We start from the raw sequence: 55,976 nt of genomic DNA, 5'->3' as shown, positions 1-55,976 counted from the left end.
GTGCTCTTCATGAAGGGCAACGCGCAATTCCCGATGTGCGGCTTCTCGGGCCGCGCCGTGCAGGTGCTGAAAGCCTGCGGCGTCGACCAGTTCAAGACGGTCAACGTGCTCGAGGACGACGAAATCCGCCAGGGCATCAAGGCATTCTCGAACTGGCCGACCATCCCGCAGCTCTATGTGAAGGGCGAATTCATCGGCGGCTCGGACATCATGATGGAGATGTACCAGTCGGGCGAACTGCAGCAACTGTTCGCCGCCGCTTGATACGCGGCACCCGCCCCCTTTTCGATGGCATCTCCCAGCGCGCCGCCACGCCGGCTGATCGTCGCGATCACCGGCGCCACCGGCGCGATCTACGGTGTGCGGCTGCTCGACCTGCTGCGCGCCGCCGGCGGCGTCGAAACGCACCTGCTGATTTCGAACGCCGGCTGGCTCAACATCCAGCATGAACTGAAGCTGCCGAAGGCCGACGTCGAAAGCCGTGCGGACGTCGTGCATTCGGTGCGCGACGTCGGCGCGACGATCGCGTCGGGCTCGTTCGCGACCGACGGCATGGTGATCGCGCCCTGTTCGATGAAGACGCTCGCGAGCGTCGCGCACGGGCTGTCCGACAACCTGATCACGCGCGCGGCCGACGTCACGCTGAAGGAACGCCGCCGTCTCGTGCTGATGGTGCGCGAAACGCCGTTCAACCTCGCGCATCTGCGCAACATGACCGCCGTCACCGAAATGGGCGGCATCGTCTTCCCGCCGCTGCCGGCGTTCTATGCAATGCCGAAGACGATCGAGGAACTCGTCGACCAGACCGTCACGCGCGTGCTCGACCTGTTCGCGCTCAGCGCCCCGCTCACGACGCCGTGGGCCGGCATTCGGCACACGCAGTAAATTACCCCCTTCTGCGCGGATTCCCCACCGATTCGCACCGCAATTCCGTCGATCTCACGCCTTCAGACGCGAATCGGCTTGGTGCGCGTGCCATCGCCACGATTATCAACGAACAAGCGTCAATCAAATTCCCGATTGCCGATTTATCAATGCCCGGTGCGCGCCTATAGTCACAGGCAAACCCTTTCGCAGGTCACCACCATGAACCGCTTGCCTTCGCTGTACCTGTCTCACGGCGCCCCGACACTGCCGATCGACCCCGCGCTGCCCTCCGGCGCGTTCACGCACCTCGGCGCCGAACTGCCGCGCCCGCGCGCGGTGCTGATGCTCTCCGCACACTGGGGCACGCAACAGCCGGTCGCGAGCGTCGCCGCGCATCCGGACACGATTCACGACTTCTACGGTTTCCCGCAGGCGCTGTACGACATCCGCTATCCGGCGCCGGGCGCACCCGACGTCGCCGCACGCGCGGCCGCGCTGCTGAACGCGGCCGGCATCGCGACCGCGACGACCGAACACGGCCTCGATCACGGCGCGTGGGTGCCGATGCTGCTGATGTTTCCGGAAGCCGACGTGCCGGTCGCGCAACTGTCGATCCAGCCGCGCGCGGACGCCGCGCATCACTTCGCGCTCGGCCGCGCGCTGCGGCCGCTGCGCGACGAAGGCGTGATGGTGATCGGCTCGGGCCAGATCACGCACAACCTGCGCGCCGCCGATTTCGGCGCGACGCCCGAGGATGCGGACCCGCGCGTCGCGGAATTCACCGACTGGTTCGAGGCCAAACTTGCCGCGCGCGACGTCGATGCGCTGCTCGACTATCGCCGGCAGGCGCCGCACGCGGCGCTGATGCATCCGACCGACGAGCATCTGCTGCCGGTCTTCACCGCGCTCGGCGCGGCGGACGACGACTACCGGCTCGGCATCCAGTCGCTCGGCACCTACCAGCGCGTGCTCGCGATGACGAACTACGTGTTCGCGAACGCCGACGCCTGAATCCGAACGGCGGCGCCATCGCCGAGCCAGTCAGCAAAAAGCCCGCCCGAGCATCGCTCGGGCGGGCTTTTTCGCTGCATCCTGCCGCCGCCGAATCCGGCGACAGGTCAGGCGTCAGGCGCCGACCCCCTCGAGGATCTCGTCGTGCGACTCGCGCTCGTCGAGATACTGGGTCCGGTAGCCGGTATTCACGCCCCAGAAGTAGAACACCAGCGAGATCGCCGCGACGATCAGCATGTCCCAGCCGTACGGCAGGTAGCCGTGACCGCCGAATTCCTTGCTGCCGATCAGCGACAGCACGGCCATCGTCGGCAGGTACGCGACCAGCCACCACGCGGCCTTCAGGTCGGCGCCCCAGCCGGTCCAGCCCGACTTCGCCTGGAAGTAGAAATACACCGGCAACGCGACGATCATCAGCAGGATGATTTCGCCCGTCAGCGGCCACTTCGCCCAGTACAGGATCAGCGACGCGCACACGAACGCGAACGGCGCGATCAGCTTCATCAGCGGAATCGACAGCGGACGCTCGATGTCGGTCGCCGAACGGCGCAGCGCCATCAGGCTGATCGGACCGGTCAGGTACGAGATCACCGTCGCGACCGAGATCACCGCCGCGAGCGAGCTCCAGCCGCGGAAGAAGAACAGGAAGATGAACGACACGAGCAGGTTGAACCACATCGCCTGGCGCGGCACGCCGTAGATCGGGTGCACGTTGCCGAACATCTTCGGCATCGTGTTGTTGCGCTCCATCGCGTAGATCATGCGGGTGGTCGTCGCCATGTAGGTCGTGCCGGTGCCACTCGGGCTGATGAACGCGTCGACGTACAGCAGGATCGCGAGCCAGTTCAGGTTCAGCGCGATCGCGAGTTCCGCGAACGGCGACGAGAAGTTGAAGTGCGCCCAGCCCTTCGCGACGTCGGCGGGGTTCACCGAACCGATGTACGCCATTTGGAGGAGCACGTAGATCACGAGCGCGAGCAGGATCGACGTGATCACCGCGAACGGCACGCTGCGCGACGGATTGCGCGCTTCACCGGCGAGATTCACCGGGCTCTGGAAGCCGTTGAACGCGAACACGATGCCGCTCGTCGCGACCGCGGTCAGCACGGCCGACCAGCCGTACGGCGCGAAGCTCGCGTTGGATGCGGTGCCGAGGTTCTCCGAATGGAAGCTCGTGAGCATCAGGCCGAGGATCGTGAGGCCGGGAATCAGGAACTTGAAGATCGTGATCGCGGTGTTCGCCCGCGCGAAAGCCTTCACACCCCAGTAGTTCAGCATGAAGTAGACGACGACCAGCACGGCCGACAGCAACAGGCCCAATGTCTGCAACTCGCCGTTCACGAACAAGGCATGAGCCCACGGATACGGCCACGTGCTCATGTACTGGATCGACGCTTCGGCCTCGATCGGGATCACGGATACGATCGCGATCCAGTTGGCCCATGCGCTGATGAAGCCCACCAGCGAACCGTGCGAGTAGCGCGCGTAGCGCACCATGCCGCCCGATTCGGGGAACATCGCCCCCAGTTCCGCATACGTCAGCGCGATCGCGAGAATCACGACGGCGCCGATGATCCATGCGCAGATCGCCGCCGGACCGGCGATCTTGGCGGCCTTCCACGCACCGAACAGCCAGCCCGAGCCGATAATCGAACCCAGCCCCGTCAGCATCAATGCAAACGGGCCGATGTTCCGTTGAATAGAACTCTTCACATCCTCTCCTGTGTCTCAAAAAGCATGGTCGGCCGGCGATCCGGGATCGGCTCGGAGCGCACCGCGCACGCATTCTTGGGAGGAGGGTCACCCGATCGGGGCAACCCGTCCACGCGGCGCGTAGTTTAACGGTTGCACCTCGAACGTGGCGCCAAAATCGATCGACCCCTACAAAAAATTCGCATCGCTTGCAAGCTTTGTAAACCGAATATCCGCAATAACCCTGAATGCCCGGGAATACGGTTGACCGTCAGACGGATTAGCCGTATAAAGGACTTCGCAGGATTTCAAGTGGCGAGTGAATTGGTTCTTTCGTAGTTCGCCCATCAACGGTACTCCGGTTGGTCCTATTACCCCTTCCTTGATTTTCCGCACCCCATGGGCTTCGGCCCCGTTTTATCTTTTTAGGAACAAGTAACATGGCAACCGGTACCGTCAAGTGGTTCAATGACGCAAAGGGCTTCGGCTTCATCACCCCGGAAGGCGGCGGCGACGATCTGTTCGCGCACTTCTCGGAAATCCGCGTCGAAGGCTTCAAGACGCTGCAAGAAAACCAGAAGGTTGAATTCGAAGTGAAGACGGGCCCGAAGGGTCTGCAAGCTGCGAACATCCGTCCGGTCTAAGCTTGGCGCGATAATTCGTGTAAAAAAGCCCCGCTTCGGCGGGGCTTTTTGTTTTTGGGCGCCGGTTGTCCGTCCGGCATGGCGACCTTTTAGCCGCCCGCCGTTCAGCCGAACAGGCGCTGCGCGTGAATACCGAGCCCCGTCGCGACACTCGCCAGGCGATCGCCGAACACCGGCTGCGCGTCCGGGAACGCGCCGGCCAGCGCGCCCGACAGGAACGCGAGCCCCGTCGAACCGCCGGTGAAATACAGCGCGCCGACATCGCGCGGCGCCACGCCCGCGAGCCGCACCGTCTCGCGCGCGGCGTCGACGATGCGTGCGGTGTCGTCGCGGCTCGCATCGACGAGGCGATTCGCGTCGAATGCGATCTGCAGATCCTCTTCCACGTCGTTCAGGTCGATCATCGTCTCTCCGCCCGCCGCGACGCCGATCTTCGCTTCCTCCGCGCGCGCCATCAGCGCGTGCCCGAGCCGCTGCTCGACCACGCTCGTGAGGCGCTCGTACTGTCGCACGTCCTGGTACAGGTGCTTCATCAGCTTCAGCTCGCCGATCCGCTTCGGCGTGTAGACGGTGTTGATCAGGTGCCAGGTCGCGAGATCGAAGTAGATCTTGTTCGGCAGCTCGCGCCCTTCCGGGTCGAGCGAACGGTAGCCGAATGCGGGCAGGATCGCCGCCAGTTCGACCCGCCGGTCGTAGTCGGTGCCCGCGACGTGCACGCCGTGGTGCGCGAGCACGTCGTCCTTGCGCTCGAGCCGCGCCATCCGCGCCGGGCCGACGCGCACCAGCGAGAAGTCGGACGTGCCGCCGCCGATGTCGGCGACCAGCACGAGACGCTCGGCCGACTGGCGCGATTCGTAGTCGAAGGCGGCGGCGATCGGTTCGTACTGGAAGTGAACGTCCGCGAACCCGACCGACTGCGCGGCCGCCTCGAGCTGATCCTGGGCGAGACGGTCGGCGCGCGGATCGTCGTCGACGAAGAACACCGGCCGCCCGAGCACCGCGCGGCCGATCGGCGCGCCCGCGCGCGCTTCGGCCTTGCGCTTCAGGTGCGTCAGGAAGCGCGCGATGATTTCGGTGTACGCGATCGCGCTGCCGTCGCCGAGGTCGGTCGTCGTTTCCGCGAGCGGCGAGCCGAGGATGCTCTTCATCGAGCGCATCAGCCGGCCGTCGAAACCGTCGATATAGGAGGCCAGCGCCGCTCGGCCGTATTCGACCGTCTCTTCGTCGTTGTTGAAGAAGATCGCGGTGGGCAGCGTCAGGTGGTCGCCCTCGACGGGCGCGAGGCGCATGCCATCGCCGTCGGGCAGCGCCACGGCGGAATTGGACGTGCCGAAATCGATCGCGCAGTAAGTCATGGGAAATTGCCGCAGCAGGGCCGGCGCGAAAACGGAAAGGACGGGCTTTTTAACATGAAGCCCGCGGGATCACAACCGGGGCCGGCCGCCCGTGCCGCGCAACGGGGGCCGGTGGCCACGGCGCGCGGCGTGGCGCGCCGGGAACAGGCGCGAACAGGACGGGTGACGCAGCCTGTCCGCCCGCGGGGTCAGGCCGCCGCGTCGAAGCGCTTCTTCCACGCACCGGCATAGACGACCTCGCCGAGCGCATGCCGCGTGCGCGGCGCCTTCTCTCGATCGCGCAGCACCGGATCGAGCTTGTCGACGTTGCCGTAGTGGCCGAGCGAGATGATCGACGCGATCGCGACGTCCGCCGGAATCGCGAACGCGTCGCGGAATGCCTTCGCGTCGAACCCGCTCATCTGGTGCGCGGCGAGGCCGAGCGCATGCGCCTGCAGCACCAGCGACATCGCGGCGGCGCCGGCGTCGTACAGCGCGGTCGGCGCCGGCTCGCCCTTCGGCGTCAGCGTGTGCGCGGTGACCGCGATCAGCACCGGCGCCGGTGCATTCCAGCCCTGGTTGAACGGCACCAGCGTCGCGAACGCGCGCTTGAACGCGTCTTCGTCCTGGGTGCGATCGAATACGATGAAACGCCACGGTTGCGCGTTGTACGCGGACGGAGCCCAGCGTGCCGCTTCGAGCACCGCGTGAAGATCGCCGGCGCTGATCGGCTCATCCGAATACGCGCGCGGGCTCCAGCGGCCCGCGATCAGATCGTGAATCGAAACAGTGGTGGGAGCAGGTTTGACGGACATGCGGTTCCTCGCTGACATCGATGAAGGGGCGCGAACGCCTTCGCGAACCGCAAGCATACCCGCTTGAGCGACTGCGCGCCCGATCCGGGCGCGCTATGCCAATCTCCGTGCGTGCAATGGCCGGCCGCAGCGCGTGCGGCCGGCCGGTCCGCCGCGCTCAGGCCGCCTGCGCGGCCGCGCGCGACGGGCCGCGGTTGATCCGCAGCACGATCAGCGCGCCGACGATGCACAGCCCGCCCGAGATCATCGACGCGATCGTGTAGGTGCCGAGGCTCGCGCGCAGCAACCCGGCGCCGAGCGCGGCGAACGCCGCGCCGAGCTGGTGGCCGGCGACGATCCAGCCGAACACGACCGGCGCCGCGGCCTTGCCGAACACATCGGTCGCGAGCCGTACGGTGGGCGGCACGGTCGCGATCCAGTCGAGCCCGTAGAACATCGCGAACAGCGGCAGCCCGAAGAAATCGATCCCGAACGCATGCGGCAGGTAGATCAGCGACAGCCCGCGCAGCCCGTAATACCAGAACAGCAGCACGCGGTTGTCGTAACGGTCCGACAACCATCCCGACAGCGTCGTGCCGAACAGGTCGAACACGCCCATCGCCGCGAGCAGCGACGCGCCCTGCACTTCGGTCATCCCATAGTCGCTGCACATCGCGATCAGGTGCGTGCCGACATAGCCGTTGGTGCTCGCGCCGCAGATGAAGAAGCTGAAGAACAGCAGCCAGAAGTCGCGCGAGCGGCTCGCCGTCAGCAGCGTGCGGAACGCGACCGCGAGCGGATTCTCCTTCGTCGCGTCGGGCGCGGGCGGCGCATCGGCCGGCTCGCCGTACGGGCGCAGCTGCACGTCGGCCGGCCGCTCGGGCAGCAGCAACGCGACGAGCGGAATCACGATCGCGGCCGCCACCGCGACGACCAGCACGACCGGCCGCCAGCCGTGACGCTGCGCGATCGCCGCGAGCATCGGCAGGAACACGAGCTGGCCGGTGGCCGTGCTCGCGGTCAGGATCCCCATCACGAGGCCGCGCCGCGCATGGAACCAGCGCGTGACGAAGGTCGCGGACAGCGTCAGCGCGACGACACCCGTCGAGCAGCCGACCATCAGCCCCCAGATCACCACCATCTGCCAGCTCTGCGTCATCATCGACGACAGCGCGACGCCCGCGCCCATCGTCACGAGCGCGGTGAGGATGGTCGGCCGCAGCCCGAAGCGCTGCATCGCGGCGGCCGCGAACGGGCCCGTCAGGCCGTACAGCGCGATGTTGACCGAAATCGCCAGCGAAATCGTCGCGCGGCTCCAGCCGAGCTCGCGTTCGAGCGGCACCATCAGCACGCTCGGCGTCGCGCGCGTGCCGGCCGCCGCCAGCAGGATCAGGAATACCACCGCCGCCGCGAGCCATCCGTAATGGAAGCGCCCGCCGATTCGTGTCACTGCCCAGTTCATCTTCACGTTCTCCAGTGGGCGGTTTTGGCGCCATCGCGCGTGCTCCGCCCCGACCGAGCCACCTCCGCCGCGCATTTCAACATCGGCTGACCCGGGCCGATGCTTGGCATTCGTCTGTCGAGCCGGCGCGATTGTTACCGACCGGTCACAACTGTGTTGCGATCGTAGTTACCAGTCGGTAACATGTCAAGCAATCCATTACGTAGTCGAGGGTCATCATGTCGGGCATCGAGGCCGCCAAACCGCTGGCGCGGCGCACACGCCGGCCGATCGACGGCGCCACCGCGCAGGAGCACCTGCTGCGTGCCGCCGAGGAGCTGTTTTACAGGGAAGGGGTGCGCACGGTCGGCGTCGAGGCGGTGGTGGAGCGCGCAGGCGTCAACAAGATGAGCCTGTACCGCCAGTTCTCGTCGAAGGACGAGCTGATCCTCGCGTATCTGGAACGGATGGACGCGTGCTTCTTCGAGCGGCTCGACACGAGCGCCGCGAAGCATCCGGGGCAGCCGAAGGCGCAGTTGATCCAGTACTTCGTCGATCTCGCCGAACGCGCGACGCAAAAGGACTATCGCGGCTGCCCGTTCGTCAACGTCGCCGCCGAATTCCCGGATGCGTCGCACCCGGCGCGCGAACGCGTCGCGCAGAACAAGGAGCAGTTGATGAAACGGCTCGTCGCGCTGTGCGAAGGCGCCGGCGCGCGACAGCCGAAGGCGCTCGCCGATGCGCTCGCGCTGGTGGTCGAAGGCATCTATGCGGCGAGCCAGACCTACCGGCATGGCGAAACGCCGATCGGCACCGCGCCCGCGCTCGTCACGCAGTTGATCGAAGCGGCCTGCGCGTGACGGCCCGCGCGCGTTGTTCCCCGGCGCGCCCGCTACAATGCGGCCCTTTTTGCCCTTTTTGCCCTTCCGCCCGACTGGTACCACGATGACCGACACCCGCCCCGACTCGCCCGACGACATCCTCGCCGCCACGCGGCACTGGCTCGCGCGCGCGGTAATCGGGTTGAACCTGTGCCCGTTCGCGAAAAGCGTCTATGTGAAGGAACAGGTGCGCTACGCGATCAGCGAAGCGACGACACTCGAAGACGCGCTCGCCGAACTCGAAACCGAGCTGCGCGCGCTCGACGCGGCGGACCCGCAGCAGCTCGATACGACGCTCGTGATCTACCCGCACGTGTTCGCCGATTTCGTCGACTACAACGATGCGCTGTTCTTCGCCGAGCGGCTCGTGCGGCAATTGCGGCTCGACGGCGTGCTGCAGATCGCGAGCTTCCATCCGCAATACCAGTTCGACGGCACCGAGCCCGACGACATCGAGAACTACACGAACCGCGCGCCGTACCCGATCCTGCACCTGCTGCGCGAGGACAGCATCGCGCGCGCGGTCGACGCGTTCCCGAACGCGTCCGCGATCTACGAAAAGAATCAGGAAACGCTGCGCCGCCTCGGCCACGAAGGCTGGCGCGAATGGATGCGCCGGCCGGGCGACGACGTGTGAGGCAACGTGCAACGCGCTGCGCAGGCGCCATGCCCGCGCGGCCGCCCGTCAGCCTTCGGCAGGCTCGACGGCGGCGTCGCCCGCCGCGGCGGCCTGCGTGACGAAGAAGCGCTCGTTCAGTTCGGCGAGCCCGAACATCGCGAGGATCTCGTTCAGCCGCTCGCCCGGCTTGCGGCGCGGCAGGTTCTTGTACTGCGCGATGATCAGCTCGTTCTTCATCGAATGCTCCCAGCCGACCAGCTCGGTCACGCTGACCTGGTAGCCGTGCGCCTCGAGCTGCAGGCAGCGCAGCACGTTGGTGATCTGGCTGCCGAATTCGCGCGTATGCAGCGGATGCCGCCACACCTCGGTCAGCGCATTCGCGAGCGACTTGCCCTTGTTCCTGCGCAGCACGCCCGCGACTTCCGCCTGGCAGCACGGCACCAGCACGATGTGCTGCGCGCGCTTCGCGAGCGCGAAGCGGATCGCGTCGTCGGTCGCCGTGTCGCATGCGTGCAGCGCGGTGACGACGTCGACCGTTTCGGGCAGTTGCGGCGACGTGATCGAATCGGCGACCGACAGGTTCAGGAACGACATGCCGCCGAACCCGAGCCGCGCGGCGAGCCCGGTCGAGCGCGTGACGAGATCCTCGCGCGTCTCGATGCCGTACACGTGCGACGCGAACGCCGGCGTGCCGTGCCCCGGCTGCTGCTTGAAGAACAGGTCGTACAGGATGAAGCCGAGATACGACTTGCCGGCGCCGTGATCGACGAGCGTCACGTGGCCCCTGTCGGCCTGCACGCCGGCGAGCAGCGGCTCGATGAACTGGAACAGGTGATAGACCTGCTTCAGCTTGCGGCGGCTGTCCTGGTTCAGCTTCCCGTCGCGGGTGAGGATGTGCAGTTCCTTCAGCAGCTCGACGGACTGCTCCGGGCGGATTTCGTGGGTCTTGTTCGACATCGTGAAGCGGCGCCGGGCCACGGTCGGTCGACCACGGCCCGGCGGCGGGAATTCGTGAGGAATGGCGGTAGTTTACCGAAAATACGCGGTCAGGCCCGCGCGCCGAGCCGCCACAGCGACGTGACCTCGGCGCGGCGCGCCGCATGCAGCGGATCGTCGGCATCCGTCGACTTCGGATGCGCGGGGCGGATGTCGTCGCGGCCGAGCACGACGAGGCCGGCTTCGTCGATCCACTGCAGCAAGGTGTCGCGCGGCCGCAGGCCGAGATGCTCGGCGAAATCCGACAGGATCAGCCAGCCCTCGCCGCCCGGCTCCAGATGCGCGGCCAGCCCCGCGAGGAAACCGCGCAGCATGCGGCTGTCCGGGTCGTAGACCGCGTATTCGATCGGCGCGCTCGGCCGGGCCGGCACCCACGGCGGGTTGCAGACCACGAGCGGCGCACGGCCGGAGGGAAACAGGTCGGCCTCGACGATCTCGACCTGGCCCGCATGGCCGAGCCGCGCGACGTTCTCGCGCGCACAGGCGAGCGCACGCGGATCCTGGTCGGTCGCGACGATGCGCTCGACGCCGCGCGACGCGAGCACCGCCGCCAGCACGCCGGTGCCCGTGCCGATATCGAATGCGAGCGACGTCGCCGGCAGCGACGCACGCGCGACGAGCTCGACGTATTCGCCGCGCACGGGCGAGAACACGCCGTAGTGCGGATGGATCGGCGCGCCGCCGAGCGCCGGGATCGGCACCCCCTTCTTGCGCCACTCGTGCGCACCGACGAGACCGAGCAATTCGCGCAGCGACACGACCGACGGCGCGCTGCCGGGGCCGTACGCTTCCTCGCAGGCGGCCCGCACGTCGGGCGCGCGGCGCAGCGGGATCGTGTAATCGGCGTCGAGCGGGATCAGCAGCATGCCGAGCGTGCGGGCGCGCTGCGATTGCGCGAGACGATGCAGGTTGAACGCCTCGACGCCGGCCGCGGCTTTCGCCTTCTTCGGCTTGCGTTCGACACGGCGCGCCATCGCCTGCAGAAGCTGGCGCGCATTCTGGAAATCGCCCTGCCAGACGAGCGCGGTACCCTCGCACGCGAGGCGGTAGGCCGCATCGGCGGCGAGGCGGTCGTCGGCGGGCACCGCGCGCTTCGGCGGTTGCACGCCGGCTTCGGAGCGCCAGCGCACGGCATGATCGACGCCGTCGGCGTCGGTCCAGTGGAAAAGGGGGAAATCGGTCACGCGAACTCGGTACGGTTGGCTTCAACGGCGGCGAGAATTCACCGCGCGGACCACACCATACCGCGCTTTGCCCGACCCGGCAAAACAGGCGCCGCGACGGTCGCCCGAAAGCATGCGTCGCGGCGCAACCGTCAATCAGCCGAGATCGAAGGTTTCCGCAACGGGCGCATCGCGCTTGACGGCCGCGATGCCGTTCTCGCGCCCTTGCACGCTCTTGTACGTCTCGCTCGTGCCGATGATCTGGTGGTTGGCGGCCTTCAGATTGAACATGGGCTCGCCGTTGTGGGCGAGCTTGCGCTCGTAGCGCGCGTCGAGCGGCGCGTTTTCCCGCACGGACGCGATCCCGTTTCGCGCGCCGCCTTTCTCCTCGTACCGCTCGCTCGCGAGGATGATCTCGCCGTTCGCCGACTTCAGGTGGAAGTAGTACTGGCCGTTCGTGGCCTTCATCAGCTCGAATTTTGCCGCCATGGATTGCCCCTGAAAAATGTCCGACCGCCGGACATCGGCCAGTGTAGGGGCGCCACGACAAAAATCGATATTTCGCCGAGATAAGCGTTGAAGACTGTCAAATGGTGAATTTTTAGAAACATTTGACCGACGTTGAATCCAACCGAGCGAGCTACCCGCCCCACCCCGGCAAGGCCGGCAGACGAAGCGTGCCCGCGTCCTTGAAGTGCACGGCGCCCAGCCCGCTGCCGGCGAGCCGGCCGCGCAGCGCATACGGCAGCTCGCCGTTCGCGGCCGCGCCGGGCAGGTTCCACGCCTGCCGCGCGGCCGCGAAGGCCGACACCGAAACCGGCACGTCGAGCACGGCCTCGCCGAACCGCGGCACGGTGCCCGCCCGGTCGCTGACGCCGCTCGCGAACGGCGTGCCGTTCAGGTCGAGCGCGACCGAGATGCCGTCGTAGTCGATCGGCGCATCGTTCGGATTCTGCACACGCAACTTCAGGCTGAAGCGCATCTCGAGGCCCTGCCCGACGAGCGGGTCGAGCCCGGCGACCGACACGCGCACCGGCTCGCGCGTGAGCGCCGCGCAACCGCCCAGCAGGAGCACGGTCGCGACCAGCGGCAGCACGGCGCGCAGCGGCGCGAGACGGGACAGGGCTCGCGGCATGGGAAGGTCTCCTCGCGGCAATCGGTGAACGGGACGCGTCGCTGCATTGTACCGGCCGTGCCTGTACCGGCCGTGCCGCCCATCACCGGATTTCGTAGTTTCGGCGGCTCCGCAAGATCGTTAATAGATTAAAACTACGGAATTTCCGGCCAAACGGAAAGCGCATTAATGACTTTCAGCATTCAATGAAGCGTCCGGAATTCAATAGATGCGCTTTCTAAATTTTTCGTTTCCTTTACCCAAAACCATCAAGTATATTTACGCATCCTTGGAGCAAGCCGACAAACCTTGATGCCGCATGACGGCGAATTTGCGGGACGGCGACACGCTGTCCATCCGTCCTGCGGCCTGGCCCGGCCAGCCCCGTAGGTCGTCGGTTCAAAGGGATCGCGCGCCCGCGCCGGGCGTGCGGCCCCGTGTCGTGCGCGCGAAATCAATTCAGTACAACACGCGCCCGGCCATTTTGAACCGGCCAGTTAAACGACATCCGGAAATCCAGAGGGGGCAGTAAACCATGATTACCTTCACGTAGTCGGCCGCCGTCTTTTTCGAATAATCCGTCATTGCCATTTTTTCGCCGTTGATTAAACGGCGAGGGGATTGCTTTTGCCGGCGTTTTCGCAGCACTGAACGATTCTTTCAACAATCGAGGTTTCAGTCATGTCGATTCATATTCGCAAGATGCGTTATCTGCCGCTCGTCGCCGCGCTGGCGCTCGCCGGATGCGGCGGCGACGACGGCGGTGCGGGCTCCGCTTCCGCGCTCAGCTCGGCCGGCGCGCCGCATACAAGCTCGTCGCCCGCCGTCACCGCGCCGCCGAGCGCATCGAACGTCGACAAGAGCGTCTCGCCTGTCGAATTGCCAGACACCGTGGTGCCCGTGAACTACCGGCTGTGGTTCCGCCCGAACGACGCGCTGAACGCGTTCGACGGCCGCGCCGACGTCGAAATCAAGGTGCTGAAGCCGGTCAACAACATCGTGATCGCCGGCCACCGGATCAAGTTCACCAACGGCCGCATCACGCTGCAGCCGGGCAACATCCAGCTGATCGCGACGCCGCAGGACAAGGGCGACTTCTATCAGTTGCGCCCCACCGCCGGCACGATCGCACCGGGCAATTATTCGCTGCACATGGAGTGGTCGGGCATCATCAACTTCAAGTCGTATGACGATCCGGCCACGCAGACGGGCGGCAGTTGCGGCGACGATCCGTATCCGGGCTGCTCGGCCGCCGAAGGCGTGTTCCGCGTCGACCTGAAGGGCACCGACGGCAAGACGAGCGGCGCGATCCTGACGCAGGGCGAAACCAACCTGTCGCGCCAGTGGTTCCCGGGCTGGGACGAGCCGGCGTTCCGCCCGACCTATGAAGTGACGGCCGAAGTGCCGCAGAACTGGCGCGTCGTGTCGAACGCGGCCGAGAAACCGTCGACCAACGTCGGCGGCGGCTACAAACTGGTGCAGTTCGAGAAGACCCCGCCGATGCCGTCGTACCTGCTGTTCTTCGGCGGCGGCCTGTTCGACACCTACGAGGACGATTTCACGAGCCCGCTGCCGGGCGGCAAGGGCGGCCTGCACCTGCGCGTGTTCACGCCGCCGGGCATGAGCGACTGGGCGAAGCCGGCGATGGACCGCACCAAGCAGGCGCTCGACTTCTACTACCGCTACACGGGCATCCCGCTGCCGCTGACGAAGTTCGACACGGTGGCCGCGAACGACGCGTTCAAGGAGCAGAAGGACCTGAACTTCGGCGGGATGGAGAACTGGGGGTCGATCCTCGAGTTCGCCGACGACATCCTGCCGCAGCCGGGCCAGCCGATGTCGCACTACGGCAACGAAGTGCTGACGCACGAAGTCGCGCACCAGTGGTTCGGCGATCTCGTGACGACCGACTGGTGGGACAACGTGTGGCTCAACGAATCGTTCGCGACGTTCTTCGAGACGAAGACGACGATCCAGTTCTTCCCCGACGAGTTCAGCTGGCTCGACCAGGTGAAGAACAAGTATCGCGTGATCAATCGCGACATCGGCCCGAACGCGTTCCCGGTCGCGCCGAACTTCAACGACTGGGCGTCGAACGACTTCGTGCTGAGCGCGAGCGCGTTCACGTACGACAAGGGCGGCCACGTGCTGAAGACGCTCGAGAACTATCTGGGCGAGCAGACCTTGCGCAAGGGGCTGCAGCAGTACCTGGTCGACTACTCGTTCGGCAACGGCACGCCGAAGCGCCTGTGGGATGCGCTGTCGAAGGAAAGCGGCCAGTCGGTCGGCCCGATCGGCGACAGCTACGTGCGTCAGACCGGCGTACCGCTGATCTCGCTCGACACGCAGTGCGACATGACGAAGAACCAGACGGTCGTCACGCTGAAACAGCAGCCGTTCCCGAACCAGAACGCGTATCCGGGCCTGCAGTGGACGGTGCCGATCACGCTCGCGTACGGCCAGGGTCTCGCGAAACGCACGACGCTCGCGCTGAAGGACACGCAGGCGCAGACGCGGATCGACGGCTGCACGGGCGTGGTCGCCGACCCGAGCGGTCTCGACTACTACGTCGTGAACTACAGCGACGCGGCCTGGAGCGGGCTGCTCACGCAGGTGAACAGCTCGACCGATCCGGTGCTGCTGGCGAACCTGAAGAGCGAAGCGGCGCTGCTGGTCGCGAACAACCTCGCGCCGGCTTCGCGCTCGACGTCGATCGGCTCGGTCGCTTCGCCGGCCGCGATGAAGCTGCGCCAGACGCCGACCTTCGGCGGCGTCGAACCGGTGACGAAGGAACGCCCGGCACGGCAATACCAGGGCCTCTTCAAGCCGCGCAAGGTACTGACGCAGTAACGGTGCGGATCCGGCCGGCGCCGCGCGACCCGCGGTGCCGGCCGGCGTACCGGTTTCTCCGACCTGTTGACGGGCCTCGCACGCGAGGCCCTTTTTTCATGCGGCGCGGCGTTCGCCGGCCGTCACGCCCACGCGGCATCCCACGCCGGCTGCGCGAACCACGTGGCGAGGAACGCGACGAGCCGCGACGTGCGCGCACTGCCGCGCGGCTGCTGGCGCAGCACGTGAATCGTCGCCGGCTCGGGCGCCGCCGCGTACTGCGGCAGCAGCGCGCGCAATCGTCCGTCGCGCAGCGCGTCCGCCACGAGCCAGGTCGGCAGGTGCGCGAGCCCGAGCCCGTCGATCGCCGCCTCGAGCAACGCTTCCGAATGATTACTGCGAAACCGCGGCTGCGCCGGCGCGTGGCGGCGCTCGCCGAAGCGCCATGCGCCGGGCGGCGGTGCGCCATGCCATGCGAGACAGTCATGGCCGGCGAGCGCGTCGGGCGATGCGGGTTCGCCGCGCCGGGCGAGGTAGGCCGCGCTCGCGCACAGCACGCGCCGCTGCGGCGCCAGCACCGTCGCGACCAAACGCGTGTCCTCGAGCGGGCCGATGCGCACCGCGAGATCGACGTCGGAGCCGAGCCGCGCACCCTGCAGGTCGACCATGCTGTCGGTCAGCACTAGGTCGACCTGCAGCGCCGGATGGCGCTGCATGAACGCGGCCAGCGCGGCCATCAGGTGCCGCCGGCCGAAAGGCGCCGGACAGTCGATGCGCAGCAGCCCGCCCGGTTCGTCGTGCTGACTGTGCAGGTCTTCCTGCAATCCGCGCAGTTCGGCCAGCATGCGTGTCGCGCGCCCGTACAGCAGCTGCCCGGCCTCGGTCGGCCGCAGCGCGTGCGTGGTGCGATGCAGGAGGCGGATGCCGAGCTGCGTCTCGAGCCGGTCGATGCGCCGCGTGACCGACGACGCGGCGACGCCGAGCCGGCGCGCGGCCGCCGAGAAGCTCTGTTGGTCGACCACGTCGACGAACAGCGCGAGGTGCGGGGAAAGGAAGTCGTCCATTCGTGAGCCTGCGGATTTGGCTATGCGGAATACGCAAAACAATCATCCGCCTTTGCACGTTTCCGCGTCAAATCGGGCCCGCTAGACTGCATTCACCGGTTTCATCCGCCGCACGCGCCGGCCCGCCGGGCCGGGCGGCCGCCATCTTCACGGAGATCATCATGCGCAGCATCCGCTTCGACACCCCCGCCGCCGACATCGAGTCGCTCGACGCGCTAGTCCGGGACATCGCCCCGCCCGTACCGGCCGACGGCCAGATGCTGATCGAGGTGCGCGCGGCCGGCGTGAACCCGAGCGACGTGAAGGCCGCGCTCGGCCGCATGCCGCATGCGGTGTGGCCGCGCACGCCCGGGCGCGACTGGGCCGGCATCGTGCGCAGCGGCCCCGATAATTGGGTTGGCGCGCCGGTGTGGGGCTCGGGCGGCGATCTCGGCGTCGGGCGCGACGGGTCGCATGCGGAGTGGCTCGTGCTGGACGCCGCGCACGTGCGCCGCAAGCCGGGCGTGCTGACGCTCGACGAGGCGGCCGGCGTGGGCGTGCCGTTCGTCACCGCGTACGAAGGCCTGCGCCGGGCCGGCATGCCGACGGCCGACGACGTCGTGCTCGTGTTCGGCGCGAACGGCAAGGTCGGCCAGGCCGCGATCCAGCTCGCCAGCGCGCGCGGCGCGACCGTGATCGGCGTCGAGCGCGGGCCCGGCGGCTATCGCGGCCACGCGTCGGGCGACGTCCATATGATCGACGCGTCGAGCCGCACGGTGGCCGACGCGGTGCGCGAGTTGACCGGCGGCCGCGGCGCGGACGTGGTCTACAACACGGTCGGCAGCCCGTATTTCGAAGCGGCGAACGCGTCGATGGCGATCGGCGCGCGGCAGATCTTCATCTCGACGATCGAGCGCAGCGTGCCGTTCGACATCTTCTCGTTCTATCGCGGCCAGCATACGTTCGTGGGCATCGATTCGCTGCAGCTCGGCGCGGCCGCGGTCGCGCAGATCCTCGACACGCTCGCGCCCGGCTTCGGCAACGGCACGCTGCGCCCGTTCCCGATCGGCGACGACTACGTGTACCCGCTCGAGCGTGCGCACGACGCGTATCGCGCGGTGCTGGCCGGCGCGCGCGAGCGCGTCATCCTCAAACCCTGACACCGGACCTACGGGAGACCGCCATGATGGATTACGTGACCTCGCTCGCGGTGGGCATCGGCGTCGGCGTGTTGTACGCGCTGCTGCACGTGCGTTCGCCGGCCCCGCCGCTCGTCGCGCTCGTCGGCCTGCTCGGGATGGTGATCGGCGAACGCGCGATCGCGCTGCTGCGTTGATGCGTTGATGCGTCGCCCGATGCCGCGCTAGCGATCGTCGCGGCGCCGGAACGCCCACCACGCGGCCAGCGCGGTGAAGCCGGCAACGAGCAGCACCATCAGCCAGAAGCCGTGCTTGTTCTCCGAGAACGGCACGCCGCCCACGTTCATCCCGAAGAAGCCCGCGACGATGTTGATCGGCAGCGCGATCACGGTGACGAGCGTCAGCGTGAACAGCGTCCGGTTGTTCTGCTCGTCGAGGCGCGAACCGATCTCTTCCTGCAGCAGCTTGATCCGCTCGTTGAGCCCCGCCAGATCGGCGAGCACCAGCGAGAATTCCTCGGTCGACTCGCGCAGTTCCTGCACGTCCTCCGTATGCAGCCACGCGGGCGGCTTCGCGAGCAGCCGGAAGATCGAGCCGGGCTCCGGCGCGAGCATGCGCTGCAGCCGCGTCAGCGTGCGTCGCATCGCGCCGAGCTCGATCCGGCTCGACGTGAGCCGCTGCGACAGGAAGCGATCCTCGATGCGGTCGACGTCGATGCTCGTGCGCCGCATGATCTGGATCAGCAGGTCGGCCTGATCGCGCAGCAGATGCACGAGCAGCTCCGCGGGCGAGCGGAACGGCTCGCCGTCGCGCACGCATGCGCGCAGCGTGTCGACCGAGCGCAACGGCTTGAGCCGCGCGGTCACCATGATGCGCCGCTCGACGTGGACGAACAGCGTCGCGATCTCCGACGGCGTGAGCTCGAGATTGAACATCACGTCGTTGACGACCGCGCGCAACGCGCCGTCCTCCTGCTCGATGCGCGTCGAGCGCGAGCCTTCGTGCAGGAATTCGAAGAAGCTGTCGGGCAAGCCGAGATGCGTGCGCATCCAGCGCTCGCTCGCGCCGTGCGCGAGATTGAAATGCAGCCACACGAAATCGCCCGATGCGGCCGCGCCGTGCTCGCGGCACGTGCGCAGCCACGCGGCGGCCGCGTCGGCATCGAGCAGCGCGCCGGCGCCGCCCGGAACGAAGCGGAATCCGCACACCATGCCGGACGTATCGGCGCCGTAAGTCTGTACGATCAGGTCCATCGTGTCGAAGGGGGTGCGGCGCGCGGCGCGCCGCACGTCGCGGGTCGCGGGCCCGCGCCGGGAAAAGAAAGGAAACGTATGCCCGACGGGCGTGACGCGTTCGTGACAGAGTCACGCGGCATCATACCGGCAGCTTCTCCGTGCCGTCGAAAACAACGCGCCGCCCAATGGGCGGCGCGGACAGGGAAACCCTCGTGGCGTGCGCGACAGGCGTTACTGCCGCGTCTCCGACTGCGCGGCGCTCGGGCACGCGGGGTCCTTGCCCCAGTGGCCGTCGCACACGCGCCAGCGGCACAGCTGATCCTCGAAGAAACCGCGCTCCGAACACGCCTTCACGCGCGACGCCAGCGAGCCGCCGGTCGCCGCCGTCTTGGTCGGCACCGCCTGCGCCTTCTGGGCGGCGAGTTTCTTGTCGGCCGGCTTCGTGCGCGCGACGAGCGCCGCAAGCAGATCGGCATCCGGATCGTCCTTCTCACCCGCCTTCGCGGTTCGGGTCGGCGTCGCTTCGCGGCGCTTCTTCGCCTGTGCGAGTTCGGCCTGCTGTTCCTTGCGATGCTTGCGGGCCTCGGCCTTCGTGTCGGCCTTCGCCTCGGTTTTCGTGTCGGTCTTGCCGTGGGCCGCGACCTTCGTGCTCTTCGACGCGTCGGCCTTCGCCGTCCTGGTCGTCGCCGCTGCCGCGGCAGCCGCCGTTGCGGCGACACCGGCCGTGGCCGCCGCGCCCGAACCGTCGTCGGCGCCGTTGGCGAGCGCGCGCGACAGGCGGCTGTTGTCCGCGCCGGAAGCGGATGCGCCCGACGCCGATGCGGATGCAACGGTCTGGGACGCCGAATCGTCATTCACGATCGTGGCCGGTTGCACGGCCGATGCGGCGGACGCACCGCTCTGCGCGACCTGCTCGGCGGCGCCGCTGGCCGGTGCGGCCTTGGCCGCTGGTGCCGTCGCGGCCGCGATCGCGGCAGGCTGCTCGCCCGACGACTGTTGCATGCGCCACGCGCCCCAGCCGCCGACGGCCACGACCAACGCCACGACGGCGGCGATCGGCGCCTTCAGCGAACGGCGCGGCGGCTCGGCGGGTGGCGTGACACGCCCTTCCAGATCCGCGAGAATGCGCGACTGCCGTGGTCCTCCCTCGCCTGCCGGTTTAGTATCTGACAGCAGGCTGGGCGGAGTTTTCGAATTTGAATTTTCCGGCGCACTCATTCAGCGTCTCATTGAATCCTGGTTTAATTCACCGCGATAATATAGCCCGGCTTCTCGAAGCAGCCTGATTCTAAGAGCAAGCATTGCAAAACACAATCAATTCCAATTTCCGGGGATTTCGTTGATTGCCGTCGCACTCGTCGCCTATTTCGCCCTTGCCGTCGCCATCGCGGCACTGTTGCTTTTACCGGGTATCCGCGCGACCGTTTTCGAATCGGTCGCCCAGTTTCATGGCCGCCTGACGCGCCGGGCGAACGATCGCGCCGCCCGCGCGCGCAGTCAGATTGTTAAATCGGCAAGCGTGACGCGCGGCGCATTTAGTGACGTGCAAAATTTACTGGTTCGGCGGCGCTTGATGATTATGGTGTCGGCAGGTATTCTTGCGACGCCGCCATTGGTGGCCATTGCGTTACGCGGTCGGCAATTATTTCAGTACGACGACACGGCGCGCGTGCCCGACGAGAAGATCGCCGCGCTGTTGCAGGGCGAACAGCTCGTACCGCCGCCGCCGTTGCCGCCGGAAGTCTTTGCCACGAAGGAAGTCGAGCAGGTCCGCCCGGCGCTGAAGGACGCAAGCCGCGACTGGAACCTGCTGGACCCGGATTTCCGGACGCGTTTGCTGCTGGTCTACAAGATCATGCACGAACAATATGGTTATGAAATGGCGCTGCTGGAAGGCTACCGGAGCCCGGAACGACAGAACCGGCTCGCGCAGATGGGCACGAACGTGACCAATGCGGCGGCCTTCCAGAGTTATCACCAGTTCGGGCTGGCGGCCGACAACGCGTTCCTGCGCGACGGCAAGCTGGTCATTTCCGAGAAAGATCCGTGGGCGATGCGCGGCTACCAGTTGTACGGCCAGGTCGCCGAGCAAGTCGGCCTGACCTGGGGCGGCCGATGGAAAATGATGGATCTCGGGCACGTGGAATACCATAAACCCGGTTTTAAACTGGGACGCGGCAGCTAGTCAGGGCTGCCGGACAAGAAATAATGAGGGCGGCATGGGGCTTTTTAATCACCCGGCAGGAAACGATTTGGGCGGCGCAAACAATCGGGCATTCCGGTGCGCGATTTTTTCCGGCCGCCGCTTCCGTTTTAAATCTCACAGCGTCCTTTCGTTAATGCGCGCGCCTTCTCCGATGCCGCGAGCGCGTTGATGCCGGCCTCCTTCATCCCGTTTGACAGCATGGCGACACATCGCGGCGCCACCCTTGCCGCTCGACGCGCCTGCGTCGCCTCATCGAATCGCACCGGAACCTGAACGTCCTATGCAACGCATCCTCAACGTGCTGACTCATCCGCGTACGCTCTCGATCGTCGGGATCGTCGCGCTAGCGGCCATTCTGTTCATCGTCGCCGACATGCTGCAGTTGCCGCTCCTGTGGGCGGCCATCGCGTTCGCGGCGGTCCTCGCGCTATGGCTCGTCGTCGCGCTGTGGCGCCGCTGGCGCGTGAAGCGCGCGAACCAGCAGCTCGGCCAGGTGCTGGAAGAGCAGGCGGAAACCGGCAAGATCGCCGCACCGGCCGCCGCCGCGCTCGCGCCGGACGCGAAGACGGCCGACCTCGACGTGCTGCGCACGCGCCTGTCGGACGCGGTGAAGACGATCAAGACGTCGAAGATCGGCCAGGTGTCGGGCGGCTCCGCGCTGTACGAACTGCCGTGGTACATCGTGATCGGCAACCCGGCCGCGGGCAAGAGCAGCGCCGTGCTCAATTCCGGCCTGCAATTCCCGTTCGCGGACAAGAACAGCGCCGTGATCCACGGCATCGGCGGCACGCGTAACTGCGACTGGTTCTTCACGACCGAAGGGATCCTGCTCGACACGGCCGGCCGCTATTCGGTGCACGAGGAAGACCGCAGCGAGTGGCTCGGCTTCCTCGGCCTGCTCAAGCGCTACCGCCCGAAGGCGCCGATCAACGGCATCATCGTCACGGCCAGCATCGCCGAACTCACCGGCAACCGCCCCGAATTCGCGATCAACCTCGCGAAGAACCTCCGTCAGCGCGTTCAGGAGCTGACGGAAAAGCTCGAAGTGTTCGCGCCGGTCTACGTGATGTTCACCAAGGCCGACCTGATCACCGGCTTCACCGAATTCTTCAGCAGCAGCGACAAGCACGAGTACGACCGCGTGTGGGGCGCCACCCTGCCCTACGAGCCCGACGACAAGCGCGACGTGGTCGCGCAGTTCGACACGCACTTCGAGGAACTCTACGAAGGGCTGAAGGAAATCAGCGTCGCGCAGCTGTCGCTGTCGCGCGGCAATCAGCTGTCGCCGGGCCAGCTCAGCTTCCCGCTCGAATTCTCGACGATCAAGCCGTCGCTGCGCGCGTTCCTCGCGACGCTGTTCGAGAACAACCCGTTCCAGTACAAGCCGATCTTCCGCGGCTTCTACTTCACCAGCGCGCTGCAGGAAGGCGAAACCAACAGCGCGGCCGCGCAGCGCATCGCGCAACGCTTCGGCCTCGACGGGAGCGCGCTGCCGAAACCGCACAGCGCGTTCTCGAAGAACGGCTTCTTCCTGCGCGACCTGTTCTCGAAGGTGATCTTCGCCGACCGCCAGACGGTGCGCCAGTTCGCGAGCCCGACCAAGACGCGGCTGCGCTACGCGACCTTCTTCGGCTTCGTCGCGGCGCTCGCGCTCGCGCTGGGCGGCTGGACCTGGTCGACGATCGGCAACCAGCAGCTCGTGTCGAACGTGCAGGCCGACCTCGACAACGTCACGCGCCTGCAGCAGGGCCGCAACGACCTGCAGTCGCGCCTGCAGGCGATGGACATCCTGGAAGACCGGATCGAGCAGCTCGAACAGTTCCGCCGCGACAAGCCGCTGTCGGTATCGCTCGGCCTGTACCAGGGCGACCGTCTCGAGCAGCACCTGCTGACCGAGTACTACAACGGCGTGCGCCAGATCCTGCTGGCCCCCGTGTCGCAGAACCTCGCGTCGTTCATGAAGGACGTGAACGCGCACCCCGAGCAGCTGGTGCCGATGACGCGCCCGCCGGAATCGGGCGCCGTGCAGGGCGGCACGCTGCCGGTGTCGACGAACGCGGCGGGCGCTGCCCCGCAGGCCGGCGCCGCGCTGGCCGCGTCGGGCGCCGCGTCGGCCGCCGCCCCGCCGCAGCCCGCCGCGCCGCAGGGCGGCCTCTACAGCGACGCGTCGCCGACCAACGTGCAGGACGCGTACAACGCGCTGAAGACCTACCTGATGCTGTCCGACAAGCGTCACGTCGAACAGGCGCACCTGACCGACCAGCTCGCCCGCTTCTGGCGCGGCTGGCTCGAGACGAATCGCGGCAACATGCCGCGCGACGAGATGATCCGCAGCGCCGAGCGCATGATCTCGTTCTACCTGTCGCGCGTGAACGACGACGACTGGCCGATGATCGACGCGAACCTCGCGCTCGTCGACCAGACCCGCGAGAACCTGCGCCGCGTGGTGCGCGGCATGCCGGCCCGCCAGCGCGTGTACGAGGAAATCAAGGCCCGTGCGTCGACCCGCTTCGCGCCGATGACCATCGCGCGCATCGTCGGCGACGGCAACCAGGGGCTCGTGGCAGGCAGCTACGCGATTCCGGGCACGTTCACGCGCGAAGCGTGGTTCGACTACGTGCAGCCGGCGATCCGCGATGCGGCGACCAAGGAGCTGCAGGCGAAGGACTGGGTGCTCAACACGTCGACGCAGGACGACCTGACGCTCGAGGGCAGCCCCGAGCAGATCCAGAAGACGCTCGTCGGCATGTACAAGACCGAGTACGCGCAGCACTGGCAGAAGTTCATGCAGGGCATCGCGGTGCAAGGCTTCACGAGCTTCGGCCAGGCCGTCGACGGGATGAACCGCTTGGGCGACCCGCAGGATTCGCCGATCCGCAAGATCCTCGAGACCGCGTACGACCAGACGTCGTGGGACAACCCGTCGCTCGCGAACGTGACGATCAAGAAGGCGCAGACGGGCGTCGTGAACTGGGTCAAGCAACTGTTCACGCGCTCGCAGGCCGGCCAGATGGCGGCGGCCAACATCGACATCAACGGCAATCCGGCCGAGGTGCCGATGGGTCCGATCGGCCAGGAGTTCGTCGGGCTCGCGCGGATCGTCGCGACGCATGACGGCACGTCGATGCTGAAGAGCTACATGGAATCGCTGTCGAAGGTCCGCACGCGCTTCAACGTGATCAAGAACCAGGGCGACCCGGGGCCGGGCGCGCGCCAGCTGATGCAGCAGACGCTCGACGGCAACGGTTCGGAACTCGCGGATTCGCTGAAGCTCGTCGACGAGCAGATGCTGACGGGCCTGACCGATTCGCAACGCAAGTCGCTGCGCCCGCTGCTGGTGCGGCCGCTGATGCAGGCGTTCGCGGTCGTGATCCAGCCGGCCAGCGCCGAAGTCAACAAGGTGTGGAACGCGCAGGTCTACCAGCCGTTCCAGAACTCGCTCGCGACCAAGTACCCGTTCGCCGCGAACGCGAAGGTCGAGGCCGGCGCCGGCGAGATCGCGCAGGTGTTCGGCCCGGACGGCTCGATCGCGAAGTTCGTCGGCACGACGCTCGGGCCGCTCGCGGTGCGCCGCGGCGACACGCTCGCCGCCCGCACGTGGGGCGACATGGGCATCGGGCTCACGCCGGACTTCACGAACGGCTTCGCACGCTGGGTCGCGCCGCTCGCGGGCGGCGCCGCCGGCAGCGCGGCCGCGTCGTCCGAGCCGCAGACCGTGTTCCAGATCCTGCCGCAACCGAGCACGGGCACGACGGAATACACGATCGCGATCGACGGCCAGCAACTGCGCTACCGCAACACGCCGCCGCAGTGGACCAACTTCGTGTGGCCGAACCCGCAGGGCTCGCCGGGCGCGACGCTGTCCGCGACGACCTTCGACGGCCGCACGGTGCAGCTCGTCAACGAGCCGGGCCGCTACGGTCTCGAGAAGTTGATCAACTCGGCGCAGCGCAAGCGCCGTCCGGACGGCACCTTCGACCTGACGTGGGCACAGGGCAGCGTGAGCGTGTCGGTGACGATGCGCATCATCAGCACGTCGCAACCGTCGGCCGGTGGCGGCGACCAGCCGCAGCAGCAAAGCCTGCGCGGCCTGCAACTGCCGTCATCGGTCGCCGACGCGAGCGCGGGCGCCGCGCAGAACGCGACGCAAGCCGGCACCGGCACGCCGGGCGCCGCGCCGGCCGTCGCGGCCGCCAACGCAACGAATGCACAGAGGGCGCAATGACGCAAACCGTACAGGCGCAAATCGCCTACTTCGGCAAGATTCCGTCGCGCGGCGACTTCGTGAAAAGCGCGCACAATCCGCAGCTGCTGCAGACGCTCGATCGCTGGATCGCGCAGGCGCTCGAACTGCTCGCGGAAGATCCGCGCTGGAAGATCGTCTACGAGGACGCGAAGCCGATGCATTTCGCGTTCCTCGGTTCGCGCAGCAAGCTCGCGATCGCGGGCCACATGGTCGCGAGCCACGACGTGTCGATGCGCCGCTTCCCGTTCCTCGGCGCCACCGCGCTGGAAGTCGACCGGCCGCTCGCCTTCCTCGCGCGCAGCCCGCTCGCGTTCGCGCGGCTGTGGTCGCGGGTCGCCGCGCAGATCCCGCCGCTGCTCGGCAAGGACGAGCCGCCCGGCGCGCTGCAGGCGCTCGGCGACACGCAGGTGCCGATCGACGTCGGCGGCCCCGGCACGTCGCATGACGGCACCTTCAACGATTTCGTCGAACACCAGTCGCTGCACGGCCTGCAGGAGATGCTGCTCGAAAGCGGTCATCCGGTGCGGCTGCGCGGCGCGATGCTCGCGCTCGGCTCGCTGCTGCGGCCGGTGATGCAGAGCGGCTCGTCGCACATCGAACGCGGCCTCACGCTGCCGCTGCCGGTGGATCCGTTCTACCGCAGCCTCGTCGCGGCGTTCTGGCTCGAGCTGATCGCGCCGTTCGTCGCGCAGGCCGACTTCGAGCTCGCGATCTTCATCGGCACGATCGCCGAACGCGAACGGCTCGTCATCGGCTTCAACGGCGCGTCGGCGAAGACGCTGCTGAGCGTCGTCGACCCGCAGACTTACGCCGCCCACAACATCGACATCGACGATCCCGAGTGGATCGACGCCCATGCGCAAAACGATCACCAGATCAGCAAGCTCCTCAGCTACCTCGACCAACCGCAACTCTCGCTGCGCTTCGCCATCGATGCGTTCCGCGAAGCGTTCATCGGAGGCTGACGGCATGCATCGCACGATTCAGGTCCGGCGCACGCGCTTGTCGTCCGCCGTCTCGCCCGCCCTCGCCGTGCTGTTCGCAGCCGGCCTCGTCGCGAGCGGCGCAGCCTTCGCGCAGAACACGGGCGCGACCGTCACGCCGGTCGGCAACGGTACGGTCGCGACGACCGCGCTGCCGCAGGCGAACCCGAGCGCCGGCGGCGCGTCGGGCACGATGGTGCACGGCACCGCCGGCACGATCGCGCCGCCGCCCGCGAACGCCACGCCCGGCCAGGTGGTGGTCGGCGGCAAGGTGCCCGACGAGGCGACCAAGGCCGCGGTGCTGCAGAAGCTGCGCGACACCTACGGCGCGACCAACGTCGTCGACCAGATCGAGGTGGGCGACGTCGCGACGCCGCCGAACTGGAGCGCGAACGTGCAGAAGCTGCTCGGCGCGCAGCTCAAGCAGATCAGCAAGGGCCAGTTGAAGATCAACGGCACGCAGATCGAGATGAAGGGCGAAGTGCACAACGAGGCGCAGCGCCAGCAGCTCGCGAGCGACATGGCGAACACGCTGAACCCGACGTATACGATCAAGAACGGGCTGCGCGTGTCGGCGTCCGAACAGGGCGTGCTCGACCAGACGCTCGCGAACCGGACGATCGAGTTCGAGACCGGCAGCGCGACGCTGACGCCGCAGGGCAAGCAGATCCTCGACCAGATGGCGGTCGCGCTCGCGAAGATGCAGAACCGCACGGTCGACATCATCGGCCACACCGACAACTCGGGGAACCGGACGTCGAACATCGCGCTGAGCCAGGCGCGCGCGGATGCGGTGAAGGGTTATCTGATCACGAAGAACATTCCGCCGCAGCAGATGACGACGACGGGGGTCGGGCCAGATCAGCCGATCGCGCCGAACGACACGGCGGATGGCAGGGCGAGGAACCGGCGGATCGAGTTCCGGGTGGGGCAGTAACGGGTGTAACGGGTGTAATGGGAAATCGGCCGGCCGCTCGCTCAACGGCGACGCGGCGCGGCACGGTACACGACGGGCGGCGGCAGCGATGCGCCGCCCGTCTTGCGTTTACGCCTGCTCGTCGGGCCGCACGCCCAGCAGCTCGCGAATGTGCGACAGCGAGCCGTCGTCCTTCACGACGCTCTCGAGCCACTTGTGCAGCGGCATGTCTGCCCATTCGGCCGCCTTGTCGGCGAGGTACGCGACCGGGCTGTGCGGCTCGGTCTGACGGAAATAGCGCGCCACGGCACGCAACTGGTCGACGGCCTGCGCGCGGTTCTGGATGCCGGCGATCATCTGCGTCACCGGCGGACGCGAAGCGGTCTGCTGCTGCACGTGAGTCTCCTCGGTCTGGATCGGCTGGCCGAACACCGGCTCGATGCGTTCTGGCTGGGCCTGCGGCGCCGCCTGCGTGTGCGGCGCGCTGCCGGTATAGCCCTGTTCGCGCGCAAAGCGCTCGGCGAGCCGATAGACGGTCTCGAACGCGTCGCGCGCCTGCCGGAAGCTCGGCGCCGAATCGCCCGCGCGCTCGACGAGCCGCTCCTCGAACGCATCGAGCGCGAATTCGAACGCCTTCAGGTTCGCCAGCAGCGCCGTGTAGAACGCGATCGACGTCACGCGCCGCGACGCATCGATCTGCTCGATCGACGGCTTGCCGCGCGCGATGTCGTCCGCGTGTTCGGGGTCGCGCTTGATCGACTGCGCGACGTGCTGCGCGACTTCCCAGTCGAGCGTGCTGAACGCATTCGATGCGCCGTCCGTCAGCGGCACCGCGCGCAGCAGCTCGGCCGTGCGGCCCGACAGCCACGCGACGTTGCCGAGCCGGTGCTCGACGTCGTCGTCCTCGGGCAGCGGGTGGAAGGTGTCCCAGAAGTCGCGGCACATCCCCTCGAGCAACGCATAGCCTTCGGTGAGGCCCGTGATGCCGTCCTCGAGCGCGAGCGCCTCGGTCAGCCATACGGCGAGCCGCAGGTCCTTCGTCCGCGTGCGCAGCAGCTCGCCCGCATGGTCGACGACGAAGCCCCAGTCGGCCTCCTTGATCTCGGTCACCCATTCGCCCTGGTCGAGCGTCGGGTCGTCGTAGCGCCGCGCGTCCTGGATCGCGTCGAATTCGTTCGAAAACAGCAGGTCGTCGCCGCTGGGCGACGCGTCGCTGATCGGCGTCAGCAGCTCGGGGAGATTGATCGGCATGGTTCAGTGAATCCGTTGATGCATGAGATGTCGCGCGCCGCGCTCATTCGACCGTGTACGCGAATTCGCCGGCCTCGTCCGCGCGCACCGCGATGCGCGCGATCGCCGCGCCGTCGGCGATCCGGCCGAGCACGTGGCCCGCGATCTCCGGCAGCAGCGTGCCGTTCAGGATGTGGTCGACGTTGCGGGCGCCCGAATCGACCTCGGTGCAGCGCGCGAGCACCGCGTCGACGAGCGACTCGTCCCACTCGAACGCAGCCTTGTGGTTCGCGTCGATCCGGCGGCGGATGCGCTCGAGCTTCAGCTCGATGATCTCGGCCAGCACGTCGTCGGAAATCGGATAGTACGGCACGACCTTCATCCGGCCGAGGAACGCCGGCTTGAAGGTCTTGTACAGCTGCGGACGCAGCGTCTCGGCGAGCGCGTCCGGATCGGGCAGTTCCTCGGCCGGCTTGTTCAGGCACGCCTGCATCACCGCGGCCGAGCCGACGTTCGACGTCAGGATGATCAGCGTGTTGCGGAAGTCGATCTCGCGCCCTTCCGCATCGTCCATCGTGCCCTTGTCGAACACCTGGAAGAACATCTCGAGCACGTCCGGGTGCGCCTTCTCGACCTCGTCGAGCAGCACGACGGAATACGGGTTGCGGCGCACGGCCTCGGTCAGCACGCCGCCTTCGCCGTAACCGACGTAGCCCGGCGGCGAGCCCTTCAGGCCCGACACGCTGTGCGCTTCCTGGTACTCGCTCATGTTGATCGTGACCATCTTGCGCTCGCCGCCGTACAGGATGTCGGCCAGCGCCAGCGCCGTCTCGGTCTTGCCGACGCCCGACGGCCCGACGAACATGAACACGCCGCGCGGCTTGTTCGGATCCTCGAGGTTCGCGGTCGCGGTGCGCACGCGCTGCGCGATCGCCTCCAGCGCGTGGTCCTGGCCGATCACGCGCGCGGTCAGCAGCGGCTGCAGGTTCAGCACGGTGTCGATCTCGTCCTTCACCATCCGGCCGAGCGGAATGCCCGTCCACGCGGCGACGATCTCGGCGACGACGTGGCCGTCGACCTGCAGCGGCACCATCGGCTCGCCGCCCTGCAGCGCGTGCAGCGCGGCGACGCGTTCGGCGAGCTTGTCGCGGGTGGCCTGCACGTCGACCGGCTGGCCGTCCTCCGACGGGCCGCGCGCGCGGTCGAGCGCGTCGCGCAGTTCGGTGATCTCGGCGACGATCACGCGCTCGGCTTCATAGCGTGCTTCGTCCTTCGCCAGTTGTTCGAGCGCCGTGTCGCGCGCGCCGCGCAGCTCGCCGAGCCGCTCGTCGTGCACCGCGCCGCCCGCCGCCTCGCGCTCCAGCGACGCGATTTCCGCATCGATGCGCTCGATGCGCTTCTTCGTATCGTCGATCGCCGCCGGCGTCGCGCTGTGCGCGAGCGCGACCTTCGCGCACGCGGTGTCGAGCACGCTGATCGCCTTGTCCGGCAACTGGCGGCCGCTGATGTAGCGGTGCGACAGGCGCACGGCCTCGGTGATCGCATCGTCGAGAATCCGCACGTTGAAGTGCTTCTCCATCAGGCCCGACATCCCGCGCAGCATCGCGGCGGCCAGCGGCTCGCTCGGCTCCTCGACCTTCACGACCTGGAAGCGCCGCGCGAGCGCCGCATCCTTCTCGAAGTACTTCTTGTATTCGCTCCACGTCGTCGCGGCGATCGTGCGCAGTTCGCCGCGCGCGAGCGCCGGCTTCAGCAGGTTCGCCGCGTCGTTCTGGCCGGCCTGGCCGCCGGCGCCGATGATCGTGTGCGCCTCGTCGATGAACAGGATGATCGGGTGCGCGCTCTTCTTCACCTCGTCGATCACGCTCTTCAGCCGGTTCTCGAATTCGCCCTTCACGCTCGCGCCGGCCTGCAGCAGCCCCATGTCGAGCACGTGCAACGCCACGCCGCGCAACGGCGGCGGCACGTCGTCGGCCGCGATCCGCAGCGCGAGCCCTTCGACGACCGCCGTTTTGCCGACGCCGGCCTCGCCGGTCATGATCGGGTTGTTCTGGCGGCGGCGCATCAGGATGTCGATCGCCTGGCGGATCTCCGCTTCGCGGCCGATCACCGGATCGATCTTGCCGTCGCGCGCGCGCTGCGTGAGGTTGGTCGTGTACGTGTCGAGCGCGGGCGTCTTCGACGGGCCGGCCGCGGATGCAAAGCCGTCGGCGGCCGGCGCGGCGTCGCTGCCCTCGTCGTCCGCCTGGCGCGGCTCGGCCTCGCTCGAGCCGGCCATGATTTCGTCGAACTTGTGCTTCAGGTCCGTCACGTTCATTTCCGCGAACCGCGACGACATCCGTTGCGCGAACTGCGCGAGATCCGGCGCGGTCAGCAGCGCGAGCAGCAGGTGCCCCGAACGGATGCGGCCGAGCTGCGAATCGAGCGACGCGATCAGCCACGCCTGCTCGAACAGCGCGATCAGATGCACGGAGAACACCGGCGTGCGCGTGTTGCCCGTCTTCAGGCGCGTGAGTTCGCGCTCGAGATCGGCATGCAGCGCATGCGGATCGACGCGGCTCGCGCGCAACGCGAGCGGCAGGTCGCCCGTCGCTTCGTCGAGCAACGCGAGGAACAGGTGCTCCAGATCGACCTCGTAATGGCCGCGCGCCAGGCACGCGCTCGCCGCCCGCTCGGTTGCGTGGCGGCACAGCGGGTTCAGTTTCGTGATCAGGGTCTTCAGGGGCGTGCTCATGGCGTCGATCTCAGGTTCGATTGCGTGTTGTTGTTAGGGTCAGTGAATCACGTGCAGCTCGTAGCGGGCGTCCGAGCGGTCCTCGGCCGCGTCGCGCGTGCACAGGAACGCATCCCAGCCGAGCCGCGAACCCGCGCCGAGCATGCTCGCGCCGACTTCCGTGCGCTTGAGCACCAGCTTCACCTCGTACTCGAGCGTGACGCCGGCGAGCAGCGTCAGCATTCGCTCGAGCGCGACGGCGTGCGCGCCGCCGGGCAGGAACGCTTCGTAGTCGCGCTTGGACAGCGGGCCGACGACGATCCGCGCGCGCATGTCGCGCTGCCACACGCGCTCACCGACGAGCGCCGTCGCACCGAGCACCGCGTTGACTTCGCCGAGCATGCTCAACTGGTCGGGCGGCACGTCGTACCACTTGCCGACGAACTGGTCGATCTTCACCGGCACGCGGAAGTAATCGGACAGCGTGCGCTGCAGGTAGGCGGCCGACATCGGCCGGTGCCGCGCGGCGAGCGCGTAGCCGGCCACGGCTTCGTCGAGCACGCCGCCGGGGCCGGCCGCGAGACTGTCGCGCACCTCGTCGCTCGGCACGCCCGCGATCGCGAGCAGCAGCGGCAGGTAGCGCTCGTCGCGGTCGAGTTCGTAATGGAACGGCAGCCGGTATTTCTTCCACGCCGCATAGAACAGCGCGGTCGCACGGTTCGAGAACACGTCGAAGAACGCGCGCGCCGCGTGGTCGCGCCTCAGATGCTCGCGCGCGACGATCTGCTCGGTGTAGTGCAGCGGCAGCGCACCCTGGCCGCCGAGCAGCCCGAAGAACGCGGGCGTCAGCTCGACGCGGCCGAGCTCGCCGGCAGCCAGCGCGGCGCCGCGCTGTTCGTCCGAGTTCAGTGGCGCGCCGTCGCCGTCGAACGAGCGCGCGCCCTCGATTTCGCTCGGCGGGAAACCAAGCGACAGCGTGTTGCGGAATGCGATGCGCTGCGCGACCACGTCGCCCTGCCGCCACGCGCCGGGCGCGTCCGACGCCTGCCGCGCGAACAGCCCTTCGAGCACGCGCACCGCCTGGAAGAACTCGAAGCGGTGCGGCTCGTCGAGCAGCGCGTCGACTACGCCAGGATCGATTCGCCGGTTCGGGGCTTGCATCGAATGATCTCCTCGCCGGTGCGCTTCGACACGACGACCAATTGAATGAAACTGTTGAGATGGACGTACAGCCCGAAGAAGCTGTCGAGCACGCGCACGAACGACGCGAGGCTCGCGCCGACGAAGTGTTCCTCGTCGATCGTCAGCCGGATCTCGATACCGCGCACGAAAGTCGCGAACGGCTTGCCGGGCAACCACTGCACCGCGCCGCGCTGCTCGACGCCGGCCAAGCCGTCGATCTGGCGCATCGACACGGCCGTGCGTCGCAGGTCGTACAGCGTGAGCATTTCCTTCAGCGGCGCGAGACCGTGCGCGACGAGCGACACGTGGTTGAGCGCGAGGTGCGACACGAGCCGCCAGTGCGCGGCGCGGCCGCGCTCGAAGCGCACGCTCTGCGTCGGGCGGCGCAGCATCGAGATGCCGCTCGTCTGCGCCCCGCCTTCCTGGAACAGGTCCCCGCCTTCGAGGCCGAACGCCAGCATCGCCGGCAGGTCGCGGTTCGTGCAGGTCAGGTCGAGGCTCAGCGTGTCGGTTTGCGGCGACGTCGGCTCGAAGTCGATGTCGACGATCGAGATCTCGGTTTCGTAGCCGGGGCTCTTCTGCGCGACCCAGTCGTTGCGGCGCGCGAACCAGTAATGGCCGATCCGCGCCGATTCGCCGTGATGCAGCGAATAGAACGGCCGGAACTCGATCACCGATTCCTCGTGCGCCTGCTGCCGGACGAGCTTCACCGAGTCGATCGAGTACACCTCGTACGCGAACGCGCGCCGCGCCTCGGCGATCACCGGATACGACACCGCGCGGTGCGTGATGCGGATCGGCTCGCCGTGCTGGCGGAACAGATTGACGATCGGCGTGCAGAACAGCCGGAAATGGCTCGCCGTCAGCAGCTCCAGCAGCCGCGCGACGTGCGAATCGCTGCGCACGTCCTGCAGCACGAGATGCAGCGTCGCGCGCTGGCAGCGGCCCGATGCGCGTGCGATCGCCGCGAGGTCGAAGTCGACGAAATCGAACTTGTCGGGGAACGCGAAGTATTCGGTGAGCAGCCGGTACGCGGGATGCGATTTGGCCGGGTAGTCGATCAGCGCGTCGTCCTCGGCGAAGCCGGCCTGCGCGATCGGCAGCTTGCGCAGCGCGGTCCAGCGGCCGTTGCGCTCGGGCTCGACATACGCGCCGAGCACGTTGACGAACAGGCAGTCGGTCAGCGCGGCGACGAACGACTGCTCGCCGTGCAGATGGGCGCGCAGCGTCGACAGTTTCAGCGCGCCGAGATCGAGTTGCGCGGCGAGCGATTCGAACGTGATCGAGATCACGCCCGTCGCGTTCGACGGCAGCACCGTCGCGCTCGGCGCGAGCGCGACCGGCGTATAGCGCGCCTCCGAGATGCGGATCGGCGCGAGCGTCACGTCGTAGGCGGTGCGGAACCGGCATTGCACGCCGCGGATCGGGCGGCTCTTCAGCTCGGTGCCGCGATCGATCACGACCGGCTCGGTCTGCTGGCCGGGCGAAGCCGGCGTGAACTGCGCGATCGAGCACGACGGGAACGGCCGCAGGTAGTGCGGATACAGCACTTCCAGCAGCGCTTCGGTGAATTCCGGGTAGTCGTCGTCGAGCTTCTTGTTGATGCGCGCGCCGAGCAGCGCGAACGATTCGATCATCCGCTCGACGTGCGGATCCTCGCAGTGCTCGCCCGACACCGCGAGACGCGCGGCGATCTTCGGATAACGTTCGGCGAAATCGCGCGAATAGCGCCGCAAAAACGATAATTCGCGTTCGTAATACGGCAGCAATTCTTCCATCGACGACCCCGAACCTCAATATTTCCTGCCGGACCTGATTGACCACCGGGCGGTCCGGCCCGCTCGGCGGCTTGATTTACTGCATTCGGGCCGCGCGTGCGCGCGTGACCGAGTACTGCAGCGTCGACGGTTGCAGCATCGCGTCGAAACTCACCGGCTCCTCGGCCGGGTGTACGACGAGCAGTGCCTGGATCGCGAAGTAGAGCGCGTTGGTGGCCTGCTCGTTCAGCTCGAACGTCACCTGCACCTGCTGCAGGCGCGGCTCATGGCGCGCGATCGCCTGCTGGATCGACTTGCAGATGAATGCGCGATCGTAGTGGCTCGCGAGGCTCAGCCCCGCGAAATCGTTCAGCCCGTAGGTCAGCACCGACTTCTGGCATTCCGGCAGCGCGGCCAGCTCGTTCTCGGTGTGGGCGATACGGGTGTTGAGGATCGCCTCGACGTCGCGGGCGACCGTGGTCTTGAGCTCGTCCAGCGACAATTGCCGCATCGCTGCCGAGGCCGGCAGGTGCGGTTCGTCGTCGAACAGCTTGTCGAGAAAACTGGGTTCGAATCGTTTCATCGGCCGGTGTGGACGGCGAAAACGGCAACGGGACGCGAAGCGCCCCGTTGCCGCAACCGACCTTAAACCGCGTAGGTCTTGTCGTTCTTCGTCAGGCTCCAGGCGCCTTGCGTGTTGCCGCCCTGGTTGCCGCCGATCTTCTGCTGGGTTTGCTTCCACTGCACGGCTGCGTACTTCAGCGAGAACGTCTCGAGGGGCAGACCTTCCTCGCGAACGCTCGGGGCGATGCTCGAGATGATCACGTACTTGAGCTTGACTTCCAGATACTGCACGCGCTTGCCTTCACCGTCCGCGCGCGAGAAATGGACCGTCACTTCGTCGAACGTGGTGCCGCCCGAAGCGTGTTGGTACAGCAGCGGGCTCGACGAATCGATTTCCTTCGTGAAGATCATGTCGCCGTGCTCGCAACGCGTCATCGTGTGACCGCCAGCGGTCGATGCGGTTGCCGAACGCGGCTGAACGATCGAGTGATCCCACGATTTCAGTTCGATCCAGCCCTGGTGGTCCTTGTCCGCGGATTCGCCCTTCACCGCGGGACTACCAAACTGCAAGTGCATATGTAACATGGCCCTTCGACTCCCCAAAGAGGTGGTTTTAACGTCCTACCCAGGCGGCCCGCCCGGGCGATTTGCTCGCTTATGAATTTGCCGGTTTGGGCAGATCAGCGACAAGTCGCAGAGAAATCGAGAGTTCGTCGAGCTGAAAGTGCGGGCGCAGGAACGCGACCGAACGATACGAGCCCGGCTTGCCCGGAATCTCCGACACTTGTATGGATGCCTCGCGCAGCGGAAATTGCGCTTTCTGTTCCTGCGAGGCGTTGTCGTCGAGCAGGACGTACTGCGAAATCCACCGGTTGAGGAAAGTCTCCACGTTCTGCGCCGATGCGAAGCTGCCGATCTTGTCCCGCATCATCGCCTTCAGATAGTGCGCGACGCGCGATACCGAGAAGATGTACTGAAGCTGGGCGGACAGGACGGCGTTCGCATTCGCGCTGTCGGTGCTGTATTTTTTCGGCTTCTGCACCGACTGCGCAGCGAAGAACGCGGCGTAATCTGAGTTCTTGCAATGGACGAGCGGGATGAAGCCGAGATCGCTCAGCTCCTTCTCGCGGCGATCGGTGATCGCGATTTCGGTCGGGCACTTCAGCGCGACTTCACCGTCGTCGGTCTTGAACGTGTGGGTCGGCAGATCCTCGACGAGGCCGCCGCCTTCGACGCCGCGAATCGCCGCGCACCAGCCGAAGTCGTCGAACGCGGCCGTCAGGCGGGCCGCGAAGGCCCATGCCGCGTTGCACCACAGGTACTTGTCGTGATCGGTGCCGTCGACGTCCTCGACGAAGTTGAAGTTCTCCGCGGTCTGGCCGTCCTTCGGATTGAACGGCAGGCGGCCGAGGAAGCGCGGCAGCGTCAGGCCGACGTAGCGCGAATCCTCGGCGTCGCGGAACGACTTCCACTTCGCGTATTCGACGGTGTCGAACACCTTGCCGAGGTCGCGCGGCTTGCCGAGGTCGGAGAACGACTCGAGGCCGAGCAGTTCCGGCGACGCCGACGCGATGAACGGCGCATGCGCGGCCGCGGCGACGTGCGACATCTGCTCGATGAAGTACATGTCTTCCGGCTGGCGCGAGATCTCGTAATCGCCGATCAGCGCACCGAACGGCGAGCCGCCGAACGTGCCGAATTCCTCTTCGTAGACCTTCTTGAACAGCGCGCTCTGGTCGAACTCGCTCGCCCCCTTGAAGTCGCGCACGAGGTCGCGCTTCGGCGCGTGCAGCGCCTTGATCTTGATCGTCTGGCCCGTGTTGCTTTCCTTGACCAGATAGTCCATCCCGCGCCACGTGCTTTCGAGGCGCTGGAATTCCGGCGCGTGCATCACGGCGGAAAGCTGCGTGGAAATCAGGCGGTCGAGTTCCGCGACGCGCGCATCGATCGTGGCCGACAGGTTGTCCGACACGATCACCGTGCCGTCGAGCACCTGGTGCACGAGTTCGCCGATCAGGTCCTTCGCACGCGCATGCTCGGAATCGGATTTCGCGACCTTGCTCTTCTCGACGATGTCGTCGAGCAGCGAAGTCCCGGCGGCGTATTCCGCGCCGCTCGCTTGGGCCGCAGCCGTTTGCTGGTTCATCTCAACACTCCGTCGTCATTCGCCGTCTTTGTCGCCGCCGGTGCCCTTCGCGAGCTCCTGCAGCTGCTGCGTGTTCTTCAGCACCTCGGACAGCAGATCCTCGAGCTTGTCGTTGCCGGCGAGCTTGTTGCGCAGGTCGGCGAGCTTCGAACGCGCCTCGAGCAGGCGGCGCAGCGGCTCGACCTGTTCGACGACTTCGTCCGGGCTGAAATCCGACAGCGAGCGGAACTTCAGGTCGACCGCGAACTTGCCGCCTTCCGGGCTCAGGCGGTTTTCCACCTGGAACGCGGCACGCGGCTCGATCGCCTTCATCACGTCGTCGAAATTGTCGCGGTCGATATTGACGAACTTGCGGTCGCGCAGCTTCGGCTGCTCGATTTCGGACTGGCCCGCCAGATCGCCGACGACCCCGACGACGAACGGCAGTTCCTTCACCTCGATCGCATCGCCCTTCTCGACCTCGTAGGTCAGCTGGACGCGCGGCGGCCGTATTTTCTGCAAGCTTTTCTGAATGCTTTCTTTCTTGGCCATCTCGACGGCTCCCAGGTTAGTTGTGGTTATCGCGTCAGTTGCGGTTTCAGTTGCGCAGTGCGCCGAACGGATCCGCGCTGCCCTTTTGCGCGGCGGGCGGCGTCGGCGTCGGGGCGGCGCTCGCGGCCGTGTCCGCGGCCGGTGCGGCCCCCGCCTTCGGACGATGAACCGTACGGCGGCCGGTGTACTTCTTCGCCTGCACCCTCTGCTCCGGCGGGAACAGCGCCGACTCGCCGAGCGTGTCGCGCAGTTGCTTCGCGAGCGCCTGCGCGTCGGACTTCGCATCGCCCGCGAGCGACGCATCCTGGCGCAGCTCGCCGAGCGACTGCGTCGCGATCCGCAGGCCGGCGACGGCCAGCACGCTCTTCGCCTGACGATCGGTCGCGTCGCGCTGCAGCGCTTCCTGGGCGGCGACGATCGCCTGCCCGTAATGGTTTTGTGCGAACTGGATTTGCGCGATGCGCGACCACGGTTCCTCGCGCGTCGGATCCGACTTCGCGAGCTGCTGGTACAGGCCCAGCGCCTTGTCCTGATCCCCTGCCTTCGCGACGGCGTCTGCATCGGCCAGCGACTTGTTGAACACTTCCGCAGTCGGCGGCGCGGGCGGCTGGCTCGCACAGCCGGCGATCACGCCGCAAGCCACCACCACCCCAGACAGTTTTGCGAACAGACGGTCTTTCATCGTTATATCCACCGGCGCGTGAGTTTTAAATCGTTGAGAATCTGGTTCTTTTGCTTTGCAAGAAGCGCGCGGGTATAGTACCGATCAATTTTTCATAATTCAATCGTCGTGTGAAGAGTAATTCCTTTTAAAACCGGGCGCTACCCCCTCGAATGGCCTATCGTTGCGGGCTCGCAGCGGTTTTCCCTCGGGCCGGAATGCGCAAGTTTTACTGGTCCCACGACACGCCGCCGGGGCGGCGGAAAAAATTTCCGGGCGCTTGCCACGACGCAGGCGTGCTTGATAGTTGAGCGATGCAACGTCGGGGATACGCAGCGAACGCGGCAATGCCCGGCAGTTTTGACAGGGATAAAGGCGGCACGCCGGAAAAACGATGAGATCGTCCATGATTCGCTACGCGCTGCCGCTGCTTGCGTGCGCCCTTCTGGCCGGATGCGCGGCCGCCCCGCTGCTCGGCTCGGCCGCGAGCGCCGTGATGTCCGCGGCCGGCATCGGCAAGCCCGAGGTGCCCGACGCGCAGAAGCCGCCGCGCAACATCGGGCTCACGCTGGCCGCCGCGCCGAACCTGAATGCCGCGACCGACCACAAGCCGCTCGCGCTCGTCGTCCGGCTCTATGCGCTGAAGGACCCGACCTCGTTCCAGCAGGCGCCGTTCGACGCCTTTACCGATCCGACCAAGGAAAAAGCCGCACTCGGCGCCGATCTGCTGAACGTGCGCGAAATCACACTGATTCCGGGCCAGCGCTATACGGCAACCGAGAAAGTGTCGCGCGAGGCGCAGGCATTCGGTATTGTCGCGCTGTTCCGCGATCCCGCACTGCAACGCTGGAAACTGACGTTCGATCCGGCGAAGTCGGAGAAATCCGGCATAATCATCGGCCTGCATAATTGCGCGATGACGGTCACCGACGGGACGGTCATCGCACCGCAACAGGGTGCGCCTTCGCAACCGCTGAATATGCTGTCTTCGGTCTCCTGCGGTTAAACATGACGCACGAATGTCAATTAACAAGAGTTAACAATTGGCGATTTAATTCGGGCACGAACAAATCGATTACGTCGCAACGCCACATTAACCGGATTTGACATGAGTTATTCGGCCAAGGTGCTGTGGGGGGAAGGACTGTTCCTCCGGCCTCAACACTTTCAACGGCAGGACGCGTACCACGAGGCGCGCCTGTTCGAATCCATCCAGGCGATCCAGCCGTACAACTGGGGCGTGCGTTCGGTGCGCATCGATCGCGACGCGCTGGGCAGCAACGTGCTGCGGGTCGCCGAGCTCGCGCTCGTGTTCCCGGACGGCGCGCTGTATGCCGCGCCGCAGGCCGACGACCTGCCGCCGCCGATCGCGCTGGATACGTTGCCCGACGGCATCAACGAATTCGTGTTCTATCTCGCGCTGCATCCGCTGCGCGAGAACGGCACCAACTACAGCGACGATCCGGCCGCCGGCTTCATGACGCGGTTCGTCAGCGAGCAGACGAGCGTCGCCGACAACTTCACCGACGCCGCCGAAGCCGACATCACGTTCCTGAAGACGCAGGTCAAGCTGATCGCGCACAGCGAGCCACGCGACCAGTTGCTGTCGGTGCCGCTCGTGCGCGTGCGCCGCACCGCGACGTCCGGCTTCGAGATCGACGACAGCTTCGTGCCGCCGTGCCTCGCGATCGACGCGTCGCCGATCCTGCACCAGCGGCTGCGCCAACTGGTCGACGCGCTGCAGGCGAAGGTGAACGCGCTGTACGGCTTCCACCGAGAGCCGTCGAAGAACATCATCGAATTCCGCTCGGGCGACATCGCGTCGTTCTGGCTGCTGCACACGGCGAACGCCGCATTCGCGACGCTCGCGCACCTGCACCAGCACGCGGCGCTGCATCCGGAACGGCTGTTCCAGGAACTGCTGCGCCTCGCGGGCCAGCTGATGACGTTCTCGAAGGGCTATACGCTCGCCGACCTGCCCGTCTACCGCCACGACGATCCGGGCCCGAGCTTCGCGCGTCTCGACCTGATGCTGCGCGAACTGCTCGACACCGTGATCTCGACGCGCTATTTCGCGATCACGCTCGACGAGGTGCGCCCGTCGTTCCACCTCGGCCGCCTCGATTCCGGCAAGATCGACGACAAGACGGAGTTCTACCTCGCGGTGTCCGCGGACATGCCGAGCGTCGAGCTCGTCGATGCGGTGCCGGCCCGCTTCAAGGTCGGCGCGCCCGACGACGTCGACAAGCTCGTGCTGTCGGCGATGCCCGGCGTGCGGCTGTCGTATACGCCGCAGGTGCCGCCCGCGATTCCGGTGCGCCCCGGCGCATGCTACTTCGCGCTCGATTCGCGCAGCCCGCTGTACGAGCGCATGCTGCAGGCCCAGTCCGCGATGATCTATGCGCCGACTGGCATCAATGACCTGAAATTCGAACTGATCGCGGTCACATCATGAGCTACGCGCCTTCCCTGTTCGGCGACAACGTGCCGCCGCCCCTGCATAGCCCGGCGTCGACGGACTCCGCGTTCCAGGCCCGTTCGCTGCTCGATTTGCTGTACGACGGGTTCTTCATGCTGTTCCTGCTCAAGAACAAGCGGGAGCCGGACAGCGCCAGCGAGTTCAGCACGCGAATCCAGGAGTTCCTGTCGGATTTCGAGCGCGGCGCGAAGAAGCTGAATATCGCCGCCGAGGACGTATACAGCGCGAAGTTCGCGTTCTGCGCGGCGATCGACGAGATGGTGCTGTCGTCGCAGTTCAAGATCCGCGCGGACTGGGAACGCCGGCCGCTGCAGCTCGTGCTGTTCGGCGAGCAGCTCGCGGGGGAAAAGTTCTACCAGTATCTCGAGGAAGGTCGCGCGCAGGGTGCGGCGCGGCTGCAGTCGCTCGAGGTATTTCACATGTGCCTGCTGCTCGGGTTCCAGGGCAAGTATCTGCTCGAGGGGCCGGAGAAGCTCGCTTATCTCACCGCGCGGCTCGGCGACGAAATCGCGCACATGAAGGGCAAGCGCGCTGCGTTTGCTCCGCATTGGCCGCTGCCGGATCAGATCGCGCATCGGTTGAAGCGGGAGGTGCCGGTCTGGGCGATCGGGGCGGTGTTTGCGCTGGTGGCCCTGCTTGGGTATCTCGGGCTCAACACGTATCTGAAGGACAAAACGCTACAGACGTTGGCGCCTTATTCGCAGGTGATCAAGGTGGGCCCGGAGTCGGCTAATTTGACGATTTCGTTGCCGTAACAGGAGCGCGTTTTTTCGAATGCCGCTTCATGGAAGAAGGACCGCGTGGCGGTCCTTCTTCGTTTTTACCGGCTTCCTCCGGACAACGGAAAGATCGATCGCATACCGATACGTCACGCCGTCCAGACATCTTCATAGCCCGCATCGTCGATGATGAAGCGTGCGCCGGGCGGCAACCGCAGATAGGGCAGAACCGAGGGCAGGCAGGTCGACAGGTGCGCGGCATGCAGCGGCTGATAGAAATCGTCGGCGTCCGAGTATTCGCCGCAGTGGAAGAACCAGCCGACGTTGTCGCCTTCGGACAGCGCGATGCGCGTGCCATAGACAGGCATGCGCCCGAGCGTCGACATCGCGACGGCAACCCTCTCTTCGGGCTCGGCGGCGTGCAGGCCGTAGCGCGCGCAAATCGCTTCCTGTTGCGCGCGCAATGCTGCCGGATCGTCTGCCCTATTCATTTCCTTCCTGTCCCGCGGCGAATCAGCCGGGTTGCCAGCATAACCGCGGATCGGCGCCGCCGGTCGATACGAAATAGGCTGCCGCCTGCGTCGCCGTCGCGCGATCGACGCACTGCCGCGCCGAATAGCTGCCTCGTTGGCCGCCTGTGACGAGTTCGATCACGTCGTCCGCCGGTGCTTCGGGTGTCGTCAGGTTCAGCAACGCGGCGTCGATTTCCGATGCGATGAAGACGACGTATCGGCCGTCGTGGCCGCCGCCGATCGTCATCACCGTTGCGTCGTTTGCGTCCAAGGCGACGGTCGAGCGATCGCGGCCGTTCAGCCGTTCGACGGCCGCGATCGCTTGCGCGGGGTCGTCGCACGGCGCTTCCGTCACGTGCGATCGGTTGCCGATGATTGTTTCCTCGATCACTTTCGTCGTTCGCATTCGAATTCGTGCTGCCGAGTTACCCGCGCCCCTGACGTGCACGTTGCCCGACAGGGGCCGCGTGCGCTCAACCGCCGACCATCTCCATGAAAACCGCTGCTTCCGCATCGGGCAGCGCATCGCCGATCCCCGAGCGGACCTCCGCGATGAATGCCGGCAGGATTTCATACGTGTCGTCGACGATATCGCGCGAATGCTTTCCGATATACAACTCGCACCAGATGCACAACGCGTGAGCGAAATGCGTGACGGTTGGCGCGACGCGCGACGGAGCCCAGGCGCCGGCGCCGTGGCGGCCGAACAGCACGTCACCCGCCGGTACGACGATCACGGGATCGCCGCCCAGTTGGCCCAGCACGGTCCAGTCGTCGTGCCATCCGGCGAGGCGCCGGCCGCACGCATCGACGCGATAACCGACCTGGCCACCCGCGAGGCTCGCCGCATTGCCGTACAGCAGCAGGTCGTCGGCGGTCCAGGGAATCGACAGATCGACGCCATCGAGCGCGTTGAACCACGCGGTAATGGCAGCGTCGACGGGCATGTCCTCGGCGGATACCGCATGACCGCACACCGATGTGTCGATACCTGCATTCGGCTCGGCCATGTCGCGAATCGCGACGATGAACGGCTTCAGATCCCGGTCGCGCATCGTGCCTCCGATCGACATCACGCGTTCTCTATTCGTTCGAAACCGATGCCAATTTCGCACCGTCCATACCAAAACATGCCGCCGTGCCGCCGGCTCGCCCTCAGAACAGGATAAACGCGTCGTTCTCGACGTAGAAGACGAACGCGTCGAGCAATTGCGCGACGCTCGGCTCGTCGATCTGGTCGTGTGCGTTGATCACGATGTCCTCGATCGTCGCGCTGTCGAGCGTGACTTTCCAGCCGGACTGCACCGCAACGACAGGCGCGGCGTCTGCTTCCGCGTCATCGGCATCTTCGAAAAATGCTCCTTCGGTGTCGAGCGTCCACGGCATCGGCGGCAGGTAAAGCCACCCGGAGAAATCGCCGGGACGTTCGAGAATATGGTGCAGCGACACTGCGGTCGTGGAATCGAGCGACATGGGTATTGCGGTAGTATCCGGATTGATTGCGTTGCATCGGCCGCGCGCAACCCGCGGCAGGCCGTGATTATGCCAATTCCGCGCCCGCCCGCCGCCGAACGCCCGTCAGTCGATGCGCAACGTGACCGAGGTTCCCGCAAAAACCGCCGCCAACCCCTGCTTCACGTGTTCCAGCCCGCCCGTCGCGCGCAACGCGATCGTGACAAGGCCCAGCCCTTGCGTCCATCGCGCATCCAGCGCCAGTTCGATATTCAGCATGTCTTCGCGCAGCGAGACGGATTCGACACCGCCATAACCGGCCACGCCGCGCTCGCACACTTCCATGTAGTACGTGTCGAGGCCGAGCGCCTCGTCCTGTTCGTCGTCCTCGGTTCCACGCTGCAGAATCACGTAGTTCGTCGGCGGGTCACGATCCGCGAAGCCGACGACGTGAATGCCGTCCTCGAACGTGTAAGTCGCGACGTCGGCGAAAAATCTGAAATCCATGTCGATCTGCTCCTGGCCCGATGATGTCGGCGTCTTCCAGCGGACGGTTTTCGTCAGATTATTCCGCCTGCGCGAACGCGTCACCGGTTTTCGGTGAAATCGATTGCAATCAGGGCCAATTCGACTTCCGGCGCGGCGCGGTTGCGAGTAGTGTCTACGTGCCCGCATTCCGGCCGCCCCCGGGTCCGACCGATACCCGGCGCTCACCCCACGACACTGAATCCTGGAGATCTGCGATGAAACGTTCGAAGTTCCTGCTGTCCGGCCTGCTGCTCGCGTCGGCCCTCGGCTTCACGGCCGTCGCCGCGCACGCGGAGGACCTGCTCGATTCCGTGAAGAAGGCCGGCGTGCTGCGCGTCGGCCTCGAAGGCACGTATCCGCCGTTCAACTCGCGCGGCACGTCCGGTCAGCTCGAGGGCTTCGACGTCGACGTCGCGAACGCGGTCGCGGGCAAACTCGGCGTGAAGACGCAGTTCGTCCCGACCGAATGGAGCGGCATCATCGCGGGGCTGCAAGCCGGCAAGTTCGACGTGATCGTCAACCAGGTCACGATCACGCCGCAGCGCAAGGAGGCGCTCGACTTCAGCGAGCCGTACACATACTCGGCCGCGCAACTGATCCAGCGCAAGGACGACACGCGCAACTTCAAGTCGCTCGAGGACTTCAAGGGCAAGAAGCTCGGCGTGACGCTCGGCACCAACTACGACCAGATGGCGCGCAGCGTGCCGGGCATCGAGGTGCAGACGTATCCCGGCGCGCCGGAGAAGCTGCGCGACCTCGCCGCGGGGCGGATCGAGGCGACGCTCGACGACCGGCTGATGCTGCCGTACATGATCAAGACGTCGAACCTGCCGCTACGCTCGGGTGCCGTGCTGAACGGCGGCAAGCAGGAGATGGCGATCCCGTTCCGCAAGGGGAACCCGAAGTTCGAGAAGGCGATCAACGATGCGCTCGATTCGCTGCGCAAGGACGGCACGTTGAAGAAGATCTCGATGCACTGGTTCGGCAGCGACGTGACGGTGCCAGTCGCGCAGTAAGCGGTTCGGTGCGCGTTCAATGCGTCACGTTTTTCGCTGCGTCACGTTTTCACTGCGGCGAAGGCGTGACGCGCGGCTGCAGCCGTCTCCCCTCTGCTTCCCCTTTTTCCTTTTTTCGTCAGGCCGCCTCGTCGAAGCGGGCAAGCAGCATCTGGCCAATCGGCGTCAGCGCCGGGCGCGCCGCTATCTCGTTCACGCGTACCTGCGTGTCGTCGACCAGCCGCTTTTCGACGAGCACGGCAAAGGCCGGGTTCGCGAGGTCGACACTGTCGGGCGCGCGCGCAATGCGCAGCAGCATAGAGAATTCATGCGGACTCAACATGGTCCATGTCTCCTGATCGTCCGCGATGCAGTTCGATCAGCGTCGGTCGCGTTTTCGAATGGAATGGATGGGTGGCAGAAGCCGATGCGCTGCCGGGAGCGAGATCCCGGGATCCTGCGCGACGCGGGCATGGCGTCGGATGCGGTCACGCACACCCCGATCGCGACAATGCTGCCGCGGCGAGAAGGTGCAACATTAGAGATGCGGCGTGACGCGGGCGTGACAAGAAAAAGGGGGTAACGACAGCGCTCGCGACATCGGGGCGCGCAACCCCGTGAACGAAAAAGGGGTTACGGAAAACTCCGTAACCCCTTGTCAGATATGGTGCGGCTGCAGGATCGCTAAAAGCGCATCAAGTAACTGATTTTTATAATCATATCAATCTCACGTTTAGCACCACACCCCCAAACATACCCCCAAGCGCTAAACGAGCGCCCCGTATCACTTGCCGGAGTCCAACGTATCTGCCGGAAAACGATGTCCAAGTTGGAGATTTGGAGACAAGTGACATAAGTGCATGTTTGCAAAAAAGAAATCCATCTCCAAACATATCTCCAAAACACACCAAAACTTGGAGATAGCTTTGGAGACACGTCACGGCGAAGAGCCGGCGAATCGCCCCGATCTGGAACTTTCAGCGCAAAGAGCGCCCCGGCCCGCCGCCGCCTAACGGCGCACATTCGATCAAAGATTCTTGAGGTAATCTCGGTAGCGATTCAGCATCGAGCCGATTTCCGTCAGTTGTGGATGTGCCCGAATGCCAATCTTATGCGCGATGTAGTCGCTCATGGGCAAGTCAACGGATCGCTGAAGTTGTCGGTACAGAACGACGACACGCCCCAACCCGAGCTTGTCAAAGTCCTCGCCAGTCAGGTTTTCACCGCTAGCGCATTGGACGGTCCAATTCATAGACTCGCCGAGGTTCAAATTGATGGCGACGGCACCAGTGACAGGCACGATCGCGATAGTGATCGCATCGGGATCACCCATGATCTTTGTGAAGTGCGGATCCTGCTGCTTCATCCAATCTGTTGTGCCCTTCAGCTCGGGCGGCTCTTCATCCGGGCGATGCCATAACCCCTTGTACAACTCGTCGGCATAGCGCGTATCGAGGACACGTTCACCGAAAAGGCAATAGGCCATCCCGATAGCTAATTTCGCCATGAAGCGAAGGTCATATTGCGTGTACATCCTCAGTTGGTTATGACGCTGTTGCTTCGATCGACAGTTCTGAAGAATGTAGGCAATCCGAGCTTCATCGAGTTCGTCAGGGTCGGAGAATCCGATGACCTTCGGATCGAAATCGACGGTTGTGCACATTACTTTCTTGACGCGTCGCCCTGCGAAAGAGTCACGAAACGCTCGCAACGACAAGTCGGGATCCTTGGGTGATCGCTCACTGAATAGGTAATAGGCACGACTGCGCTCAGTCTTGACTGTTCTCGGATTACCACCGGCGTACCAGTACAGCTTCGAGTCGTCTTTCCGCACCCAGTAGATTTGCTCGCCTAACGGCCCGAGCCACGCCTCGCACGTCTCGCCCTCCTCCATCATCGGCGGCCGCAGGTCCGAATGCCCCATACATACAAGCGGCAACCCAACATCCTGATTGGGATCGAAGGTCGAAAAGCTGATCTCGCGAAGCTTCTCAGTGACAAACCAGTGCTTTTCGAAACTGGCGTCGACGAAAAGACCCAAATTGCTGTTGCAGCTTTTGCATACCCTTCTGGTCTTGAAGACATCAGGAACGTACGCCCCACCAAGGAACTGGGGGATAACATGCTCCAGCGTGAATTCCTCGTCTGGCTTCAATTCTCGACAGTAAATGCAGAGCGTCATGTCCGTGGCGTCAAGTAGGTGTCTTTGATTCGGGCGGGTTACGCGCGTAGCCGCACTCGCATTATCGTCTGCCGACTGGTCCGGAACTCCCGAGCTAGAGCAGAAACACTCTCGCCTTCACCAAGTCGCCTCAATACCTCCTCTTGCTGCACGTCTGACAGTGCGGCCGGCCGGCCCATTGCTTTCCCTTCCGCCTTTGCCCGTGCGATGCCGGCCTGCGTTCGCTCAATCAACAAATCGCGTTCAAACTCGGCAACGGCGTTTAAGACCTGCATCGTCATACGGCCGGCCGCGCTTGTCAGGTCAACGCCACCGAGCGCAAGGCAGTGAATCCGAATGCCGCGATCTGCCAACACCTCAACCGTCTCGCGCACGTCCATCGCGTTCCGACCGAGTCGATCCAGCTTGGTCACGATCAGCACATCCCCCTCTTCCATCTTGAGAAGCAACTCGGCGAACCCCGGGCGCTGTTGCGCGCTGACGCTACCGGAAATGCTCTCCGTAACCACCCGACGCTTGTCGACCGCAAAGCCGGCCGCCTCGATCTCGCGGAGTTGGTTAGCTGCCGTCTGGTCGGTCGTACTGACGCGGGCGTATGCGAAGGTCCGGGGCATGCGGCTCTCTCAATATGTTCGAAAAGGATGTCCGAATCATACCTCATGTCCGAAAATATGAAAGCCTTACTTTTGGACACCTCTACACCCCCATGTCCGCAAGGGATCGGTTTCGTACACCCAACCCAAGGTCGTACCGTCTAGGCTAAAATTCGGATCGAATTTCCGAAAAAGCGAATCAATTCCGCCCACATTCGGATCAGAGATACATATTGCCGCATCATAAAAAGGGGTACAGATGGAACATATGTCCGAGGTCCTCAAGATTCTCGACGGCGCGCTCCGTGCGAACGTCCGGATGGCGCTGGACTATGCCGGGCTGCTGGCGCAGAAACTGGAAGATGAGGGATCGCGCGACCAAGCTCGACGAATTCGTGACCGATTGGCTCGTGCCCCTCAGCAGTTCGTCACGCCACAGGGGGCATTGGTTGGAACGCTACCGGTTGATCAAGACTCACGCCTGTCGACTGTCGATGTTCTATATCCGCGCATCGAGGATCTGGATTTGGTCCTTCCCGACGCCGTCGAAGGCCGCTTGAGAGAATTTATCCAGTCGGTCCGATCGTTCGAGAAGCTAGCCGCCGCTGGTGTAGCATTACCGACGCGCCTACTGTTGCATGGCCCCCCCGGGTGCGGAAAGACACTATCCGCGCAATGGATTGCCGCGAACCTTGAGCTACCCTTATTCACCGTCCGTTGCGACACGCTGATTTCATCGCTTCTTGGGCAGACATCCAAAAACCTGAGAAGGGTGTTTGATCACATTCAGACTCAACCCTGCGTCCTGTTTTTGGATGAGTTTGATGCGCTCGCAAAATCGCGTGCCGACGAGCGGGAAATCGGCGAACTACAGCGAGTTGTAATTTCTCTACTGCAGAATATCGACTCTCTGCCGCCGAACACGGTGGTTATCGCCGCAACCAACCATGACCAGCTTCTCGACTCGGCGGTCTGGCGGCGCTTCGCGTTTCGCATTCACTTTCAACTACCTGATGCCGCCTTGCGAGAAGGTTTGTGGCGTCGCCGGCTCAAGACGTTTGCTCCGAAGGACATAAATTGGTCGCGGTTGGTAACGCTCTCTGATGGGATGTCGGGCGCAGCAATCGATTTTGTGGCTCAAGATGCCATGCGCAATGCGGTTCTCAGTGGAGAGGATTTCGTGACTGAAGCAGAGTTGCTGCGTCGTCTCGGACTTACCATAGCCGCTACTCAACGTGTTACCTTATCAAATGTACAGGATGAAATTCGATGGCTGCGTCAGTGGCAGCCGTCATTGTTTTCGCAACGGGCACTAGCGAATCTGTACAAGGTATCCACACGACAAATTCGAAATATTACGGGGGCGTTTGATGGCGCAAATGGAGAACCCGATACTGCGGGTCGATTTATCGGAGCATGACTATCGCGACGCGGGCGGCGGAGGAGGAGGGCCCAAGGAGCTTGTGCCAATAACTCCGCAGTTGCGTAACGAATTAAGAGCCTCTCTCGCCGGAGTGAGACAGGCTCTCAGCGAGACGCTCCGACGATATCCTCAACTGCCGGCCGTTATGGTGATGCATCTGCGGGACACCGCTATTGCAAAAAGCCACCGCCCGGCCACCCTCGCACAAGAGGGACAAACCATACCGATCGGAAACGCCGCACTTGGCGAAGTATTGTTGGCGACTAGCCTCGGTAGCTTCGATGCGATGGACCGAGTCATTGCCACACGCACCACGAGGCAAATCAAAGCGAATCTTTCGGCGATCAGTGGATTTGAGGCGTGGGGTATCGATCGCGTGCTAGACGCAGAGCTTCGCAACCCAGCCGCTCTTGAACGTCTACAAGCTTGGCGAAACGCCGATATACCGATACTCATCGAGCTTTTTCATCAGCCCAACGCTCACTTGCAGCAAGTGGCGGAAGAATTGTTCCAGAGAGTATCAAACCAACTTGGGTTAGATATTTCGGAGCGCCATCCCGGATTAGTTGGGCGAAGCTATCGGGTGCGGAATGCAAATCTCGACAGTTTGCACGCTCTTAGTTTGTTCAGCGGAATCAGACGCATTTTTGCGGCCCCAATGATTGCTCCTGTCCTAGATGTCGCTCCAATGGCAGAGGATCATGGCCCACTCCCGGGTGCTCTAGTCGACATTCCGAACGAAGCTGAAAATTTGCCAATCGTCGGAGTCTTCGACACGGGCATGTTTCCAAATTCTGTCGCACTGGGCCCGTGGGTAGCTGGACGTGAAACTTATGTCCTTCCTCCGGATACAGACTATGTACATGGCACAATGGTGTCGTCGATAGTTTGTGCGGCGCGTCCCCTAAACGGTAACGACATTCGCTTGCCTGATGCTCGCGCTCGAATACTCGATGTCGCAGGAATGGAAGTCGCCAATGCGAATGCTGATGACATCATCGAGCGCCTCCGCGCCGCAGTTCAAGCCCATCCGGCAGTCAAAGTTTGGAACCTGTCGCTCGGCACCGTAGATCCGGCTCCTGAAGATGAGTTCGGGTGGCTTGCACAGCAACTCGATAGAATCTCTGACGAATTCAATGTTTTGTTTGTCGTGTCCGCGGGCAACGAAGGGCCGCCCAATCTACGCGGTTGGCCTCCCGGTGCAGACAATCCTCGCCATCGCATCAGTAGCCCCGGCGATTCGGTAAGAAGCCTGACAGTTGGCGCCCTCGCCCACCGGGAGAATGCTCCTCATACGTTGGTTCACGAAGAAGAGCCTTCACCGTTCAGTCGACGCGGGCCGGGGCCGGTACGGACGCCCAAACCTGACGTTGTTCACTATGGTGGCAATTGCAATCAAATGGCTCAGGTTGTCGGAGCTGGAGTCCATACGGTATTACCGGGCGATCGCCTAGGCATGACCCTCGGGACAAGCTTCTCAGCTCCGATGGTCGCCGCACAAGCGGCGCAGCTCTGGCAGGAACTTGAGCAACGCGGCACCGCCGCCTATCCTGCCCTCGTGAAGGCGCTGCTCATTCATAGCGCCGCAGTACGCTCACCAGAGCGCGATGCAAGCGCACGGAGATTTTACGGTGCAGGGGTGCCGTCCACGTTGCTGGACACGCTCTTTTGCGACGATGACTCATTTACGTTGTTGTTCGAAGTCGATGTTGCTGATCGACGCAAATGGACAAGACTGAACTACCCGATACCCGCATGCCTGCGCCCTGAACCTGACAAGTTCCGTGGAGAAGCATTCGTCACCCTCGTATACAGCCCTCCGCTCGACGCAAGTCAAGGGGCTGAATACGTGCGAGCAAACGTCGACATTAGCTTTGGCCGCGCATCAGTGGTGGATGGCCGCCTAAGCATAAAAGGGCTTGTTCCATTGGAACAGGACGAAAACCTCGCCGATCTGTACGAAACCGCTCGAATCGAAAACGGCTATAAGTGGTCGCCGGTTAAGGTGTATCGCGAGCGCTTCCGAAACGGTATTACTGCCGCGAATTGGGCGTTGCAAGCGAGCATAACTCGACGCTTCGGTGAGTTGATCCCCCCCCGAGCCGCAGCGTGCCGTCATTTTGGTGACGCTACGCGCACTCGAAGACGGTTTGCCTGTTTATGCGGACGGCATTCGAGCGCTTGCCACATCGAACTGGACTGCAAACCCGATCTCTCAACGACTCAATATCGCAAGGTAGTTTTGCGCTATCCGGCTACGCGGAGGGAGTATTCCCCTCCGCGTTCATCGTCCTTCAACATCTCGCAAATTTTCAATTGCGTGCATCGCTGCCTGGCGATGCCCATGCCCTCTTGCTCGTGCGAAAATGCAGATCGCCGAGCCTAGGGTGGCCCCCAAAAACCGGACGCCTTCTCCGGCCGGCTCGACGCCGGTTCTGAAGGGCGTAGGGAGACCTCTCATTGTTTGTCGTTAACGGTAGACGACTTGGTTCCGTCCAAGCGCGGCGACGCGTTCGGAGTTGGTTTCAAATCCCAGATTGGCGTAACCCGTCCGCATACCCACCAGCGTCCGTAAGCGGTGACAGATGGGCGTGGGAATTTTTGCGCAGAAATGAAAAGTTCATCAAGCAGCAGGCCGATTTCTGCAACCGCTTAGCACGCGTTCCTCACGAGCAGCGCCTTGCATCACACCCCGACTTCGAAGCACATTCGAAATTCCTCATGGACTGGGGTATTGACTATTGGTACCCACCGTCTTGGGTGTGGGGCTGGCCGCTAACTCTGGATGATGGAACCCAACAATTCGTGAACATGGAATTTGATGCGCCATGCGGGTTCATTAGTGGCCCTGTAGACTCGTCACGATACTTTGACCGACCGTTGCGCGATACGGAGTACAGGGTGATTTTTGATGCCTCTATGCCAATTTCTCGGCAGCTAGAGCAAGTGAAATCCGTGCTTGAATTCCAGCAATCTAAACTCCCTGCTGCGCGGAAAGCTGCTAGACCTCGATGGAGTTTGTTACCTCGATATCTGCGTGCATTCGACGGGTTTCGTGCAATGAAAGACCTTGGGTTATCCGAAGCGTTGGCACTGAATGAATTGGCAGATCAGTTCATGAGCGAAAAGATGGACGTCGATGACATCGACTATGTTCAAGATGCAAGAAACGCGCTCGATGCAGCTCGTCGGTATATAGAACACGACTATCGAGTGTTGCCGATCATGAGAGGGGCCCCGGTGTCAAGGTAGAAACATCGACCCTATAGATATAGCTGCCCTAAACCTGACGTTTGCGCTGCCGTGGAAATGACGACACTACTCTCGTGCCGTGCAGTCCCGCGCGGTTCCATTTCACCGGAGCGCAAATGGAAGTACAAAACCCGCACCCTTCCCTCACCGCAAATCGAGTTGTTCGCCTGCGTCCACTTACCGAACGCATCGGATTAAGCAAAAGCGAGATTTATCGGCAAATTCAGGCTGGGACGTTTCCTCGCCCCATTCCGCTTGGCGTGCGGGCTGTTGGCTGGCTCGAACGGGACGTCGAGGCATGGCTCGCCGCACGTGCGAATCGGAGCCAGACACAATGACGACCGACTCATTAAACGTGCGCGCAGCAGCACGAGCAGAGAAAAAGAGAGCCGACGCGGCATTTTACGAAAGTGAGCTGGAGCGCCAGCGTGAGCGCTTGTCCGAAGCGCGCGGGCGCTGCACGGACGAAGTGCGGCGCGAAGCGGCTTGCTGGATCGCGACGGCGGCGACCGTGTTTGAGCGCGACGCCGAGCGTATTCCGTCTCGTGCTAAGCGCGCGGTCGAACTCCTGAAGCATGCGGTTTTCATGCTCGATCCGAAGGCCCCGGCGTGATGTCCAACCAAAGTCACTTTGCCGCGACGAGTGGTGCGGGACGGTGGCATCGTCCGCCGCCGTTTCTGCTCCGTCCCTTCATCGATTTGCACATCGCAGCGGTGCGCAGTATCCTGTGGGCGTCGCTGAAACAGCAGCGGCCCGGGATTTGCAGCCCGGAAAATGTCGGCGGACGGCCGCCAATGAGCGGCTTTTTTACGTCCGTGTGCCTTTGCACGCCTTTTTCAATGGGTGGGCGATGGTGGGGAGGCTTCGGCCTGCCGGTGCCGACGTTCCGGTCTGCAAACCCTGCTATTCGCCCGCCCACCCCAATTTGCAGTGGGGCGCGGGCTTCCGAAACGCTAACGTCGGAGGTCGCATCTTGCGCCAGTCCACGCACGCCCATACCGGGCAGCAATCCCACCTCATTCGATCCATCGTCCGCGCAGCACTGCGCGACGCGGCAACCGCCAGCACGTATCAGGATGCGCTCGACGCAACCGGCGCGGCACTGGCCGCAATCGCAGCGCTCGTTCGTGCGGAGGTGCGCCATGGCTGACCTGCGCTGCAAGATCGGCGATCTGGCGATCGTCACGAAGTGTGACGCTCGCTCGCGCATCGGCATGCTGGTTGAAGTGGCATCGGCTCGCCCGACGCCCGATCACGATTGGCGCGTGCGGATCTTGGGCGGCCCCGTCTCGGGGCGTAGCGTCTGCGGTCGCCGGTCTGGCGATTTCGCGCATGCGGCCGTCTACGACTGGAACCTCACGCCGATTCGCGGCAAAGCGGAGCTGGATTGCACGATCGACGTCGGGCAACTCCTCGCGTCGATTCTGGAGGTGCGCCATGTCTAAATACCGCCTGCCGAACGAAGTCACGATGATCGCCATGTGTGCGGCCCATCAGTTCGCCCAGCTCGAAGCGCTGTTCGATGCTGTCCGGTCGCATCTTGCGGAGGGTACCTACGAGCGCGCGCTCGTCGACATGGGGCAAAGCGTTGCAAGCCGGTATTCGGCTGAAATGCGCCGCACTGCGCAGCCGGAGGTGTGTCATGACTGACCAGCGCATCCGAACCGCGGTTGTCGACGGATTCGACAATGCGCCGCCGCTCGATACTGGCGCTCCGATCGAGCTGCAATTCGCCGTCGACCTTGGCGCGATCTGCGCCGACGCATGGCTCGACCTGAAAGGCGACGTGCGGCTGCACGACTACGCGGTGCATCAAGCCGCCGCGTTCGCACGCGGCATGGAAGCCGCCATGCAGGACGCGGGCGACGTCGACGCGCACCGTGTGACGATCAGCCGTCAGGCGTTCGCGGCCGGTCTGATGGGGCGCGTGCAACAGCACCTGTTCGCGGCGCTCGGGCTCGTCACGCGCGAACCGCATACAACGCACTGAGGGGGCGGTCATGGCAAAGACGAACAAGAATGCCGTGCAACCGCTCGCGTCGCACTTCGTGGCCGAGGTGAACCGGCCGGACGGCAACCGCATCGGCACGCGGATCAGCGATGCGATGGAGCTGCTGGACAGCCTGCATTGGGCGGCCGACAAGGCTATGTCCGATGACGACTACTGGCTTGTGCTGAGCCTGTTCCGCGCGTCCCTGCCGTCGATCGGCGCGGCGCTGGAGGCAGCCAACGACGCCCTTGGCGAGTCGCGACTCGGCCGCTACGTCTACAGCAACGACGTCACGGCCGGCGGGGCCGTTCTGTCGGTGCCTCGCGCGGCCGGCTGACGTTGCGCCGCTAGGCATCGCCGCATCATTCAATTCTTCGCGCGTCGGGTAGCTGCTTGCCCGATATGGACTACTAATCGGGAGTCTGCCGACGCGCGTCCAGTGGGAACCTATGAGTCACGCACTCCTATCCGAATTCGAGCGGGCCCGCGTCGCGCTCGGATATATCGCACCCGACGACCGCGACACGTGGCATCAGGTCGGGATGGCGCTCAAGGCCGAGTTTGGCGAGGAGGGCTTCGCCCTCTGGAACGAATGGAGCCAAGGCGCGCAGAACTACAACGGCAAGGACGCGCGCGATGTGTGGAAGTCGTTCAAGGGCGGCAAGATTACCATCAACACGCTGTTTCATCTCGCCAAGCAAGGCGGCTTCGATCCGCGCGCGCATCGGGCCAAGCCGGTCGATCCAGCGGAGCGCGAGCGGCAGAAAGCCGAGCGCGCGGCCCGCGAAGCGGCCGAGCTGGCCGAGCTGACCGAGAAGCAGCAAGCCGCGTCTGCGCTCGCTGAATCGCTCTGGTCGGCGGCCGAGCCTGCGTCGGCCGATCACCCGTACCTCGTTCGCAAGCGCATCCCGGTCGACGCGCTGCGTGTCTTTCGCGGCGGCTTGTGCATCGGCACGGCCGCATGCGACGGCGCCCTCGTCATCCCGGCGCGTGACGCGGACGGCAAGCTGTGGACGCTGGAGTTCGTCCTCACGGACGGCCAGAAACGCTATCTGCCGAACGGCCGCAAGGCGGGCTGCTTCTCGCTGATCGGCGGCCCGCTATCTTCCGCGCCGTCCACGCTGCTGATTGGCGAGGGCTACGCCACGTGCGCGACGCTCGCGGCCGCGACGGGCTATCCGGCCGCCGTTGCGTTCGATGCCGGCAACCTGCACGCGGTCGCGACGGCGCTGCGCGGCCAGTATCCGGACGCCCGCATCGTCGTGTGCGCGGACGACGACCACACGACGAAGGGCAATCCGGGCGTGACGAAGGCTCGCGCGGCGGCCGAGGCTGTGGCGGGCATAGTCGCCGTGCCCGATTTCGGTCCGAATCGCCCAGCGGCCGGCACCGACTTCAACGACCTGGCTGTCCACCTCGGCCCGGATGCGGTGGCCGCCGCCGTGCGCGCCGCGCTCGCGCCGGCCGGCGCGGCGGATGCGGGCAAGCCCAAGGTCGCGCCAGCCGCCGCGAAGCCCGCCAAGCGCCCGAAAACGGCCCGCGCGCAGGACGGCAAGTCGCGGTTCGTCGTCGACGACAAGGGCGTGTGGTTTCACGGCTTCAACAATCAGGGCGACCCGCTCCCGCCGCATTGGGTCAGCACGCGTATCGACGTGATCGCGGAGACACGAAACGAGATGAACAGCGAGTGGGGCTACCTGCTCGAATTCACGGACCGCGACGGCATCCTGAAACGATGGGCGGTGCCGGCTGGCCTCTTTGCTGGCGACGGCACGGAGCTGCGCCGCATGCTGCTCGACATGGGCGTGAAGCTCGGCGTGACGCAGATCGCCCGCACGCAGATCGCCAACTATGTCCAGATGGCGCAGCCGGACGAGCGCGTGCGCTGCGTGCCGCGCGTCGGCTGGCATCAC

At 65.2% G+C, this 55,976-nt stretch carries 57 protein-coding genes and 1 pseudogene (2 of these 58 only partly in view); 29 read left to right on the top strand and 29 right to left on the bottom strand.

Annotated features, from left to right (window positions below; genetic code table 11):
- From grxD to CFB89_RS02115, 3 genes are all read left to right on the top strand, one after another.
- Positions 1–264, top strand: the 3' portion of a protein-coding gene (grxD, locus tag CFB89_RS02125) for a Grx4 family monothiol glutaredoxin (RefSeq protein ID WP_006477066.1). It extends 48 nt beyond the left edge of the window; the window shows 264 of its 312 coding nt (coding positions 49–312); the start codon falls outside the window, past its left edge; its stop codon occupies positions 262–264.
- Between the two features lie 24 nt (positions 265–288).
- The gene (locus CFB89_RS02120; protein ID WP_089466553.1) at positions 289–885 is read left to right on the top strand and encodes a UbiX family flavin prenyltransferase; all 597 of its coding nucleotides are present in this window, start codon (positions 289–291) and stop codon (positions 883–885) included.
- Between the two features lie 201 nt (positions 886–1,086).
- The gene (locus CFB89_RS02115) at positions 1,087–1,878 is read left to right on the top strand and encodes a class III extradiol ring-cleavage dioxygenase (protein ID WP_089466552.1); all 792 of its coding nucleotides are present in this window, start codon (positions 1,087–1,089) and stop codon (positions 1,876–1,878) included.
- Positions 1,879–1,992: 114 nt separating this feature from the next.
- On the opposite strand, the gene CFB89_RS02110 is transcribed toward CFB89_RS02115, so the two are convergent.
- Positions 1,993–3,591 (bottom strand): APC family permease, encoded by a 1,599-nt coding sequence (locus tag CFB89_RS02110; RefSeq protein ID WP_089466551.1) that lies wholly within the window; start codon positions 3,589–3,591, stop codon positions 1,993–1,995.
- 419 nt (positions 3,592–4,010) lie between these two features.
- Between CFB89_RS02110 and CFB89_RS02105 the strand changes: the two genes are divergently transcribed.
- Complete coding sequence (locus CFB89_RS02105; protein ID WP_006477070.1) at positions 4,011–4,214, top strand: cold-shock protein; 204 nt, start codon at positions 4,011–4,013, stop codon at positions 4,212–4,214.
- A gap of 104 nt (positions 4,215–4,318) precedes the next feature.
- Here CFB89_RS02105 and CFB89_RS02100 read toward each other — a convergent pair whose 3' ends face one another.
- The 3 genes from CFB89_RS02100 to CFB89_RS02090 all read right to left on the bottom strand — a co-directional run bounded on the left by CFB89_RS02100 (position 4,319) and on the right by CFB89_RS02090 (position 7,804).
- The gene (locus CFB89_RS02100) at positions 4,319–5,569 is read right to left on the bottom strand and encodes an Hsp70 family protein (protein ID WP_089466550.1); all 1,251 of its coding nucleotides are present in this window, start codon (positions 5,567–5,569) and stop codon (positions 4,319–4,321) included.
- 188 nt (positions 5,570–5,757) lie between these two features.
- Positions 5,758–6,363, bottom strand: a complete 606-nt coding sequence (locus tag CFB89_RS02095) for a nitroreductase family protein (RefSeq protein ID WP_089466549.1) — start codon at positions 6,361–6,363, stop codon at positions 5,758–5,760.
- A 157-nt stretch (positions 6,364–6,520) separates the two neighbouring features.
- On the bottom strand, positions 6,521–7,804 hold the full coding sequence (locus CFB89_RS02090; protein WP_089466587.1) for an MFS transporter: 1,284 nt from the start codon (positions 7,802–7,804) through the stop codon (positions 6,521–6,523).
- A gap of 218 nt (positions 7,805–8,022) precedes the next feature.
- On the opposite strand from CFB89_RS02090, the gene CFB89_RS02085 reads away from it, so the two are divergent.
- Both CFB89_RS02085 and CFB89_RS02080 read left to right on the top strand, forming a co-directional pair.
- A complete protein-coding gene (locus CFB89_RS02085; RefSeq protein WP_089466548.1) occupies positions 8,023–8,643 on the top strand; it encodes a TetR/AcrR family transcriptional regulator in 621 nt (206 codons plus the stop codon).
- An 85-nt stretch (positions 8,644–8,728) separates the two neighbouring features.
- Positions 8,729–9,301, top strand: coding sequence for a DUF1415 domain-containing protein (locus CFB89_RS02080; protein ID WP_089466547.1), 573 nt, complete (start codon positions 8,729–8,731; stop codon positions 9,299–9,301).
- 48 nt (positions 9,302–9,349) lie between these two features.
- Here CFB89_RS02080 and CFB89_RS02075 read toward each other — a convergent pair whose 3' ends face one another.
- The 5 genes from CFB89_RS02075 to CFB89_RS34735 all read right to left on the bottom strand — a co-directional run bounded on the left by CFB89_RS02075 (position 9,350) and on the right by CFB89_RS34735 (position 13,220).
- The gene (locus CFB89_RS02075; protein WP_089466546.1) at positions 9,350–10,240 is read right to left on the bottom strand and encodes an SAM-dependent methyltransferase; all 891 of its coding nucleotides are present in this window, start codon (positions 10,238–10,240) and stop codon (positions 9,350–9,352) included.
- An 89-nt stretch (positions 10,241–10,329) separates the two neighbouring features.
- Positions 10,330–11,463, bottom strand: coding sequence for a class I SAM-dependent methyltransferase (locus CFB89_RS02070; RefSeq protein WP_089466545.1), 1,134 nt, complete (start codon positions 11,461–11,463; stop codon positions 10,330–10,332).
- 135 nt (positions 11,464–11,598) lie between these two features.
- Positions 11,599–11,931, bottom strand: a complete 333-nt coding sequence (locus CFB89_RS02065) for a YegP family protein (protein ID WP_089466544.1) — start codon at positions 11,929–11,931, stop codon at positions 11,599–11,601.
- A gap of 151 nt (positions 11,932–12,082) precedes the next feature.
- Complete coding sequence (locus tag CFB89_RS02060; protein ID WP_089466543.1) at positions 12,083–12,577, bottom strand: LEA type 2 family protein; 495 nt, start codon at positions 12,575–12,577, stop codon at positions 12,083–12,085.
- 433 nt (positions 12,578–13,010) lie between these two features.
- Entirely contained in the window at positions 13,011–13,220 is a 210-nt protein-coding gene (locus tag CFB89_RS34735) for a hypothetical protein (RefSeq protein ID WP_179233362.1), read from the bottom strand.
- Between the two features lie 17 nt (positions 13,221–13,237).
- Between CFB89_RS34735 and CFB89_RS02050 the strand changes: the two genes are divergently transcribed.
- Entirely contained in the window at positions 13,238–15,406 is a 2,169-nt protein-coding gene (locus CFB89_RS02050) for a M1 family metallopeptidase (RefSeq protein ID WP_089466542.1), read from the top strand.
- 122 nt (positions 15,407–15,528) lie between these two features.
- Here the strand turns inward: CFB89_RS02050 and CFB89_RS02045 are convergent, their stop codons facing one another.
- A complete protein-coding gene (locus tag CFB89_RS02045) occupies positions 15,529–16,449 on the bottom strand; it encodes a LysR family transcriptional regulator (RefSeq protein ID WP_089466541.1) in 921 nt (306 codons plus the stop codon).
- 161 nt (positions 16,450–16,610) lie between these two features.
- Here CFB89_RS02045 and CFB89_RS02040 point away from each other — a divergent pair, with 161 nt between their 5' ends.
- Both CFB89_RS02040 and CFB89_RS02035 read left to right on the top strand, forming a co-directional pair.
- Positions 16,611–17,588, top strand: a complete 978-nt coding sequence (locus CFB89_RS02040; protein ID WP_089466540.1) for a zinc-binding alcohol dehydrogenase family protein — start codon at positions 16,611–16,613, stop codon at positions 17,586–17,588.
- A 23-nt stretch (positions 17,589–17,611) separates the two neighbouring features.
- A complete protein-coding gene (locus CFB89_RS02035) occupies positions 17,612–17,764 on the top strand; it encodes a DUF1427 family protein (RefSeq protein ID WP_080334215.1) in 153 nt (50 codons plus the stop codon).
- 27 nt (positions 17,765–17,791) lie between these two features.
- Here the strand turns inward: CFB89_RS02035 and CFB89_RS02030 are convergent, their stop codons facing one another.
- Together CFB89_RS02030 and CFB89_RS02025 are read right to left on the bottom strand one after the other, a co-directional pair.
- Positions 17,792–18,820 (bottom strand): transporter, encoded by a 1,029-nt coding sequence (locus CFB89_RS02030; protein WP_089466539.1) that lies wholly within the window; start codon positions 18,818–18,820, stop codon positions 17,792–17,794.
- Positions 18,821–19,033: 213 nt separating this feature from the next.
- Positions 19,034–20,020 (bottom strand): phage tail protein, encoded by a 987-nt coding sequence (locus CFB89_RS02025; RefSeq protein ID WP_089466538.1) that lies wholly within the window; start codon positions 20,018–20,020, stop codon positions 19,034–19,036.
- A 121-nt stretch (positions 20,021–20,141) separates the two neighbouring features.
- Here CFB89_RS02025 and CFB89_RS02020 point away from each other — a divergent pair, with 121 nt between their 5' ends.
- The 4 genes from CFB89_RS02020 to CFB89_RS02005 all read left to right on the top strand — a co-directional run bounded on the left by CFB89_RS02020 (position 20,142) and on the right by CFB89_RS02005 (position 27,174).
- Positions 20,142–20,987: a M15 family metallopeptidase gene (locus CFB89_RS02020; protein WP_089466537.1), complete on the top strand. Its 846-nt coding sequence runs from the start codon at positions 20,142–20,144 to the stop codon at positions 20,985–20,987.
- A gap of 301 nt (positions 20,988–21,288) precedes the next feature.
- Positions 21,289–25,233 carry a type VI secretion system membrane subunit TssM gene (tssM, locus tag CFB89_RS02015; protein WP_089466536.1) on the top strand — a complete coding sequence of 1,315 codons (3,945 nt, stop codon included), beginning with the start codon at positions 21,289–21,291 and terminating at the stop codon, positions 25,231–25,233.
- On the top strand, positions 25,230–26,219 hold the full coding sequence (gene tagF, locus CFB89_RS02010) for a type VI secretion system-associated protein TagF (protein WP_089466535.1): 990 nt from the start codon (positions 25,230–25,232) through the stop codon (positions 26,217–26,219). The genes tssM and tagF overlap by 4 nt, the downstream gene beginning before the upstream one ends.
- A gap of 4 nt (positions 26,220–26,223) precedes the next feature.
- A complete protein-coding gene (locus CFB89_RS02005) occupies positions 26,224–27,174 on the top strand; it encodes an OmpA family protein (protein WP_089466534.1) in 951 nt (316 codons plus the stop codon).
- A gap of 108 nt (positions 27,175–27,282) precedes the next feature.
- Here the strand turns inward: CFB89_RS02005 and tssA are convergent, their stop codons facing one another.
- The 9 genes from tssA to CFB89_RS01960 all read right to left on the bottom strand — a co-directional run bounded on the left by tssA (position 27,283) and on the right by CFB89_RS01960 (position 37,958).
- Entirely contained in the window at positions 27,283–28,404 is a 1,122-nt protein-coding gene (gene tssA / locus CFB89_RS02000) for a type VI secretion system protein TssA (protein ID WP_089466533.1), read from the bottom strand.
- Positions 28,405–28,447: 43 nt separating this feature from the next.
- Positions 28,448–31,117 carry a type VI secretion system ATPase TssH gene (gene tssH / locus CFB89_RS01995; protein WP_089466532.1) on the bottom strand — a complete coding sequence of 890 codons (2,670 nt, stop codon included), beginning with the start codon at positions 31,115–31,117 and terminating at the stop codon, positions 28,448–28,450.
- A gap of 39 nt (positions 31,118–31,156) precedes the next feature.
- Positions 31,157–32,257: a type VI secretion system baseplate subunit TssG gene (tssG, locus tag CFB89_RS01990; RefSeq protein ID WP_089466531.1), complete on the bottom strand. Its 1,101-nt coding sequence runs from the start codon at positions 32,255–32,257 to the stop codon at positions 31,157–31,159.
- On the bottom strand, positions 32,221–34,056 hold the full coding sequence (gene tssF / locus CFB89_RS01985; protein WP_089466530.1) for a type VI secretion system baseplate subunit TssF: 1,836 nt from the start codon (positions 34,054–34,056) through the stop codon (positions 32,221–32,223). The genes tssG and tssF overlap by 37 nt, the downstream gene beginning before the upstream one ends.
- 76 nt (positions 34,057–34,132) lie before the next feature.
- Positions 34,133–34,618: a type VI secretion system baseplate subunit TssE gene (gene tssE / locus CFB89_RS01980; RefSeq protein WP_089466529.1), complete on the bottom strand. Its 486-nt coding sequence runs from the start codon at positions 34,616–34,618 to the stop codon at positions 34,133–34,135.
- Between the two features lie 62 nt (positions 34,619–34,680).
- Complete coding sequence (locus tag CFB89_RS01975) at positions 34,681–35,184, bottom strand: type VI secretion system tube protein Hcp (RefSeq protein ID WP_006477093.1); 504 nt, start codon at positions 35,182–35,184, stop codon at positions 34,681–34,683.
- A 70-nt stretch (positions 35,185–35,254) separates the two neighbouring features.
- Positions 35,255–36,745, bottom strand: a complete 1,491-nt coding sequence (tssC, locus tag CFB89_RS01970; RefSeq protein WP_006477094.1) for a type VI secretion system contractile sheath large subunit — start codon at positions 36,743–36,745, stop codon at positions 35,255–35,257.
- 15 nt (positions 36,746–36,760) lie between these two features.
- Positions 36,761–37,276, bottom strand: a complete 516-nt coding sequence (gene tssB, locus CFB89_RS01965) for a type VI secretion system contractile sheath small subunit (protein WP_006484395.1) — start codon at positions 37,274–37,276, stop codon at positions 36,761–36,763.
- Positions 37,277–37,322: 46 nt separating this feature from the next.
- Entirely contained in the window at positions 37,323–37,958 is a 636-nt protein-coding gene (locus CFB89_RS01960) for a M48 family metallopeptidase (RefSeq protein WP_089466528.1), read from the bottom strand.
- Between the two features lie 373 nt (positions 37,959–38,331).
- Here CFB89_RS01960 and tssJ point away from each other — a divergent pair, with 373 nt between their 5' ends.
- From tssJ to icmH, 3 genes are all read left to right on the top strand, one after another.
- Positions 38,332–38,943, top strand: a complete 612-nt coding sequence (tssJ, locus tag CFB89_RS01955; RefSeq protein WP_089466527.1) for a type VI secretion system lipoprotein TssJ — start codon at positions 38,332–38,334, stop codon at positions 38,941–38,943.
- A gap of 102 nt (positions 38,944–39,045) precedes the next feature.
- A complete protein-coding gene (gene tssK, locus CFB89_RS01950; RefSeq protein ID WP_089466526.1) occupies positions 39,046–40,392 on the top strand; it encodes a type VI secretion system baseplate subunit TssK in 1,347 nt (448 codons plus the stop codon).
- Positions 40,389–41,171: a type IVB secretion system protein IcmH/DotU gene (gene icmH / locus CFB89_RS01945; RefSeq protein WP_089466525.1), complete on the top strand. Its 783-nt coding sequence runs from the start codon at positions 40,389–40,391 to the stop codon at positions 41,169–41,171. The genes tssK and icmH overlap by 4 nt, the downstream gene beginning before the upstream one ends.
- Positions 41,172–41,284: 113 nt before the next feature.
- Here the strand turns inward: icmH and CFB89_RS01940 are convergent, their stop codons facing one another.
- The 5 genes from CFB89_RS01940 to CFB89_RS01920 form a co-directional block, all read right to left on the bottom strand.
- Positions 41,285–41,626 (bottom strand): hypothetical protein, encoded by a 342-nt coding sequence (locus tag CFB89_RS01940; protein WP_089466524.1) that lies wholly within the window; start codon positions 41,624–41,626, stop codon positions 41,285–41,287.
- A 22-nt stretch (positions 41,627–41,648) separates the two neighbouring features.
- Complete coding sequence (locus CFB89_RS01935) at positions 41,649–42,053, bottom strand: Imm1 family immunity protein (RefSeq protein WP_179233361.1); 405 nt, start codon at positions 42,051–42,053, stop codon at positions 41,649–41,651.
- Positions 42,054–42,120: 67 nt separating this feature from the next.
- On the bottom strand, positions 42,121–42,702 hold the full coding sequence (locus CFB89_RS01930; protein ID WP_144030053.1) for a hypothetical protein: 582 nt from the start codon (positions 42,700–42,702) through the stop codon (positions 42,121–42,123).
- Positions 42,703–42,802: 100 nt separating this feature from the next.
- Positions 42,803–43,120: a hypothetical protein gene (locus CFB89_RS01925; protein WP_089466521.1), complete on the bottom strand. Its 318-nt coding sequence runs from the start codon at positions 43,118–43,120 to the stop codon at positions 42,803–42,805.
- A gap of 105 nt (positions 43,121–43,225) precedes the next feature.
- Positions 43,226–43,690 carry an Imm10 family immunity protein gene (locus CFB89_RS01920; RefSeq protein ID WP_218828339.1) on the bottom strand — a complete coding sequence of 155 codons (465 nt, stop codon included), beginning with the start codon at positions 43,688–43,690 and terminating at the stop codon, positions 43,226–43,228.
- A 152-nt stretch (positions 43,691–43,842) separates the two neighbouring features.
- Here CFB89_RS01920 and CFB89_RS01915 point away from each other — a divergent pair, with 152 nt between their 5' ends.
- Positions 43,843–44,643, top strand: a complete 801-nt coding sequence (locus tag CFB89_RS01915) for a cystine ABC transporter substrate-binding protein (protein WP_089466520.1) — start codon at positions 43,843–43,845, stop codon at positions 44,641–44,643.
- A 118-nt stretch (positions 44,644–44,761) separates the two neighbouring features.
- Here the strand turns inward: CFB89_RS01915 and CFB89_RS01910 are convergent, their stop codons facing one another.
- The 3 genes from CFB89_RS01910 to CFB89_RS01900 all read right to left on the bottom strand — a co-directional run bounded on the left by CFB89_RS01910 (position 44,762) and on the right by CFB89_RS01900 (position 47,418).
- Complete coding sequence (locus CFB89_RS01910; protein WP_089466519.1) at positions 44,762–44,965, bottom strand: hypothetical protein; 204 nt, start codon at positions 44,963–44,965, stop codon at positions 44,762–44,764.
- 684 nt (positions 44,966–45,649) lie between these two features.
- Positions 45,650–46,804, bottom strand: coding sequence for an HNH endonuclease (locus CFB89_RS01905; protein WP_059859883.1), 1,155 nt, complete (start codon positions 46,802–46,804; stop codon positions 45,650–45,652).
- Between the two features lie 38 nt (positions 46,805–46,842).
- Positions 46,843–47,418, bottom strand: a complete 576-nt coding sequence (locus tag CFB89_RS01900) for a recombinase family protein (protein WP_089466518.1) — start codon at positions 47,416–47,418, stop codon at positions 46,843–46,845.
- A gap of 238 nt (positions 47,419–47,656) precedes the next feature.
- Here CFB89_RS01900 and iteA point away from each other — a divergent pair, with 238 nt between their 5' ends.
- The 12 genes and pseudogenes from iteA to CFB89_RS01845 form a co-directional block, all read left to right on the top strand.
- Positions 47,657–48,817 (top strand): anti-phage ATPase IteA, encoded by a 1,161-nt coding sequence (gene iteA / locus CFB89_RS01895; protein WP_254208958.1) that lies wholly within the window; start codon positions 47,657–47,659, stop codon positions 48,815–48,817.
- Positions 48,777–51,206, top strand: coding sequence for a S8 family peptidase (locus tag CFB89_RS01890; RefSeq protein WP_179233360.1), 2,430 nt, complete (start codon positions 48,777–48,779; stop codon positions 51,204–51,206). Before iteA ends, CFB89_RS01890 begins: the two co-directional genes overlap by 41 nt.
- Before the next feature lie 209 nt (positions 51,207–51,415).
- A pseudogene (locus CFB89_RS35730) lies at positions 51,416–51,496 on the top strand (hypothetical protein); the annotation flags it as partial.
- Between the two features lie 45 nt (positions 51,497–51,541).
- Positions 51,542–52,072, top strand: a complete 531-nt coding sequence (locus tag CFB89_RS33935) for a hypothetical protein (RefSeq protein WP_144030052.1) — start codon at positions 51,542–51,544, stop codon at positions 52,070–52,072.
- Positions 52,073–52,188: 116 nt separating this feature from the next.
- Positions 52,189–52,410: an AlpA family transcriptional regulator gene (locus CFB89_RS01880; RefSeq protein ID WP_089466515.1), complete on the top strand. Its 222-nt coding sequence runs from the start codon at positions 52,189–52,191 to the stop codon at positions 52,408–52,410.
- Complete coding sequence (locus tag CFB89_RS01875; protein ID WP_089466514.1) at positions 52,407–52,685, top strand: hypothetical protein; 279 nt, start codon at positions 52,407–52,409, stop codon at positions 52,683–52,685. Before CFB89_RS01880 ends, CFB89_RS01875 begins: the two co-directional genes overlap by 4 nt.
- A gap of 361 nt (positions 52,686–53,046) precedes the next feature.
- Complete coding sequence (locus CFB89_RS01870) at positions 53,047–53,223, top strand: hypothetical protein (protein ID WP_076903401.1); 177 nt, start codon at positions 53,047–53,049, stop codon at positions 53,221–53,223.
- Entirely contained in the window at positions 53,216–53,518 is a 303-nt protein-coding gene (locus CFB89_RS01865; protein WP_089466513.1) for a hypothetical protein, read from the top strand. The genes CFB89_RS01870 and CFB89_RS01865 overlap by 8 nt, the downstream gene beginning before the upstream one ends.
- Entirely contained in the window at positions 53,511–53,723 is a 213-nt protein-coding gene (locus tag CFB89_RS01860) for a hypothetical protein (RefSeq protein ID WP_006765346.1), read from the top strand. Before CFB89_RS01865 ends, CFB89_RS01860 begins: the two co-directional genes overlap by 8 nt.
- Positions 53,716–54,063 (top strand): hypothetical protein, encoded by a 348-nt coding sequence (locus CFB89_RS01855; RefSeq protein ID WP_089466512.1) that lies wholly within the window; start codon positions 53,716–53,718, stop codon positions 54,061–54,063. Before CFB89_RS01860 ends, CFB89_RS01855 begins: the two co-directional genes overlap by 8 nt.
- Before the next feature lie 10 nt (positions 54,064–54,073).
- Positions 54,074–54,400, top strand: a complete 327-nt coding sequence (locus tag CFB89_RS01850) for a hypothetical protein (protein ID WP_059833457.1) — start codon at positions 54,074–54,076, stop codon at positions 54,398–54,400.
- 112 nt (positions 54,401–54,512) lie between these two features.
- Positions 54,513–55,976: the 5' portion of a DUF927 domain-containing protein gene (locus tag CFB89_RS01845; RefSeq protein ID WP_089466511.1), read on the top strand. Its footprint extends 1,413 nt past the window's final position; the window shows 1,464 of its 2,877 coding nt (coding positions 1–1,464); the start codon lies at positions 54,513–54,515; the stop codon falls past the right edge of the window.

It is taken from the genome of Burkholderia sp. AU16741 (assembly GCF_002223345.1).
GTDB classification, from domain to species: domain Bacteria; phylum Pseudomonadota; class Gammaproteobacteria; order Burkholderiales; family Burkholderiaceae; genus Burkholderia; species Burkholderia sola.
This window is presented reverse-complemented; position numbering and strand designations above follow the sequence as displayed.

Coding starts and splice junctions, on each gene's coding strand:
- CFB89_RS02030 (WP_089466539.1), bottom strand. CDS start 18,820: ATGGACCTGATCGTACAGACTTACGGCGCCGATACGTCCGGCATGGTG.
- CFB89_RS02035 (WP_080334215.1), top strand. CDS start 17,612: ATGATGGATTACGTGACCTCGCTCGCGGTGGGCATCGGCGTCGGCGTG.
- tssF (WP_089466530.1), bottom strand. CDS start 34,056: ATGGAAGAATTGCTGCCGTATTACGAACGCGAATTATCGTTTTTGCGG.
- CFB89_RS01875 (WP_089466514.1), top strand. CDS start 52,407: ATGACGACCGACTCATTAAACGTGCGCGCAGCAGCACGAGCAGAGAAA.
- CFB89_RS02040 (WP_089466540.1), top strand. CDS start 16,611: ATGCGCAGCATCCGCTTCGACACCCCCGCCGCCGACATCGAGTCGCTC.
- CFB89_RS01900 (WP_089466518.1), bottom strand. CDS start 47,418: ATGCCCCGGACCTTCGCATACGCCCGCGTCAGTACGACCGACCAGACG.
- CFB89_RS01915 (WP_089466520.1), top strand. CDS start 43,843: ATGAAACGTTCGAAGTTCCTGCTGTCCGGCCTGCTGCTCGCGTCGGCC.
- CFB89_RS02105 (WP_006477070.1), top strand. CDS start 4,011: ATGGCAACCGGTACCGTCAAGTGGTTCAATGACGCAAAGGGCTTCGGC.
- CFB89_RS01850 (WP_059833457.1), top strand. CDS start 54,074: ATGGCAAAGACGAACAAGAATGCCGTGCAACCGCTCGCGTCGCACTTC.
- CFB89_RS02080 (WP_089466547.1), top strand. CDS start 8,729: ATGACCGACACCCGCCCCGACTCGCCCGACGACATCCTCGCCGCCACG.
- tssA (WP_089466533.1), bottom strand. CDS start 28,404: ATGCCGATCAATCTCCCCGAGCTGCTGACGCCGATCAGCGACGCGTCG.
- tssE (WP_089466529.1), bottom strand. CDS start 34,618: ATGAAACGATTCGAACCCAGTTTTCTCGACAAGCTGTTCGACGACGAA.
- CFB89_RS01890 (WP_179233360.1), top strand. CDS start 48,777: ATGGAGAACCCGATACTGCGGGTCGATTTATCGGAGCATGACTATCGC.
- tssC (WP_006477094.1), bottom strand. CDS start 36,745: ATGAACCAGCAAACGGCTGCGGCCCAAGCGAGCGGCGCGGAATACGCC.
- CFB89_RS02120 (WP_089466553.1), top strand. CDS start 289: ATGGCATCTCCCAGCGCGCCGCCACGCCGGCTGATCGTCGCGATCACC.
- CFB89_RS02045 (WP_089466541.1), bottom strand. CDS start 16,449: ATGGACGACTTCCTTTCCCCGCACCTCGCGCTGTTCGTCGACGTGGTC.
- CFB89_RS01910 (WP_089466519.1), bottom strand. CDS start 44,965: ATGTTGAGTCCGCATGAATTCTCTATGCTGCTGCGCATTGCGCGCGCG.
- CFB89_RS01865 (WP_089466513.1), top strand. CDS start 53,216: ATGGCTGACCTGCGCTGCAAGATCGGCGATCTGGCGATCGTCACGAAG.
- CFB89_RS01855 (WP_089466512.1), top strand. CDS start 53,716: ATGACTGACCAGCGCATCCGAACCGCGGTTGTCGACGGATTCGACAAT.
- CFB89_RS01880 (WP_089466515.1), top strand. CDS start 52,189: ATGGAAGTACAAAACCCGCACCCTTCCCTCACCGCAAATCGAGTTGTT.
- iteA (WP_254208958.1), top strand. CDS start 47,657: ATGGAACATATGTCCGAGGTCCTCAAGATTCTCGACGGCGCGCTCCGT.
- tssK (WP_089466526.1), top strand. CDS start 39,046: ATGAGTTATTCGGCCAAGGTGCTGTGGGGGGAAGGACTGTTCCTCCGG.
- tssG (WP_089466531.1), bottom strand. CDS start 32,257: ATGCAAGCCCCGAACCGGCGAATCGATCCTGGCGTAGTCGACGCGCTG.
- CFB89_RS02025 (WP_089466538.1), bottom strand. CDS start 20,020: ATGAGTGCGCCGGAAAATTCAAATTCGAAAACTCCGCCCAGCCTGCTG.
- tssH (WP_089466532.1), bottom strand. CDS start 31,117: ATGAGCACGCCCCTGAAGACCCTGATCACGAAACTGAACCCGCTGTGC.
- CFB89_RS02065 (WP_089466544.1), bottom strand. CDS start 11,931: ATGGCGGCAAAATTCGAGCTGATGAAGGCCACGAACGGCCAGTACTAC.
- CFB89_RS02090 (WP_089466587.1), bottom strand. CDS start 7,804: ATGAACTGGGCAGTGACACGAATCGGCGGGCGCTTCCATTACGGATGG.
- CFB89_RS01925 (WP_089466521.1), bottom strand. CDS start 43,120: ATGTCGCTCGATTCCACGACCGCAGTGTCGCTGCACCATATTCTCGAA.
- CFB89_RS02095 (WP_089466549.1), bottom strand. CDS start 6,363: ATGTCCGTCAAACCTGCTCCCACCACTGTTTCGATTCACGATCTGATC.
- CFB89_RS02050 (WP_089466542.1), top strand. CDS start 13,238: ATGTCGATTCATATTCGCAAGATGCGTTATCTGCCGCTCGTCGCCGCG.
- CFB89_RS01975 (WP_006477093.1), bottom strand. CDS start 35,184: ATGTTACATATGCACTTGCAGTTTGGTAGTCCCGCGGTGAAGGGCGAA.
- CFB89_RS01935 (WP_179233361.1), bottom strand. CDS start 42,053: ATGCGAACGACGAAAGTGATCGAGGAAACAATCATCGGCAACCGATCG.
- icmH (WP_089466525.1), top strand. CDS start 40,389: ATGAGCTACGCGCCTTCCCTGTTCGGCGACAACGTGCCGCCGCCCCTG.
- CFB89_RS02115 (WP_089466552.1), top strand. CDS start 1,087: ATGAACCGCTTGCCTTCGCTGTACCTGTCTCACGGCGCCCCGACACTG.
- tssJ (WP_089466527.1), top strand. CDS start 38,332: ATGAGATCGTCCATGATTCGCTACGCGCTGCCGCTGCTTGCGTGCGCC.
- CFB89_RS01960 (WP_089466528.1), bottom strand. CDS start 37,958: ATGAAAGACCGTCTGTTCGCAAAACTGTCTGGGGTGGTGGTGGCTTGC.
- tagF (WP_089466535.1), top strand. CDS start 25,230: ATGACGCAAACCGTACAGGCGCAAATCGCCTACTTCGGCAAGATTCCG.
- tssB (WP_006484395.1), bottom strand. CDS start 37,276: ATGGCCAAGAAAGAAAGCATTCAGAAAAGCTTGCAGAAAATACGGCCG.
- CFB89_RS33935 (WP_144030052.1), top strand. CDS start 51,542: ATGGACTGGGGTATTGACTATTGGTACCCACCGTCTTGGGTGTGGGGC.
- CFB89_RS01930 (WP_144030053.1), bottom strand. CDS start 42,702: ATGCGCGACCGGGATCTGAAGCCGTTCATCGTCGCGATTCGCGACATG.
- CFB89_RS02085 (WP_089466548.1), top strand. CDS start 8,023: ATGTCGGGCATCGAGGCCGCCAAACCGCTGGCGCGGCGCACACGCCGG.
- CFB89_RS01940 (WP_089466524.1), bottom strand. CDS start 41,626: ATGAATAGGGCAGACGATCCGGCAGCATTGCGCGCGCAACAGGAAGCG.
- CFB89_RS02060 (WP_089466543.1), bottom strand. CDS start 12,577: ATGCCGCGAGCCCTGTCCCGTCTCGCGCCGCTGCGCGCCGTGCTGCCG.
- CFB89_RS01905 (WP_059859883.1), bottom strand. CDS start 46,804: ATGACGCTCTGCATTTACTGTCGAGAATTGAAGCCAGACGAGGAATTC.
- CFB89_RS02075 (WP_089466546.1), bottom strand. CDS start 10,240: ATGTCGAACAAGACCCACGAAATCCGCCCGGAGCAGTCCGTCGAGCTG.
- CFB89_RS02005 (WP_089466534.1), top strand. CDS start 26,224: ATGCATCGCACGATTCAGGTCCGGCGCACGCGCTTGTCGTCCGCCGTC.
- CFB89_RS02100 (WP_089466550.1), bottom strand. CDS start 5,569: ATGACTTACTGCGCGATCGATTTCGGCACGTCCAATTCCGCCGTGGCG.
- tssM (WP_089466536.1), top strand. CDS start 21,289: ATGCAACGCATCCTCAACGTGCTGACTCATCCGCGTACGCTCTCGATC.
- CFB89_RS01860 (WP_006765346.1), top strand. CDS start 53,511: ATGTCTAAATACCGCCTGCCGAACGAAGTCACGATGATCGCCATGTGT.